This window comes from Phyllobacterium sp. SB3 (assembly GCF_040009165.1).
Classification (GTDB): domain Bacteria; phylum Pseudomonadota; class Alphaproteobacteria; order Rhizobiales; family Rhizobiaceae; genus Phyllobacterium.
In genome coordinates, this window is record NZ_JBDYKI010000005.1 from 227221 (window position 1) to 282793 (window position 55573).

General features: G+C 57.0%; 56 protein-coding genes, 1 tRNA gene and 2 pseudogenes (2 of these 59 running past the window's edge). 36 read left to right on the forward strand and 23 right to left on the reverse strand.

Annotated elements, in window-relative coordinates; translation table 11 throughout:
* Positions 1–985: the final stretch of an alpha-2-macroglobulin family protein gene (locus ABKW30_RS19880; RefSeq protein ID WP_348600828.1), read on the forward strand. The gene continues 4460 nt to the left of window position 1, outside the view; the window shows 985 of its 5445 coding nt (coding positions 4461–5445); the start codon falls outside the window, past its left edge; the stop codon is at positions 983–985.
* On the forward strand, positions 985–3069 hold the full coding sequence (gene pbpC, locus ABKW30_RS19885) for a penicillin-binding protein 1C (RefSeq protein ID WP_348600656.1): 2085 nt from the start codon (positions 985–987) through the stop codon (positions 3067–3069). The genes ABKW30_RS19880 and pbpC overlap by 1 nt, the downstream gene beginning before the upstream one ends.
* Before the next feature lie 42 nt (positions 3070–3111).
* Here pbpC and ABKW30_RS19890 read toward each other — a convergent pair whose 3' ends face one another.
* From ABKW30_RS19890 to ABKW30_RS19930, 9 genes are all read right to left on the reverse strand, one after another.
* Entirely contained in the window at positions 3112–3447 is a 336-nt protein-coding gene (locus ABKW30_RS19890; RefSeq protein ID WP_348600657.1) for an RcnB family protein, read from the reverse strand.
* Positions 3448–3600: 153 nt separating this feature from the next.
* Positions 3601–4857 (reverse strand): D-amino acid dehydrogenase, encoded by a 1257-nt coding sequence (locus ABKW30_RS19895; protein WP_348600658.1) that lies wholly within the window; start codon positions 4855–4857, stop codon positions 3601–3603.
* 138 nt (positions 4858–4995) lie between these two features.
* Positions 4996–6066 carry a serine hydrolase gene (locus ABKW30_RS19900; RefSeq protein WP_348600659.1) on the reverse strand — a complete coding sequence of 357 codons (1071 nt, stop codon included), beginning with the start codon at positions 6064–6066 and terminating at the stop codon, positions 4996–4998.
* 282 nt (positions 6067–6348) lie between these two features.
* Positions 6349–6558, reverse strand: coding sequence for a cold-shock protein (locus ABKW30_RS19905; protein ID WP_008125434.1), 210 nt, complete (start codon positions 6556–6558; stop codon positions 6349–6351).
* A 326-nt stretch (positions 6559–6884) separates the two neighbouring features.
* Positions 6885–7151: a hypothetical protein gene (locus ABKW30_RS19910; protein WP_348600660.1), complete on the reverse strand. Its 267-nt coding sequence runs from the start codon at positions 7149–7151 to the stop codon at positions 6885–6887.
* Between the two features lie 50 nt (positions 7152–7201).
* A complete protein-coding gene (locus tag ABKW30_RS19915; RefSeq protein ID WP_348600661.1) occupies positions 7202–7399 on the reverse strand; it encodes a hypothetical protein in 198 nt (65 codons plus the stop codon).
* A 135-nt stretch (positions 7400–7534) separates the two neighbouring features.
* A complete protein-coding gene (locus ABKW30_RS19920; protein WP_348600662.1) occupies positions 7535–7675 on the reverse strand; it encodes a hypothetical protein in 141 nt (46 codons plus the stop codon).
* A gap of 181 nt (positions 7676–7856) precedes the next feature.
* Positions 7857–8498 carry a chloramphenicol phosphotransferase gene (locus ABKW30_RS19925; RefSeq protein ID WP_348600829.1) on the reverse strand — a complete coding sequence of 214 codons (642 nt, stop codon included), beginning with the start codon at positions 8496–8498 and terminating at the stop codon, positions 7857–7859.
* A gap of 165 nt (positions 8499–8663) precedes the next feature.
* Complete coding sequence (locus tag ABKW30_RS19930; RefSeq protein WP_348600663.1) at positions 8664–8840, reverse strand: hypothetical protein; 177 nt, start codon at positions 8838–8840, stop codon at positions 8664–8666.
* A gap of 241 nt (positions 8841–9081) precedes the next feature.
* On the opposite strand from ABKW30_RS19930, the gene ABKW30_RS19935 reads away from it, so the two are divergent.
* The 3 genes from ABKW30_RS19935 (at position 9082) to ABKW30_RS19945 (ending at position 12390) form a co-directional block, all read left to right on the forward strand.
* Entirely contained in the window at positions 9082–10008 is a 927-nt protein-coding gene (locus ABKW30_RS19935; protein WP_348600664.1) for an NAD-dependent epimerase/dehydratase family protein, read from the forward strand.
* A 158-nt stretch (positions 10009–10166) separates the two neighbouring features.
* Entirely contained in the window at positions 10167–11633 is a 1467-nt protein-coding gene (locus tag ABKW30_RS19940) for a Ppx/GppA phosphatase family protein (protein WP_348600665.1), read from the forward strand.
* A gap of 46 nt (positions 11634–11679) precedes the next feature.
* Positions 11680–12390, forward strand: a complete 711-nt coding sequence (locus ABKW30_RS19945) for an RlmE family RNA methyltransferase (RefSeq protein ID WP_348600666.1) — start codon at positions 11680–11682, stop codon at positions 12388–12390.
* Between the two features lie 3 nt (positions 12391–12393).
* On the opposite strand, the gene ABKW30_RS19950 is transcribed toward ABKW30_RS19945, so the two are convergent.
* On the reverse strand, positions 12394–13800 hold the full coding sequence (locus ABKW30_RS19950; protein ID WP_348600667.1) for a DHA2 family efflux MFS transporter permease subunit: 1407 nt from the start codon (positions 13798–13800) through the stop codon (positions 12394–12396).
* Positions 13801–13994: 194 nt separating this feature from the next.
* On the opposite strand from ABKW30_RS19950, the gene ABKW30_RS19955 reads away from it, so the two are divergent.
* From ABKW30_RS19955 to ABKW30_RS19970, 4 genes are all read left to right on the forward strand, one after another.
* On the forward strand, positions 13995–14975 hold the full coding sequence (locus tag ABKW30_RS19955) for an MBL fold metallo-hydrolase (RefSeq protein WP_348600830.1): 981 nt from the start codon (positions 13995–13997) through the stop codon (positions 14973–14975).
* An 85-nt stretch (positions 14976–15060) separates the two neighbouring features.
* Entirely contained in the window at positions 15061–15483 is a 423-nt protein-coding gene (locus tag ABKW30_RS19960; RefSeq protein WP_348600668.1) for a lysozyme inhibitor LprI family protein, read from the forward strand.
* A gap of 152 nt (positions 15484–15635) precedes the next feature.
* On the forward strand, positions 15636–17141 hold the full coding sequence (gene guaB, locus ABKW30_RS19965; protein WP_008125409.1) for an IMP dehydrogenase: 1506 nt from the start codon (positions 15636–15638) through the stop codon (positions 17139–17141).
* Between the two features lie 20 nt (positions 17142–17161).
* Positions 17162–17698 (forward strand): DinB family protein, encoded by a 537-nt coding sequence (locus tag ABKW30_RS19970; RefSeq protein ID WP_348600669.1) that lies wholly within the window; start codon positions 17162–17164, stop codon positions 17696–17698.
* A gap of 89 nt (positions 17699–17787) precedes the next feature.
* Here ABKW30_RS19970 and ABKW30_RS19975 read toward each other — a convergent pair whose 3' ends face one another.
* Positions 17788–18843: an SDR family oxidoreductase gene (locus ABKW30_RS19975; protein ID WP_348600670.1), complete on the reverse strand. Its 1056-nt coding sequence runs from the start codon at positions 18841–18843 to the stop codon at positions 17788–17790.
* 118 nt (positions 18844–18961) lie between these two features.
* Here ABKW30_RS19975 and ABKW30_RS19980 point away from each other — a divergent pair, with 118 nt between their 5' ends.
* Together ABKW30_RS19980 and ABKW30_RS19985 are read left to right on the forward strand one after the other, a co-directional pair.
* A complete protein-coding gene (locus ABKW30_RS19980) occupies positions 18962–19870 on the forward strand; it encodes a LysR family transcriptional regulator (RefSeq protein WP_348600671.1) in 909 nt (302 codons plus the stop codon).
* A 20-nt stretch (positions 19871–19890) separates the two neighbouring features.
* Entirely contained in the window at positions 19891–20313 is a 423-nt protein-coding gene (locus tag ABKW30_RS19985) for an MAPEG family protein (protein WP_348600672.1), read from the forward strand.
* Here ABKW30_RS19985 and ABKW30_RS19990 read toward each other — a convergent pair.
* A complete protein-coding gene (locus ABKW30_RS19990) occupies positions 20310–21239 on the reverse strand; it encodes a LysR substrate-binding domain-containing protein (protein ID WP_348600673.1) in 930 nt (309 codons plus the stop codon). The genes ABKW30_RS19985 and ABKW30_RS19990 overlap by 4 nt on opposite strands.
* Before the next feature lie 137 nt (positions 21240–21376).
* Here ABKW30_RS19990 and katA point away from each other — a divergent pair, with 137 nt between their 5' ends.
* From katA to ABKW30_RS20030, 8 genes are all read left to right on the forward strand, one after another.
* Complete coding sequence (gene katA / locus ABKW30_RS19995) at positions 21377–22873, forward strand: catalase KatA (protein ID WP_348600674.1); 1497 nt, start codon at positions 21377–21379, stop codon at positions 22871–22873.
* Positions 22874–23006: 133 nt separating this feature from the next.
* A complete protein-coding gene (locus ABKW30_RS20000) occupies positions 23007–24296 on the forward strand; it encodes an RsmB/NOP family class I SAM-dependent RNA methyltransferase (protein ID WP_348600675.1) in 1290 nt (429 codons plus the stop codon).
* Between the two features lie 38 nt (positions 24297–24334).
* The gene (locus tag ABKW30_RS20005) at positions 24335–24793 is read left to right on the forward strand and encodes a TspO/MBR family protein (RefSeq protein ID WP_348600676.1); all 459 of its coding nucleotides are present in this window, start codon (positions 24335–24337) and stop codon (positions 24791–24793) included.
* Position 24794: 1 nt separating this feature from the next.
* Positions 24795–25436: a 5'-methylthioadenosine/S-adenosylhomocysteine nucleosidase gene (locus tag ABKW30_RS20010; protein WP_348600677.1), complete on the forward strand. Its 642-nt coding sequence runs from the start codon at positions 24795–24797 to the stop codon at positions 25434–25436.
* Between the two features lie 48 nt (positions 25437–25484).
* Positions 25485–25745 carry a type II toxin-antitoxin system HicA family toxin gene (locus ABKW30_RS20015; protein ID WP_348600678.1) on the forward strand — a complete coding sequence of 87 codons (261 nt, stop codon included), beginning with the start codon at positions 25485–25487 and terminating at the stop codon, positions 25743–25745.
* The gene (locus ABKW30_RS20020; RefSeq protein ID WP_348600679.1) at positions 25742–26071 is read left to right on the forward strand and encodes a type II toxin-antitoxin system HicB family antitoxin; all 330 of its coding nucleotides are present in this window, start codon (positions 25742–25744) and stop codon (positions 26069–26071) included. The genes ABKW30_RS20015 and ABKW30_RS20020 overlap by 4 nt, the downstream gene beginning before the upstream one ends.
* A 107-nt stretch (positions 26072–26178) precedes the next feature.
* Positions 26179–27741: a glutamine-hydrolyzing GMP synthase gene (guaA, locus tag ABKW30_RS20025; RefSeq protein WP_348600680.1), complete on the forward strand. Its 1563-nt coding sequence runs from the start codon at positions 26179–26181 to the stop codon at positions 27739–27741.
* Positions 27742–28035: 294 nt separating this feature from the next.
* A complete protein-coding gene (locus tag ABKW30_RS20030; protein ID WP_348600681.1) occupies positions 28036–29292 on the forward strand; it encodes a tyrosine-type recombinase/integrase in 1257 nt (418 codons plus the stop codon).
* Here the strand turns inward: ABKW30_RS20030 and ABKW30_RS20035 are convergent.
* The gene (locus ABKW30_RS20035; protein WP_348600682.1) at positions 29258–29542 is read right to left on the reverse strand and encodes an AlpA family phage regulatory protein; all 285 of its coding nucleotides are present in this window, start codon (positions 29540–29542) and stop codon (positions 29258–29260) included. The two genes, ABKW30_RS20030 and ABKW30_RS20035, sit on opposite strands and share 35 nt — an antisense overlap.
* Positions 29543–29920: 378 nt before the next feature.
* Between ABKW30_RS20035 and ABKW30_RS20040 the strand changes: the two genes are divergently transcribed.
* Both ABKW30_RS20040 and ABKW30_RS20045 read left to right on the forward strand, forming a co-directional pair.
* Positions 29921–30005 (forward strand) — tRNA-Leu (locus ABKW30_RS20040).
* A gap of 108 nt (positions 30006–30113) precedes the next feature.
* Entirely contained in the window at positions 30114–30836 is a 723-nt protein-coding gene (locus ABKW30_RS20045; RefSeq protein WP_348600683.1) for a sulfite exporter TauE/SafE family protein, read from the forward strand.
* Between the two features lie 218 nt (positions 30837–31054).
* Here ABKW30_RS20045 and ABKW30_RS20050 read toward each other — a convergent pair.
* A pseudogene (locus tag ABKW30_RS20050) lies at positions 31055–31320 on the reverse strand (transposase); the annotation flags it as partial.
* A gap of 388 nt (positions 31321–31708) precedes the next feature.
* Between ABKW30_RS20050 and istA the strand changes: the two are divergent.
* Positions 31709–33187 (forward strand): IS21 family transposase, encoded by a 1479-nt coding sequence (gene istA, locus ABKW30_RS20055; protein ID WP_348600684.1) that lies wholly within the window; start codon positions 31709–31711, stop codon positions 33185–33187.
* A complete protein-coding gene (gene istB / locus ABKW30_RS20060) occupies positions 33184–33945 on the forward strand; it encodes an IS21-like element helper ATPase IstB (protein WP_348600685.1) in 762 nt (253 codons plus the stop codon). Before istA ends, istB begins: the two co-directional genes overlap by 4 nt.
* A 254-nt stretch (positions 33946–34199) precedes the next feature.
* Here istB and ABKW30_RS20065 read toward each other — a convergent pair whose 3' ends face one another.
* On the reverse strand, positions 34200–35159 hold the full coding sequence (locus ABKW30_RS20065) for an AraC family transcriptional regulator (protein ID WP_348600686.1): 960 nt from the start codon (positions 35157–35159) through the stop codon (positions 34200–34202).
* 104 nt (positions 35160–35263) lie between these two features.
* On the opposite strand from ABKW30_RS20065, the gene ABKW30_RS20070 reads away from it, so the two are divergent.
* On the forward strand, positions 35264–36445 hold the full coding sequence (locus ABKW30_RS20070; protein WP_348600687.1) for a serine hydrolase domain-containing protein: 1182 nt from the start codon (positions 35264–35266) through the stop codon (positions 36443–36445).
* Positions 36446–36465: 20 nt separating this feature from the next.
* On the opposite strand, the gene ABKW30_RS20075 is transcribed toward ABKW30_RS20070, so the two are convergent.
* A complete protein-coding gene (locus ABKW30_RS20075) occupies positions 36466–37353 on the reverse strand; it encodes a LysR family transcriptional regulator (protein ID WP_348600688.1) in 888 nt (295 codons plus the stop codon).
* Positions 37354–37472: 119 nt separating this feature from the next.
* On the opposite strand from ABKW30_RS20075, the gene ABKW30_RS20080 reads away from it, so the two are divergent.
* Entirely contained in the window at positions 37473–38495 is a 1023-nt protein-coding gene (locus ABKW30_RS20080; protein WP_348600689.1) for an NAD(P)-dependent alcohol dehydrogenase, read from the forward strand.
* A 217-nt stretch (positions 38496–38712) separates the two neighbouring features.
* On the opposite strand, the gene ABKW30_RS20085 is transcribed toward ABKW30_RS20080, so the two are convergent.
* Positions 38713–39267, reverse strand: coding sequence for a TetR/AcrR family transcriptional regulator (locus ABKW30_RS20085; protein ID WP_348600690.1), 555 nt, complete (start codon positions 39265–39267; stop codon positions 38713–38715).
* Between the two features lie 677 nt (positions 39268–39944).
* The gene (locus tag ABKW30_RS20090) at positions 39945–40553 is read right to left on the reverse strand and encodes a TetR/AcrR family transcriptional regulator (RefSeq protein ID WP_348600691.1); all 609 of its coding nucleotides are present in this window, start codon (positions 40551–40553) and stop codon (positions 39945–39947) included.
* A gap of 59 nt (positions 40554–40612) precedes the next feature.
* On the opposite strand from ABKW30_RS20090, the gene ABKW30_RS20095 reads away from it, so the two are divergent.
* The 3 genes from ABKW30_RS20095 to ABKW30_RS20105 all read left to right on the forward strand — a co-directional run bounded on the left by ABKW30_RS20095 (position 40613) and on the right by ABKW30_RS20105 (position 43622).
* Positions 40613–41011 (forward strand): NAD-binding protein, encoded by a 399-nt coding sequence (locus ABKW30_RS20095; RefSeq protein ID WP_348600692.1) that lies wholly within the window; start codon positions 40613–40615, stop codon positions 41009–41011.
* Between the two features lie 106 nt (positions 41012–41117).
* Complete coding sequence (locus tag ABKW30_RS20100; protein WP_348600693.1) at positions 41118–42419, forward strand: alpha/beta fold hydrolase; 1302 nt, start codon at positions 41118–41120, stop codon at positions 42417–42419.
* Between the two features lie 276 nt (positions 42420–42695).
* On the forward strand, positions 42696–43622 hold the full coding sequence (locus tag ABKW30_RS20105) for a LysR family transcriptional regulator (RefSeq protein ID WP_348600694.1): 927 nt from the start codon (positions 42696–42698) through the stop codon (positions 43620–43622).
* Between the two features lie 61 nt (positions 43623–43683).
* On the opposite strand, the gene ABKW30_RS20110 is transcribed toward ABKW30_RS20105, so the two are convergent.
* On the reverse strand, positions 43684–44097 hold the full coding sequence (locus ABKW30_RS20110) for a carboxymuconolactone decarboxylase family protein (RefSeq protein ID WP_348600695.1): 414 nt from the start codon (positions 44095–44097) through the stop codon (positions 43684–43686).
* 54 nt (positions 44098–44151) lie between these two features.
* Positions 44152–45801, reverse strand: coding sequence for a carboxylesterase family protein (locus ABKW30_RS20115; protein WP_348600696.1), 1650 nt, complete (start codon positions 45799–45801; stop codon positions 44152–44154).
* 145 nt (positions 45802–45946) lie between these two features.
* Between ABKW30_RS20115 and ABKW30_RS20120 the strand changes: the two genes are divergently transcribed.
* The 4 genes from ABKW30_RS20120 (at position 45947) to ABKW30_RS20135 (ending at position 49680) form a co-directional block, all read left to right on the forward strand.
* Entirely contained in the window at positions 45947–46837 is an 891-nt protein-coding gene (locus tag ABKW30_RS20120; protein WP_348600697.1) for a LysR family transcriptional regulator, read from the forward strand.
* 466 nt (positions 46838–47303) lie between these two features.
* Positions 47304–47705: a transposase gene (locus ABKW30_RS20125; RefSeq protein WP_348600698.1), complete on the forward strand. Its 402-nt coding sequence runs from the start codon at positions 47304–47306 to the stop codon at positions 47703–47705.
* Positions 47702–48055: an IS66 family insertion sequence element accessory protein TnpB gene (gene tnpB / locus ABKW30_RS20130; protein WP_348600699.1), complete on the forward strand. Its 354-nt coding sequence runs from the start codon at positions 47702–47704 to the stop codon at positions 48053–48055. Before ABKW30_RS20125 ends, tnpB begins: the two co-directional genes overlap by 4 nt.
* A 68-nt stretch (positions 48056–48123) precedes the next feature.
* Positions 48124–49680 (forward strand): IS66 family transposase, encoded by a 1557-nt coding sequence (locus ABKW30_RS20135; RefSeq protein WP_348600700.1) that lies wholly within the window; start codon positions 48124–48126, stop codon positions 49678–49680.
* Between the two features lie 73 nt (positions 49681–49753).
* Here ABKW30_RS20135 and ABKW30_RS20140 read toward each other — a convergent pair whose 3' ends face one another.
* The gene (locus ABKW30_RS20140) at positions 49754–50698 is read right to left on the reverse strand and encodes an SDR family NAD(P)-dependent oxidoreductase (protein WP_348600701.1); all 945 of its coding nucleotides are present in this window, start codon (positions 50696–50698) and stop codon (positions 49754–49756) included.
* A 159-nt stretch (positions 50699–50857) separates the two neighbouring features.
* Between ABKW30_RS20140 and ABKW30_RS20145 the strand changes: the two genes are divergently transcribed.
* From ABKW30_RS20145 to ABKW30_RS20160, 4 genes are all read left to right on the forward strand, one after another.
* The gene (locus ABKW30_RS20145; RefSeq protein WP_348600702.1) at positions 50858–51757 is read left to right on the forward strand and encodes an AraC family transcriptional regulator; all 900 of its coding nucleotides are present in this window, start codon (positions 50858–50860) and stop codon (positions 51755–51757) included.
* 149 nt (positions 51758–51906) lie between these two features.
* Entirely contained in the window at positions 51907–52359 is a 453-nt protein-coding gene (locus ABKW30_RS20150) for a MarR family transcriptional regulator (RefSeq protein WP_348600703.1), read from the forward strand.
* 18 nt (positions 52360–52377) lie between these two features.
* The gene (locus ABKW30_RS20155; RefSeq protein WP_348600704.1) at positions 52378–52935 is read left to right on the forward strand and encodes an isochorismatase family protein; all 558 of its coding nucleotides are present in this window, start codon (positions 52378–52380) and stop codon (positions 52933–52935) included.
* 89 nt (positions 52936–53024) lie between these two features.
* Positions 53025–54377, forward strand: coding sequence for a DHA2 family efflux MFS transporter permease subunit (locus ABKW30_RS20160; RefSeq protein ID WP_348600705.1), 1353 nt, complete (start codon positions 53025–53027; stop codon positions 54375–54377).
* A 217-nt stretch (positions 54378–54594) separates the two neighbouring features.
* On the opposite strand, the pseudogene ABKW30_RS20165 reads toward ABKW30_RS20160, so the two are convergent.
* Positions 54595–54708 (reverse strand): annotated as a pseudogene (locus tag ABKW30_RS20165) (DUF2274 domain-containing protein); the annotation flags it as partial.
* A 90-nt stretch (positions 54709–54798) separates the two neighbouring features.
* Positions 54799–55573: the 3' portion of a LysR family transcriptional regulator gene (locus ABKW30_RS20170; RefSeq protein ID WP_348600706.1), read on the reverse strand. 179 nt of this gene lie beyond the right edge of the window; only the last 775 of its 954 coding nucleotides appear in the window; the start codon falls outside the window, past its right edge; its stop codon occupies positions 54799–54801.

The following is a 55573-nucleotide window of genomic DNA, read 5'->3' on the forward strand; positions in this document are numbered from 1 at the left end:
GGCTGCAATCAGCGACCTGCGCTACTATGCCGATACGATGCTGTCTGAGTTCCCGACGCCTCTGGCGAAAGCTCATATAGCGGCTGCGCTCTCGCTCTATGGCGATGGTCAGCGGTCACAAAGCATCTTCACGAGCATTGTCGGCCAGACATCGCTGTTGAGCAATGTCAGCCTTTCGCGCTCGGATTATGGTTCATCACTGCGTGATGGAGCTGCCGTTCTTGCCTTGGCAGCCGAGAGCCGTCCCGTTCCTGCAATCATCCCGCAGCTTTCGAAAATCGTTGCGGATCAGTGGGAAAGCAAACGCTATACCAGCACACAGGAGCAGACATGGATGCTTCTTGCAGCGCGTGCCATTCAGGACGGAGATAATGATCTGAAGCTCGACATCAACGGTTCAGCCCACACCGGCGGATACACGTCACAGATTACAGGCGATGAACTCATCTCATCGCCTGTAACGATTACCAATGCCAGCTCTGCGCCGGTCTCAGCGGTTGTCACCACGGTTGCCGCTCCATCGCAGCCACTGCCCGCCGGTGGTGACGGGTTCAACATTGAGCGCACCTATTACACCCTCGATGGCACTGAGGCCAATGTCAGCGAAGCGAGGCAGAATGAGCGTTACGTTGTTGTTCTGAAAGTTACCGAGAACAATAGATGGCCCTCGCGCATTCTGGTAACCGACTTGCTGCCGGCAGGTTTTGAAATCGATAATCCCGGATTGGTCAACAGTGCCAGCCTGACCAATTTCGATTGGATAGGCGAGGTCGAGGCAGCGCATACCGAGTTCCGAAGTGACAGGTTTGTCGCCGCCTTTGACCGCGTTGCCAGCGACAATAGCGAGATTACGCTGGCCTATGTGGTTCGCGCGGTAACGCCGGGCAACTACAGCCATCCTGCGGCAAGTGTTGAGGATATGTACCGTCCACAGTTCTCGGCTCGCACAGCGTCAGGCCGTATGGAGGTCGTCGAAGCACAATAATGTTCACTTGGCGGACATTTTACATCGGCGTTTCGGCCAATCTCGTATTGGCAACCGTAATGGCTTTTGGCCTGGATGCGGCGGATCATGCGTTTCCGCCGCCTCTGGAAAAAGCACGCGAAGTCTCGACTGAAGTTCTGGACGCGGATGGTCAGTTGCTTCGCGCTTTCGCTACTGCCGAAGGCCGATGGCGGCTGGGCACAACCACGAAAGATGTCGATCCGCAATTTGTCCGCATGCTGATTGCCTATGAGGATCAGCGTTTTTGGGATCATCATGGTGTAGATCCGTTGGCCTTGGGCCGTGCTGCCTATCAGCTAATTACCCATGGACGCATTGTTTCCGGCGCTTCTACACTGTCAATGCAGGTGGCTCGCCTAATCGAGCCGCGCGAAGGCCGTTCACTGACAGCAAAGTTCCAGCAAGTCTTGCGTGCATTGCAGATTGAGCGCCGCTTGAGCAAGTCGGAGATTCTCGATCTTTATCTTAGTCGCGCTCCTTATGGCGGTAATCTTGAAGGCGTGCGTGCGGCAAGCCTTAGCTATTTTGGCAAGGAACCGCGACGGCTCACCGTTTCCGAAGCCGCGCTGCTGGTCGCCTTGCCGCAATTGCCTGAAAAACGCCGTCCAGACCGCAATGCCGCTGCCGCTACAAATGCACGCGAACGCGTTCTGAAGCGAATGGCAGTCGAAAAGATCGTGGGTGAGGGGGAAGCCGAACGGGCGAGCCTGATCCCTGTCTCCTCCCGCCGCCTGCAACTTCCGGCTCTTGCTGCACATCTCGCGGAAGCCGCCTCCCGTAAAGAACCGCAGATCAAGCGCCACCAGACCACCCTGCGCCGAAAAGTTCAGCAGGGACTTGAAACAGTCGCACGCGATGCGGCGGCGAAGCTCGGACCAAAACTTTCCATAGCTATGGTTATGGCCGATGCCCGGACGGGCGAAATTGTCGGCGAAGTAGGCTCTGCCGATTATTTCGATGCAAGCCGTTCCGGCTGGATCGACATGACCCGCATCAACCGTTCGCCGGGTTCCACATTGAAGCCCTTCATTTACGGGCTTGCCTTTGAGGACGGCCTGGTCAGTCAGGAAACAATGATCGAGGATCGTCCCACAGACTTCTTCGGGTACAGGCCGCGCAACTTTGATATGAGCTATCAGGGGGATGTCAGCGTCAGGCAGGCACTGCAATTATCGTTGAATGTCCCGGCTGTGCGGCTGCTTGATGTAGTAGGGCCGACGCGGCTTATGGTTCGTTTCCGGCGTGCCGATGTGCGGCCCGTATTGCCCGCCAACGAGGCGCCCGGATTGGCTATTGGTCTTGGCGGTGTAGGGACGACGCTGAAAGACCTTGTTCAGCTTTATGCCGCTTTGGCCAATCAGGGCAGGCCGGTGCAACTGGGCGATGGCATTCGCGAAAAGCCGTCGGTGATCGAAGGCGAGCCATTGCTCGAACCAGTCGCCGCCTGGCACATTGCCGATATTCTGTCGGGTGTTATGCCACCCCTCGGAGCGGGACAGCGCGGCATCGCCTATAAAACCGGTACGAGTTATGGCTACCGCGACGCATGGTCCGTAGGCTTTGATGGTGCGTACGTTCTGGGTGTCTGGGTAGGTCGGCCGGATAACAGCGCCGTACCCGGCATAACCGGCTTTGGCTCGGCAGCCCCCATCCTGTTTGAGGGGTTTGCAAAATCCGGCATTGCAATAACGCCATTGCCGCGAGCGCCCGCCGGGGCCGTGCGAATTGCGCAGGCAGAATTGCCCATAAGCCAGCGCCGTTTTTCTATGACGCCAAGCGGCCTTCTGGCTTCAACCACGCGTGAGCCAGCCCCGCAAATTGTTTATCCGCCGGAAGGTGCACGGGTCGATCTTGGAGCAACGTCAGGCAGAGAAATCAATCCGCTTGTGTTGAAGTTGCAGGGAGGGAGAGCGCCGTTTCGCTGGCTGGCCAATGGCAAGCCCTTGCCGGATATGTCACGACGTCGCGTTAATCAATGGACCCCTGACGGGGCTGGCTACTCGACATTGACTGTGATTGACTCAGTGGGGCGTGCTGCAACGGTTCGCGTATTCATAGATTAGAAAAAGCGGCGCTGGAGGCCGCCGCTTTTTCTTTATTGGGTTTTATCGGGCCTGAACCAGCGCCGAAATGATTCCGGATGTAATACCGATCAGTACATAGTCATTATCCGCTTTCACCCAGTGATAGCCACGTGGCGGCGTCCGCAGATGATAACGATTGTAGTCACGCACCACGTTGCGACGATAGCTGGATGGGAGCGCATGGCCGCGTGACCAGCGTGACTTCTTGACGACAACCTTCTTGTTGACGATGCGCTTTTTGACGACATGTTCGCGCTTCTGGTCGTAATGACGACCCTGATCATGCCGTTGCTGAGCGAAAGCAGCGGGGGTGGCAAGGAGTGATATGGCAATTGCTGCCAGAGCGATCTTTTTCATCTTCGTTTCCTCGTGAGCTGCATGGCTTGGGGGTAGACCATGATTGATCAGACACGCATTGGTTGTATGCCCCGGGAGATGAACGAAAACTGAATGCAAACCTAAACAATTTGTAATGTTTTAAGACACTTAGATCGGATGAAGCCCTTCACATCAATCATAGCGGCTGATGTTAAGCGGCGATGCATCAACGTCCGGCGATTTGCCCGACACAAGATCGGCAAGAACACGGCCCGACCCGCATGCCATGGTCCACCCCAGTGTCCCATGCCCCGTGTTGAGATAAAGGTTGGAGTATTTTGTGCCGCCGCCAATAATCGGTGGCCCATCCGGCGTCATCGGGCGCAGACCAGTCCAGAAACTCGCCTTTGAAATATCTCCGCCCTTGGGGAATAAATCGCCTACAGAGTGCGCCAGGGTTCCGCGGCGTGCTTCGCGCAATGTCAGGTCATACCCGGAAATCTCGGCGGTCCCGCCGACGCGAATGCGGTCGCCAAGACGGGTAATGGCAACCTTGTAGCTTTCATCCATGACGGTCGAAACCGGGGCACCATCGGGATCAGTAATAGGAACGGTGATCGAATAGCCCTTTACCGGGTAGACAGGAATTTGCACTCCGATGCGCCGCAGAAGGAAAGGCGAATAGCTGCCAAATGCCATCACATAGGCGTCCGCAGTCAGTTCTTCCGTCTCCGTCGAAACGCTGGCAATCTTGTTCGTGCTCGTGTTGATCGACGTTATTGTCGTGTCGAAGCGGAATGTAACCCCAGCCTCGACACATAGCGCGGCCAGCTTTTCGGTGAACATCTGGCAGTCGCCGGTTTCATCGCCGGGTAGTTGCAGGCCGCCGACAAATTTTCCGCGCACATTTGCCAAAGCCGGTTCTGCTGCAATGCAGCCTTCCGGATCAAGCAGATTATAGGGCACACCAAATTGCTTGAGAACGTCGATATCGCCGCCCGTTCCGTCATATTGGCTCTGGGTGCGGAAAAGCTGCAATGTCCCTTGCGTACGCTCATCGTATGCAATGCCGATCTCTTCGCGCAACGCCTTGAGACTGTCGCGGCTATATTCCGCGATTGGAACCATACGCGCCTTGTTGCGGGCATAACGGGCGGACGTGCAGTTCCGCAGCATCTTTACCAGCCACAAAGCCATATAGGGATCGAATTTCGGCCTGACGACGAGCGGTCCGAAATGCATCAGCATCCATTTGATGGCTTTTACTGGAACGCCGGGACCTGCCCAAGGCGAGGAATATCCTGGCGAAATTTCGCCAGCATTGGCAAAGCTGGTTTCCCGTGCCGGGCCGGGTTGACGGTCCACCACCACAACTTCATGTCCTGCTTTTGCAAGATACCACGCCGATGTGACACCGACGACGCCACTGCCAAGGACGAGAACTTTCATGGTTGGGAACTCCTTCGAACCGCAAATCAGCCGCAAAAGAGCTGTTGTTAGAACCGAATCATACTGTGTGATTTCAGCGGCGGTCTTTCCAGTGGATTCTTGACCGTTGCGCTGAAATGTCGTGGAAACAGGAATGAATTACACTTCCACCAGATTTGCCAGTACGATCTCGCGCCAGATCCGCATGGGCGTAATCCAGTTATCCCATGTATTGTATCTTCCCGAGAAAATCACCGAGACAAGATCGGTACCGGGCATCAAGAACAGCCGCTGACCACCATTGCCAAAACCGGCGATCCATCGACGATCACCTGCCGGTGTCGGAGCTTCACCAATAAACCACAGATAGCCGTAGAACAGTCCATCCCCTGTGGGAATATGCGATTTGAACGAATCGTCCAGCCACGAACTTGATACAATTCGGCGGCCACCCCATACACCTTTGTTCAGAGCCAACGTGCCGATCCGGAACAGGTCCCGTCCGGTCAGGCGAAGACCCGATGCTGCCGATGGCACGCCATCCGAGCCGGCAGACCATTCAAATTGGGTAATGCCAAGCGGCTCAAACAGGGCCTCACGGGCAAAATCAGGCAGGCTCTTGCCGGTTCCCCGCGCAAGAAGCGCTCCGAGAAGCGCGACGCTACCTCCTGAATATATCCATCGTTCACCGGGCGGGCATATGATCGGCCGGTCGAGTACAAACCTGTAGCGATCCTTTGATAGCTCCATGGCTATCTCGCTGTTTTCGGGGTCGCTATAGGGTTTGTCTTCATCCCATTCCATGCCAAGTGTCATTGTCAGCGCGTGCTTGATTTTCAGCTTTGCCCGATCCGGATCTGCCGCGAGATCCGGATATTCTGGAAATTGTGCAAGAAGCGGGGCATCGGGTGAAGGAACAAGGCCACGATCCAAAGCTATGCCGTAAAGCAGGCTGATAACGCTCTTTGTGATCGATCTGAGATCATGCAGTGTATCCGGTTCGAAAGTGACATGGCCGAGAAATTGGCCCCAATTGTTGTCCGGACCGTCATAATAGCGCTCAATGCCCAGTTTTCCGGAGCGTCCGGCAAGCACCTCGTGCAGATGACGCAGAAGCCCTGACTCGATGCCCGCAGCAAGCTTCCGCTCTATGTCCGGAGCAAAGCCAATTTCGTCAGGGCTAACTTTTTCCAATGTTTGGTCAGTAGGCTGTGAAGAAAAACTTGCCATGGTTCACCCGTCTGCGCCGTCATTTTAGTCAGTCTAGCGAATGGCCTTCTGGAGGCAAATGGTACTTTAGTGCTTATGGAATTATCAGCGGGTTTGCTATGATCGGATGAGAGCCTTATTGACCGCTCAGACAACAGCCATAAGGTATCGATCTCCAGCGAGGGATACTCAGATCTAAAATTCGGGCAAAATAAAAGGCCGGGAAAACCCGACCTTCTCAAATTCGTCTTTGCTATCAATGCCAGTACATCCGTGGTCAAAGACCGCGAAGGCGAATTATAATCAACCAGCCTGAAGCTGATCAGCAGTCATCTTGCCGGACTTGTTGTCACGGACCAATTCGAATGTGATCTTCTGGCCGTCATTGAGGCTGCGCAAACCAGCGCGCTCAACTGCGGAGATGTGTACGAACACGTCTGCCGAACCGTCATCAGGTTGAATGAAGCCGAAGCCCTTTGTGGAATTAAACCACTTTACTGTTCCAGTGCTCATGATGAACCCTTTCAATGGAAATATTTTAATACAGGGCACGACGCGCCATGCAGTTTTTAGCTCGATTTTTGAAGAAGGATCTTTCAGAGCGCCTGTGGCGCAATAAAACTATTAACTAACTACCAAATACCGATATGAGACATATAAGGCGAAGCACCTGTTTCGTCAATCCAGCCCGTCAGAAATAAATGCCAAGACTTTGCCGAGCGTAATATATCAATTAAAGCGAGCTGATTTTAACTGAAAACTATTGCTGTATTTCTGAATAGAGAAAGTCAAAAATACAGCATCGTTTGCGCTGATCTTGGTAACGCCGACAGTATTGATTACTTGGCTTTCGTCGCGCGGGGCGTCTTGGCTTTGGATTTGGATGGAGCTTTTGGCGGTTGTGCAGCACGCTCCGCTTCGTCAGCGGCTTCCTTTGCAAGACGAAGTGCCTTCAGCCGCGCAGTCTTGCTTTCCCACTTGTTGGTCTCGTCGTTGATGATGGCGGAGGCAGCGGCTGTAGTAGCCAGACTCTTCTGCTCCGAGGGGCTAAGCACCCGCTTTGGGCGCACGCCGACTTCCGGCAGTTGTTTTGGACTATGTTTCATCGTGTCTCACATTGTTGGCTTACAATCATGACACGCGGCGGCTGCCAAGTCTATCGCACAATCTTTTGGCCAGTCGGCTTCCATCCTCTGGCAAAGCCGTAAGACATTGCAAGAGAGGCATATTCTATCTCACGCAACAGGAAGTCGCGCTCTGCAAGAAGGGCGGCGACGGTAGCTCTGGCATCACCCTGATGGTAAGCGAGTGCTTCATCAATTTCATCTTCCGGTTGTTTCAGGATAGCGTTCATCTGGAATCTCCTTTTCAAAAATACTGCCACAACCAAACATATTTGAAAAGGATTTTGTTCTCTTTTTGTTCCATACTGCAAAAGAACGAAATGTGCCGGTTGCAAACATTCGCCTGCAACCCGGCACGTGTGAGGTCAGGCTTTAGGCTTACCTTTCGGTGTAGTTGCCTCAGCCTTTTTCATCATTGAGCTGAAAGGAACGTCGGCCTTGGCAGCGACCTTTTCCTTCTTCGGCTTGCGCGTTTCTTTGTTGCTGCGTTGCTGACCCTTGGCCATGGTGTCTCCTACGGTTTGTAACAGGATACTTCACGGAATCGGTCGTTTGGAGTGAATTGGCGGCCGAAACCTCTGACGCCGCGAAAAGCCAAGCCTGGCCAAAAGACGATTTACGATTACAGCACGACCTTAAAGGTTTAATTCTGGCCTGTCACGGGCTCTGTATCCTGTTGATCGATAATCAGCTTGCCGTTTTGCTCAGTATCATTTGTTCAAACGCCCCCGGCTTTTTATCCTGCTCCGCGAGCGCCTGTTTTATCCGCTCGGCGCATTCCGCAGGGCTGGCAAGTGAAGTGTCGATCTCCAGATCGTAAATGACGGAACGATGCACTTCCTTCTGCCAACGGGCGACCGGTTCCGGAATGACCTCATTGGCAGATCCCATTGCATAAAGGCCTTCGCGGCCGGAATGTCCTGCGTTGCGCCGTTCCATGATGATTTCAATGGGGCAATGCACGCCGACAAACAGCACGGGAAGGCCGCAGAGCCGCTTCGCGCAATCCGACAAAATATGGCGCGGCCGTGCATATGCATCGTGGTGGCCGAAGTCCGCTACAACATTCAGCCCAAGACGGCTGTGTGCAGCAATGGATTCGTAGAGCGCGGCATACATCACCGGAATTATCGGCTCGATGTCCTGACGCTCACCGCCTGGACGAAGGCCTATTCCCGGTCGCAGCGCTTCCGGCGTGATAGAGGAGTAATTGTCCACGCCAAGATTCATCCAAATGCCGTGGAAGCTCTCCTGTATAACTTTGACGATGGATGATTTTCCCGAGCGCGGAGCACCGTTCAGTATGATTATCTGGCCAGCCTGCACAATAATATCTCAGCGTTTAGGGTCAAACTTTACGGATTAAGCATAAGTAGAAGCGTTATAAACACGGCAAATATTGCAAAGTTGAACCAGAAGTTCGTTGCTCTTGAATACATTTCGACCTCCTGTCTGCCCGCTGCCAGTACGGTAATAAAACAAATCCGAGAGCGTTCAGCCTATAACAACGCGGACAGGCTCGGACTGGTTCCAGCTTTGCGCGGTTGGGGTGGCTTCTTCAGGTACAAAAGCTGAACCTATAAGCCAAACAATTAGTAAAAATACTAAAGCAATAGCCGCTAAGAATAATAGTCCAGTCAATTTTACTGGCTGATGGTCATTATCGAGCATGGGATTCGTCTCAAAATTGTGACAAACGCTTAATACAACTTATGCGCGAATTATCAATCAGAACATCTGTCAATCGCCAGGATCAAAAGAAGACTCTTCCCTCGGCTAATTGGCTCCAAAGAACGGTGACTGAGTACATTTCGTTCCAAATAATTATCTTGAAGTCGAACTATTGAACCGGCGTCTATTGCTGGTTGTGGCCGAGGCTTGATAAGAGTTTTCAGAATTGAGGATGGATCATATGGCTTCGGCTACTGTGCTTGTTACCGGTGCTACCGGCTTTGTAGGGGTTTTACTCACCTCAAAGTTGCAGTCTGCAGGGTATCGCGTAATTGTTGCGGCAAGGGGTGTTGGCAATTCCGGTAATACAAGTCTGGAGAGCGTACGGTTACCTTTACCGGATGAACCTGACTCTGAATTTGAAGCGATTCTTGGTGGCATCGATCATGTCGTTCATCTCGCGGCAATAGCGCATACAAGCCTTGAGAATGCAGCAGGCCTATATAATTCGGTGAATTATGTCCTGCCGGTAAAACTGGCCAGAGCTGCGGACAAGATCATCGGCGGCAAGTTCATTTTCATGTCCTCGATCCGGGCACAGAGCGCCAGCGTTTATCATGGCGTCGCGCTGGAAACAGATGATCCGAGGCCTACCGATGATTATGGGCGAGCAAAACTCAATGCCGAGATTGAAATAGCGAAGATCATGCATCGCCGGAACTACACAATCCTTCGGCCTGTTCTGGTTTATGGTCCCGGTGTTAAGGGCAATATGGCGGCTCTGCTGAAACTCGCGGCATTGCCCATCCCGCTTCCGTTCGGATCACTGGTAGGCAAGCGGTCTCTCGCGGATCGTACTTCGCTTTGCGATGCTGTCCTTCACTGTCTTATCGAGCCAGAAACCGATGGCGGAACATTTATCGTTGCGGATAGAAACCCGGTTACAATTCCTCAGATAGTTGGTGCCATGCGCCGTTCTCAAAAGCGAAGCCCATCGCTGTTTACATGTCCCGCCTGGGTCATGGACATTCTGGCGCGTGTTACCGGGCAGCGGCGGCGCTGGGATACATTGAATGGCGACCTCGTGGCCAGTTCGGCGCTGTTGCAGTCCACAGGATGGCAGGCGGTAGAGAATACCGCCAGCGAGATTGAAAAATTGGCTGGCTAAACAGCAAAAAGTCCGTTTGACGAATTGCCTGCGCGGTCAGACGGGGAAAACGTCTATTGGATATTCGCCAATCCGTGTTACATTATCCCCAACGTTAATTAAAAAGCGCCTTGCTTTGCGTCCTTTGAGGGTTCGCGCGGCGCTCGAAGGATAAAATAGTGAAAGACCCCGAAACGGGCGCATCATCTGCGCCACATGGGGCGTCTGGCGGAAGCAATGTGTCGAATGACGCAGGCGATTCCGCTCAAAACGGGCTCAGGCAACGTGGCAATACTGTGCAGAATGCACAGGATAGCCAGTCTGGGTCTGAAGAACGGCGCTTCGACCAGAACCCCAAGAAACGTGCGCGTCGCAGGCGGCGTGGCAAGTCGAAGCAGAATTCTGCTTCGACCGATAATGCTTTGCCGGTAACTGTTTCAACGGCTGCGCCCAATGACGTCAACAGTTCTGGCAAAACTGCCAAAAAACGGCGCCCCAATCGTTATCGCCGTCGCGGACGCTCCGGCAATAAACACCCCGCACAGAATGTGGAAGTCACGGCAGCTGTAATACATACGCAGCCATTGGCAGCACCGCAACCTGTTATCCGGGATGCCGTCCGCAAGGATAACCGGCATTCCGGGGCTGCACTTTATGCGGCACTCGATCTTGGCACGAACAATTGCCGCCTTCTGGTGGCGTCACCAACGCGCCCCGGACAGTTCCGTGTTGTCGATGCTTTTTCGCGCATCGTCCGTCTTGGTGAGGGGCTTGGTGCAACCGGTCGTCTGAATGACAACGCGATGAATCGCGCAATTGAGGCATTGAAGATCTGCCGCGACAAGCTTGATAGCCATGATGTACGCCGTGCGCGTCTTATCGCCACCGAGGCGTGCCGTCAGGCATCCAATGGCGAAGAGTTTCTTGCGCGGGTCAAGGACGAAACCGGGCTCGATCTGGAGATCATCAATCGCCAGACCGAGGCGCGGCTTGCTGTTTCCGGCTGCGGCACGCTGGTTGAGCGCGAAACCGATGCAGTTGTTCTTTTCGATATTGGTGGAGGCTCGTCGGAAATTGCTTTGATCGATGTTTCCGAGCGGCGCTCTCCACGTCTGGCAGAACATATTATCGCCTGGACTTCGCTGCCGGTCGGTGTGGTGACACTCGCCGAGCGCTTTGGTGGCCGCGATGTGACGACGGACAACTTCGCGGTCATGGTCGATCACGTTGCTGAACTCATCAGCGAATTTACGGAACGCCACAAGCTGGGCGATCTGGTCAAAAGTCAGAATTTCCATCTGCTCGGAACATCTGGCACGGTAACGACGCTTGCCGGTATTCATCTCGGTCTGGAGCGCTATGATCGTCGGCGGATCGATGGCATCTGGATGCAGAATGACGATGTGACGGAAATGACCAGCAAGCTCCTTTCGTGGAGTTTTGATGAGCGGGTTGCAAATCCGTGTATCGGCGCTGACCGTGCTGATCTGGTTCTTGCCGGCTGCGCTATTCTCGATGCTATCCGCAATGTCTGGCCAAGTCAGAAATTACGCGTTGCTGATCGCGGCCTTCGTGAAGGAATTTTGACCGAACTCATGTCGCGTGATGGCGCGTGGCGCAATCGCTGGCTTCGTCCAAGCGTATGATGCAGATTATGCGCAACTCGATGTAGCGCGGAAAACAGGGGCCCAGATGGCTAAGACCACAACAGGCGGACGCGGCGGCACAGGCACGCGCGGGCTGCACACCAAGATCAAGAAGAAGGCCGGGACGATCAAGGAATCCTCGCGCCGCTGGCTTGAGCGTCATATCAACGACCCATACGTTCAACGCTCGAAAGCGGATGGCTATCGTTCGCGTGCCGCCTATAAGCTCATCGAGATCGATGACCGCTACAAGATTTTGAAAAAGGGCCAGCGTATTATCGATCTTGGAGCGGCCCCCGGTGGCTGGAGCCAGATTGCTGCGTCGATTGTAGAATCGCCTGCGCATCAACCGACAGTTGTTGGCATTGATTATCTGCATGTCGATCCGCTGACCGGCGTGACATTGCTGGAGATGGATTTTCTTGACGACGACGCCCCGGAAAAATTGCTCGAAGCATTGGGAGGTGAGCCTGATATCGTCCTTTCCGATATGGCAGCCCCAACGACAGGCCATCGTCGCACGGATCATATCCGTACGACGCATCTATGTGAGGTTGCCGCGGATTTTGCGGTGTCCGTGCTTCGCCCGGGCGGGCATTTCCTGACTAAAACCTTTCAGGGCGGCACCGAAAACGAAGTGCTGACACTCCTGAAGAAGCACTTCAAATCAGTGCATCATGTCAAGCCACCCGCATCGCGTGCAGAGTCGGTCGAGCTTTATCTGCTGGCAAGAGATTTCAAGGGTCGGGACGTCTGATCCTTATTCTGCGGGCGATGTTGCCTTGATCAGTGGCCTGTGTCCCGATACTTCGGCTCCGGCGTCCGCCCGCAAGCCACGGAATGAAAAACAGGCCAGGCCCGAAACTGCTGCTACAATGAAGAACGCAATATGGAAGTCGGATAATTGCAGCGGTCCTCCGTGCAAATTTGTCGAAACTTCCAGGATGCCACCTGCAACCGCGACCCCGAGTGCTATGGAAATCTGCTGTGCAACAGAGCTGATTGGTGTGGCCTGACTGGTTTGTTCATTGGGAATGTCCGCATAAGCCAGCGCATTTGTCCCGGTGAAGAACAGTGAGCGGAAAAATCCGCCTGCGAGCAGCAGCACGATCATCAGCCAATAGGGCGTAGCGGGTGTGAACAGCCCGTTGACCGCGATGAAGCCCGCCGCAACGACAGAGCCATACATCAGCGAGTTGCGAAAGCCGGTTTTGGCGTAGAACCACTTCGTCACAAGCTTCATGCTCATCGCACCGAGTGCTGAAACAAAAGTAATCATACCCGACTGAAAGGGTGTCATTCCAAACCCGATCTGGAACATCAGCGGGAGCAGGAATGGAACAGCGCCGACACCGATACGGAACAAGCTTCCGCCGACGATAGATGCCCTGAATACCTGATTTTTGAAGAGGTCGAGCGCAAGCAGAGGCTCAGGTTTGTTGCGCGCATGCAGAAGATAAAGAATGGTGGAGAGGATGCCGACAGCAAGTGTTGTGAAGCCAATCCATGACGGCAGTGCAGGCAGGCTAACCACAGACAACCCGAACACGACGCCGGAAGCAGCAATGCCGCTCAGGAAAAAGCCCAACACGTCAAGGGGCCTTCGCACCAGTGTTTCCACCGAAGGCAAATAGCGGGTGGCAAACCAGACGCCAATTATCCCGATGGGCACGTTGATCAGGAATATCCAGTGCCAGCTGAAATAGGTTGTCAGAAAGCCGCCAACAGGCGGACCCAACAACGGGCCGATCAGTGCAGGCATGGTCAGCCAGGCCATGGCTCCGACAAGCTCGTTGCGCGGTGTGGAGCGCACAAGCACAAGGCGCCCAACAGGCGTCATCATCGCCCCGCCGACGCCCTGTAGAAAACGCGATACAACGAATGCCAGTAGTGAGTTGGAAACCGCACAGGCAATAGAGCCGAGCACGAACACGACGATAGCCGCCCGGAACACGTTTTTCGCACCGAACCTGTCGGCCATCCATCCGCTTACCGGAATGAAAACCGCAAGCGAAACAAGATATGCGGTCAGTGCCAGCTTCAGCGCGATAGGGCTCGTTCCGATATCGGCTGCAATGGCTGGCAGCGATGTTGAGATGACGGTCGAGTCCATCTGCTCCATGAAAAGGGCGACGGCGAGGACAAGTGGAACAATACGGTTGTTCAAAATCTATTCCAGTTCTCAAAGCTTTGAGAAGGGTGCATCCGATGCCGGATAACAATTCATGCGCGTTGCGATAGCACTCGTATTGCTTGTGCTCAAGCACCGATCAAACAGAAGTGATCTGATAGCGCCTTTGTTTTCAGCCTTTCGGCGTTACAACCAAAGATAGCCCCCGACCTTGAGGAGATTGATCCATGTTGACATTTGAGATTTCGCGCCGCGATCTGTTTCTGGCTTCCACCGCCATGGCTGGTGGACTGGCAACAGCCAATATGATGACAGGCACCGCTGAAGCTGCTGTACCACAATCTGACATCAAGTCCCCGGGTTTCAAGCGTTTCAAGCTGGGTGACTTTGAAATAACCACGCTGCTGGACGGTCTGCGTCCGGGCGATGGTCCTCATCCGACGTTTGGCGCAAATCAAACGCAGGAGACTGTTGCTGAACTTATGCGTAACAATTTCCTGCCTGAAACCAAGTTCGTTAATGGTTTTACACCTGTTCTTATCAATACAGGTTCGGAAGTTGTGCTGGTTGATACCGGCTTTGGTGCCGCTGGACGTGAGAACGGCTTGGGTCAACTGGAAAACAATCTGAAGGCAGCGGGATATACGCCGGATCAGATCACGGTCGTTCTCATCACCCATATGCATGGCGACCATATTGGCGGTCTTATGAACGGCGAGACACCGGCTTTTGCCAATGCACGTTATGTTGGCGGGCAAATCGAATATGATTTCTGGACAGATGCGGCCCGCACTGGAACACCAGCCGAGGGTAATGCGAAAGCAGTCAATGCCAAGGTCAAGCCGCTTGCGGACAAGTTCACCTTCATCAAGGCAGGCGATGAGGTGGTGCCGGGCATAACCAGCGAAGCTGCTTATGGTCACACCCCCGGCCACATGATTTTTCATGTCGAGTCTGCCGGTAAACGCCTTGTCCTGACGGCTGATACTGCCAATCACTATGTGGCATCGCTGCAACGTCCCGAATGGGAAGTCAGTTTTGACGGTGACAAGGCAATGGCTGCCGAGACCCGCAAGCGTGTGTTCGACAAGATCGCCGCCGACAAGGTGCCTTTCATTGGCTATCACATGCCATTCCCGAGCGTTGGCTATGCGGAGAAGCTCGAAACAGGCTATCGTTTCGTTCCGGTCACCTATCAGTTTGATGTCTGAAGTCGGCCATAGTGCTTGATCTTGAAAAACCCATTATTCCCGGCACTATGTGACATCTGATGCTCACATGCCGGGAATAAATGTCATGAAACTGTCTGTTGCTTTTCTATCGCTTTCACTCGTTGCCGCAGCCGCCACGCCAGTAATGGCGGTATCTGCCGATGAGGAAAAAGATGTGGTCACGGCTGAACTCGACAAATGTCTGGAAACTCCGGAAGGTCAAACTACATCCGGCATGGTCGAGTGCACCCATAACGCCTATCTGGCCTACGACAAGCAATTGAACGACGTCTACAAAAAGGCGCTGGCGAGCGTAGATAAGGAATCCGCCGACAAAATCCGCGAATCCCAACGTAAATGGATTGCGTGGCGGGATGCCCAGAGAGCGGCCGACAGTGGGGCTTGGCGTGCTGATCGCGGTACGCTGGCAAGTCTGGATATCGAATCGTTCAACGTCGATGCGATCAAGGCACGAGTACAACAATTGCAATATTATGTGTCTGAATAGGGCTTGAAACGCCACTAGTTGCGTTTACGGCTTTTCAAACTGACATAAGCATGTTACCAGCCCGTGCCAATTCACCTGAATAGACCTTGATCGACGCTCCACCCCAAGTGGCGCGTCCTTTAGTCGTATTAGCCGTATGTTAGGAATTGGTAATGGCAAAAATCGTTGAATCCGCAACAGGCGCACTGGCACTGACATTTGACGATGTTCTGCTGCAGCCGGGCCACTCTGAAGTTATGCCCGGCCAGACAGATATCCGCACACGCATTGCCGCCGATATTGAACTTAACCTGCCTCTGCTCTCCGCAGCTATGGATACAGTCACCGAATCGCGGCTTGCCATTGCTATGGCGCAGGCTGGCGGCATGGGCGTGATCCACCGTAACCTGACACCGGAATTGCAGGCCGAAGAAGTCCGTCAGGTCAAGAAGTTCGAATCCGGCATGGTGGTCAATCCCGTTACCATCGGCCCTGATGCAACGCTTGCCGACGCGCAGGCCCTTATGCGTGCCCACGGCATTTCCGGTATTCCGGTCGTTGAAAATGCAGGCGAAGGCAGCCGCAAGCCCGGTCGTCTGGTCGGTATCCTGACCAACCGCGATGTGCGTTTTGCTTCCGATCCTGCACAGAAAATCTATGAACTTATGACCCGCGAAAACCTGATTACGGTACGCGAAAACAATGTTCAGCATGAAGAAGCCAAAAGGCTCCTGCATCAGCACCGCATCGAGAAGCTGCTGGTCGTTGACAATAAAGGCCATTGCGTTGGCCTGATTACCGTCAAGGATATGGAAAAGTCGCAGCTCAACCCGAACGCAGCAAAAGATGCGCAGGGTCGTCTGCGTGTTGCCGCCGCGTCCAGTGTTGGCGAAGATGGTTTCGAGCGTGCAGAACGTCTGATCGCTGCGGGTGTCGACATTCTCGTTATCGATACGGCCCATGGCCATTCGCAGCGTGTGCTCGATGCCGTCACCCGCGCCAAGAAGATGTCGAATGCCGTACGTATCATCGCAGGCAACGTTGCTACCGCTGCCGGAACGCAGGCATTGATCGATGCTGGTGCCGATGCGGTCAAGGTCGGTATTGGACCGGGTTCAATCTGCACCACGCGTATCGTCGCCGGTGTTGGCGTACCGCAGCTTTCCGCTATCATGTCTGCCGTTGAAGCCGCCCATAAGTCCAACATCCCGGTTATCGCGGATGGCGGTATCAAATATTCGGGCGATTTCGCTAAGGCGCTTGCCGCTGGCGCTTCCGCCGCCATGGCCGGTTCTGCGCTTGCCGGTACGGAAGAAAGCCCCGGCGAAGTTTATCTGTATCAGGGCCGCTCGTTCAAAGCCTATCGCGGCATGGGTTCCGTTGGTGCCATGGCACGCGGCTCGGCGGATCGCTATTTTCAGGCGGAAGTTCGCGACGAACTGAAGCTGGTTCCGGAAGGCATCGAAGGGCAGGTTGCTTACAAGGGTCCGGTTTCCGGCGTCCTTCATCAGCTGGCCGGCGGTCTTCGTGCTTCCATGGGCTATGTAGGTGCAAAAAACCTGGAAGAATTCCGCGAAAAGGCTACATTCGTGCGCATCACCAATGCCGGTCTGCGCGAGAGCCACACCCATGATGTCACCATCACTCGTGAAAGCCCGAACTATCCGGGCGGCAACTAAAAACACAGCAGGAGAGGGCGATGTCTGACACCGCCCTCCGCGACCACTTCTCGGCCATGGCGCGTAACAGCGCCTGGTCAAACCACAGATTGTTGAGCGCCTGCGAGCAACTCACGCCTGCCGAGTTTGCCCGGGAACGCACCAGCTTCTTTCCCTCGATACAATTGACTCTTAATCACAACCTGATCGTCGACCATATTTATATGGCCGATATGATTGGCGTTGGCCGGGCGAATATCGGTTTGGAAGGTGATATCCCGTTCCCGCTTGCCTCCGGCCTGAAGAAGGCTCAGCAGGAGTTCGATGAAACGCTCATCGCTTATTGCGATGGCTTGAGCGCTGACGATCTTGACAGGATCGTTCCCATCAATTGGGGAACCGGAGATACCTCCCGTGAACGGGTTGGTCTTTTGCTGTCACACCTTTTCGTGCATCAGATTCATCATCGCGGGCAAGCCCATGCCATGCTGGCGGGAACGAATGTTGCGCCGCCGCAGCTCGACGAGTTTTTCCTGAACTATGATAAATCCAGACGGCAGGGCGAACCCTATACCTGACTGCGACGCAAGGCTTTCAAGGAACATTGAACTGTAGGTTCCAACCGTCCATGCACAGAGAGCGAAGAAGCAGATCCCATTGTGGCAGTTTACGGAATGATCTTGCGCGTCTTCAGATCATCGAAGACACGCAGGAACATTTCTTCCGTATCGACATATTCATGAAAGCCGGCGCGGCGTAGTTTCGTGCCGTCCGCGAAAAAATCATAGTCCCAGCCGAAGACGAAATCGCCAAAACCCCAGGCCGAAACGTCTGAATATGGTGTCGGCGAGAGATTATGCTTCTTGATCATCCTATCCCAAAGCATTTCCTTGTCGGCCATGATGACGTTGAGCGACATGGGAAGAGGTGGCGCAACATCCAGCCGGAAATATTCCGCGATTTTGGGCCATAGCTCATTCCAGCGGAAAAGATCGCCATTGTTGATGTTGAAAGCCTGATTACTACATTGCGCGTTGGTTGCGACGAAGACAGTTGCGCGTGCCAGAAGTCCGGCGTCCGTCATTTCCAGCAGGCTGTTATAAGCACCGGGCTTCCCTGGAAAACGCAATGGAATTCCAAGTTCTTTCGACATGGATGCATAGACTGCAATCACCGAAGCAAGGTTCATTGGATTGCCCAAGGCAAAACCGATGACGACTGAAGGCCGCAATGCAGACCAGTTCCATGCTTTTCCCTTTTGAAGTGCTTCAAGGAAATCCTGCTGGTCAATATTGAATTCCGGCGGCATGTGATTAGCGTCGGTCTCGCGAGCCGGCGTCTTGAACGGACCAAGATGTGCGCCGTAAACCTTATAGCCCTGCATGAGGCTGATATGTTCGAGATTCGAGGCAATGGGCTCGATTGCGTTCACGACATTGACGAGCATTGCAAGGTTTGGCGGTACAAGCTCTGCCCAGGTTGGGCGATCCTGATAGGCGGCGTAGAATATATGCGTCACATCCGTAAGTTGCGTGAGTTTAGCTTTGGCATCCGAGGCATTGAGAAGATCTACTGCAATGTGTTTGACCTTGCCTCTTGCATGCCCGCCGCTGCGCGATAATCCTACAATGTCCCAATCTCCAAGCTCCACCAGATGCGCGATGAGATTGCCGCCGATAATTCCATTGGCGCCGACAACGACTGCTTTTTTGTTCTTGGTCATGTGAATGCTCCGTTTGCTGTAACGGATATCAGCCATTCAAAATACTTTGTGTAGAACACAATAATTGATATGATTTATAAGAAATTCTTTTAGGTGAGTTATGGACCGGCTTTCTGCGATGAAAACTTTCGTGCGTGTCGCAGAGCTTGGCACTCTGTCTGCTGCGGCGCGCGAGCTTGCTCTGACCCAGCCTGCTGTCAGTCAGCAGATTGCCGCGCTTGAGCGCCATCTTGGTATTCGGTTGTTTCATCGCTCGACACGTCAGCTCGTGTTGAGTGAAGGGGCTGAGACCTACTACCGGCATGTGCAGGAAATATTGCAGGCGGTGGATGAGGCTGAAGAAAGTGCGGGAATTTATTCAACAGCGCTGCAAGGCAGCTTGCGCATTCACGCTCCCGTTGGCTTTGGCCAGATGCATCTCGCGCCGCTTGTCATGGATTTTCAGCGTCGGCATCCCGTATTGAGGATAGAACTGGTTTTAGACGACCGCATTGCCGATTTGATCACTGATAATGTTGATGTTGCTATCCGGTTCGGTGCAATGAAATCCTCCGATCTCGTTGCGCGTAAACTTGGCTCGTTCCAACGCATTCTGGTTGCCTCCCCGGAATACATCGCCGTCCATGGCAGCCCCACAGTTCCAGACGAGCTGAGCAGGCATGGATATGTCCGTTTCATATGGTCGCCACAGGGCGAAATAGCTTCCCTGATCGGACCGGATGGCCCGATTGATGTGGCGATTAACTCGGTATTCCTTGCCAATAATGCTTTCGTGCTCAACGAGGCCCTTTGTGCAGGTCTTGGTGTCGGTGCTGTGCAACTGCCGCTTGTCCAAGGCTTGATCGACAGCGGGAAGCTGATCCGCATCCTGCCGGACTATGCCTATGCACCGATGGATATTCACGCTGTCTATGCAAGCAGGAGATTTCTCCCCCGCAAGACAAAGATATTCATCGAGCACCTGATTAAGGAAATGAAATCCATATCGGGATTACAAATGATCCGCATGCCCGAAAGTGGCGTATAGACGGATAGCAGGAGCATACCATGTCGCAAACCCAAATTTTCTGGCCGATGATCGCGCTGACTTTCTTGATCTATTGCGTTTATCTGTTGCTTTTTCTTCGGCGCAGGCGTGCCGTCACGAGCGGACAGGCTAAAATTCAAGAATTCGTAATTCCGATTAATGAACCGGAGATCAGCGTCACAACGATCCGTAATCTTAACAATCTGTACGAAGTGCCGATGCTGTTCTACGTGGTTTGTCTGTCGCTTTATGCGGTCAATGGCGTGTCTTATCTTGCAGTGGTTATAGCTTGGCTATTCGTTGGTGCACGCCTCGCGCACACGCTCATCCATGTGACGACAAACCGCCTGCGCTACCGTCAGCCGATCTTCACACTGGGGTTCATTCTCAACGGCATTCTCTGGATCATTCTGGCAATGCATCTTCTGCTGCCACCTGTTTAAGCTGCGAGATCCGATAGTTCTTTCTCTGTAATCATCAACCGGCGGCTGCAATCCTTGATTGCGGTCGCGAGCGCCTGAAAGTCATCGCGCCGCTTGCTCTGTTTGCGCCAGATCAGGCCAATCTCACGGGCGGGCTCCGGATCGGCAAAGGATACAATGCGTACATTGTTCCGGCTTGCTTCGGTGCGGACAGCGATTTCCGGAATCAGCGTCAGGCCCATACCATGGCTGACCATTTGCAGCAGCGTCGCCAGACTGGTCGCCCCATAATTAACGAGCTGCCTTTGTTTCACGGTTGTGCAAACCGCCAGTGCCTGATCGCGAAGGCAGTGCCCTTCTTCCAGAAGCAGGAGGCGCTCTACCGCGACATTCTCCTGTGTCATCGGCGATGAAAGTATGTCCGTGTCATTGCTGGAGGTGGCGATGAGAAAGCGGTCGCGGAAGAGTGGCAAGGATGCAGTTCCTTCCCCGTCTATCGGCAAGGCAGCAATCAGCGCATCAAGATCGCCAAGCCGCAAATCTTCCACCAGCTTGGAGGTTACTGCTTCTCGCAACTCTATGGTGAGGTCCGGATATTCCCGATGCAGGTCGGGAATGAGGATCGGGAGCAGATAAGGGGCTATGGTCGGGATGATTCCCAACCGCAAGCGTCCCCGCAGCGTGCCTCGCTTTTCCAACGCCAAATCTTCCAGCGAGCGAATCTCATCGAGAATACTCTGGATTCTTGGAAGCAGCCTCCGCCCCATATCCGTCAGCACAACTGAACGACGCGTCCGCTCAAACAGGGTCGTACCAAGCCGCGTCTCCATCTCAGCGATCTGCGATGAGAGGGCAGGCTGCGATATACGCGCTACCTCTGCCGCTTTACGAAAGTGCAGAGTGGTTGCCAGAATATCGAAATAGCGCATTTGACGGACTGAAAACATGATAGGTAAATCCTATCAATAATAATTCTAAATACAATTGGAAACTATGATTGGAATAGTTCTATTGTAGGGACAGAAGCCAGCCGAAGCGTTGTGCTTGCCATTTCAGAGCTCGAAACAATTAAGGGAGAAGCCCCATGGCTGACCGTCCAGTATTGACGACGACTGCCGGTGCACCGGTATCAGACAATCAGAACTCCAGAACTGCAGGCGAACGCGGCCCGGTCCTGCTTGATGATTATCAGCTGCTTGAAAAGCTTGCACACCAGAACCGGGAGCGCATTCCTGAGCGCGTGGTCCATGCCAAGGGCTGGGGTGCATTCGGCACTCTCAAGATCACGGGTGATATTTCTAAGTACACCAAGGCAAAGGCGTTACAGCCTGGCACTGAAACACCATTGCTTTTGCGTTTCTCGACAGTTGCCGGTGAACTCGGTGCAGCAGATGCCGAGCGCGACGTGCGCGGTTTTGCGCTGAAGTTCTATACAAGCGAAGGCAATTGGGACCTCGTAGGCAACAATACGCCGGTGTTCTTCGTTCGCGATCCGCTGAAATTCCCGGACTTCATTCACACACAAAAGCGTCACCCGCGCACCAATATGCGTTCCGCTACTGCCATGTGGGACTTCTGGTCGCTTTCCCCGGAAAGCCTGCATCAGGTAACGATCCTCATGTCGGATCGCGGTCTGCCGATCGCTCCGATGTACATGAACGGCTATGGTTCGCACACCTATTCCTTCTGGAACGATGCGGGCGAACGTTTCTGGGTCAAGTTCCACTTCAAGACCCAGCAGGGCCACAAGTTCTACACCAATGCGGAAGCAGAGACCCTCATCGGCAAGTCACGCGAAACCTATCAGGAAGAACTGTTCGGCGGCATTGAGCGCGGCGAATTTCCGAAATGGACTGTACAGGTCCAGATCATGACGGAAGCAGAAGCCGAGCGGACCTCATACAATCCGTTCGACCTGACCAAGGTTTGGCCGCATGGCGAATTCCCGCCAATCGAGATCGGCGTGATGGAATTGAACCGTAACGCGGACAATTACTTCGCCGAAATTGAGCAGGCTGCCTTCTCCCCTTCAAACGTTGTTCCGGGCATCGGCCATTCACCTGACAAGATGTTGCAGGCGCGGGTATTCTCCTATGCGGATGCCCATCGCTATCGCCTTGGAACACATTATGAAGCGCTTCCGGTCAACCAGCCGAAATGCCCTGTCCATCATTACCATAAGGATGGCCAGATGAACTTCTTCGGCCAGAAGACAGGCAATGTTGACGCTTATTACGAGCCCAACAGCTTCTCCGGTGCAGTTGAGCAGCCATTAGCCAAAGAGCCGCCGCTGAAGCTTTCCGGTGATGCGGATCGCTTCAACCATCGCATCGGCAATGATGATTACGGTCAGGTGACCGCATTGTTCAATCTGTTCGATGCCGGTCAGCGTTCGCGTCTTTTCTCCAATATTGCTGCCGCAATGGGCGGCGTACCGGGCGAAATCATCGAGCGTCAGCTGGTGCATTTCGGCCTCATCCATCCGGAATACGAAGCCGGCGTTCGCGATGCCCTCAAGGAAGCGCATGGCTATGAGGCCAATGCAATTTCCAATGAGGAAAAGGAAGTCGCAGCCGAATAAGCAGTCTGCCTTCGCAAACAATAGAAAGCCGGGGTGCAAGCCCCGGCTTTCTTTTATTGGCGCGGCCATGTATGCGACAATAAAAGAATTAGAAGCGCTCTAAGGCACAGCCAGAGCCATATAAGGAATTCATATGCGACTTGGCGGACGCCTGCAGGCGGCAATCGAAGTTCTCGAAGATATTGAAAACCGCAAGCGCCCGGCCTCGGATGCCTTGAAGGATTGGGGACTGTCGCATCGTTTCGCCGGAGCGGGTGATCGTGCTGTCATCGGCAATATAGTCTATGACGCATTGCGCCGTAAATTATCGTTGGGCTGGCGTATGGACAGCGATGCAGCGCGCCATATTGCTTTTGGCGTTTTGCTTTCCGATGCAGAATTGAACAGCGCCGATATCAACACCGCGCTTGAAGGTGACAAGTTTGCCCCCGAACCGCTTGACGCTGATCGGTTGGCCATCTGGGAAGTGCGCGATCTGAACTCAGCGCCCGATTACGTTCGTGCCGATGTGCCGGAATGGTGTGTTCCGCATTTTCAGGCAATCTTCGGCGACAAGTGGGTCGAGGAGGCTGCTGCCTTGAGCGACAGGCCGCCCGTCGATCTGCGGGTCAATACGCTGAAAGCCGACCGCGAAAAGGTGCTCAAGGAACTGGCCCGTGCCGGCGCAAACCCTGCACCTTTGCTGGAAACGGCCATTCGTGTCCCGCCTCTGCGCGCCATGGGCCGTCATCCGAATGTTCAGGCAGAGCCAGCGTTCCAACGCGGATTGTTCGAAGTACAGGATCTAGGCTCGCAGATTGCAGCCAAGCTCAGCAATGCCAAGCCGGGGGAGCAGGTATTGGATTACTGTGCCGGGGCAGGCGGCAAGACGCTCGCTCTTGCTGCAGTGATGAACAATAAGGGCCAGATACACGCTTATGATGCTGAACGGGCGCGATTGGCACCTATTTTCGACCGCCTCAAACGGGCAGGGGTGCGCAATGCGCAGGCGCATGCCAACATAGGCGACCTTGCCCAGTTTGAAGGCCAGATGGATCTGGTTCTTGTTGATGCGCCCTGCACCGGCTCAGGTACATGGCGGCGCAGACCGGACGCAAAATGGCGATTGAGCGAACAGCAGCTGGAACGCCGCGAAGTGGAACAGCGCCAAGTGTTGGATGCCGCCAAGGCCTACGTAAAACCGGGTGGGCGGCTGGTCTATATAACCTGTTCGCTTTTCGCGCCTGAAAACGGCAATCAGATATCTGCCTTTTTGGCTGCAAACGAAGAATACAGCGTGGTGGACAGCCAGCCAATCTGGGCTCAGTCCGTGTCGGAAGATGCGGAATTGAGGCCATTGTTCAAGGACGGCACGACAATCCTTTCGCCGTTTTCAACATCAACAGATGGGTTCTTCATTTCTGTTCTCAGACGGGAAAAATAGCGCTACAACCAGCGGCAGTCATTCACAGGATGGTTCCTATGTCCCGCTCTATGGTGCTTTTGCTGTTCTTGGTTTTGGTCGTCGGTGGTGGACTTGCAATAGGGTATATAACGCTGCCGGGGGAATGGTATGCGAGCCTCGTCAAGCCGTCGTTCAATCCGCCGAACTGGATTTTTGCTCCAGCCTGGACCATCCTCTATGTACTTATAGCGCTGGCGGGCTGGCGCGTATGGGATCGTGGCCTGACCTCATCGCAGCAATTCTGGTGGGCGCAGCTGATACTCAATTTCCTTTGGTCGCCCAGCTTTTTCGGATTCCAGCAGATGGGCCTCGCGCTCGTCGTGATCGTGCTGCTGCTCGTATCAATAATCGGCTTCATCAAAGTCAGCTGGAATGCTGAACGCACGTCGGCAATACTTTTCCTTCCATATCTGGCATGGGTGGCATTTGCGACCTTGCTCAATGCATCGCTTTATTGGCTGAACCCGGCAGGTTGAAATGTTCGATTATATTACTCCGATTGCTGGCAAACGCGTTTTGTTTGCCATGGCCGCCACAGCGGAATACGGCCACCACCTGCAAAAACTGTTCACGCCGTTGATTACCGGTGTCGGCCCTGTGGAATCCGCGGTAAGCGTTTCATCCGTTCTGGCCCATCTTGGTGCCATATCCGCCTTGCCTGATCTGGTGGTTTCGCTCGGTTCGGCAGGTTCGCGCATTCTGGAGCAGACGGAAATCTATCAGGCGACCAGTGTTTCCTATCGCGACATGGATGCGTCGCCGCTCGGCTTTACCAAGGGTGCCACGCCATTTCTCGACCTGCCCGTGAAGCTGCCGCTTGATTATCGCATTCCCGGCATCAAGGAAGCTACGCTTTCCAGCGGCGCCAATATCGTTTCAGGCAAAGCCTATGACCTTGTTGATGCGGATATGGTGGAGATGGAAACCTTCTCGATTCTGCGCGCTTGCCACCACCACCACGACATTCCGTTGATTGGCTTGCGCGGTATTTCCGATGGTGCCGAAGAACTTCAGCACCTTGGAGACTGGACGGAATATCTCCACGTGATTGACGAGAAGCTGGCCGTGGCAGTCGAGACCATGGCAGGCGCAATCGAGGAGGGAACAATTTCAATCTGATTTTTTACAACGCTATATTTTATTGATACTGAAAAGTGATACTATTATATGAAGCTCAATAGAAAGCATGCGGAGACGCTTGCAGCAATCTTCGCTGATCCTGTTCTTGCAGGAATTGTTTGGCGGGATATCGAAGCACTGTTCTTGGCCTGTGGCGCTGAGATCGGTGAAGGAAGCGGGTCTCGCGTGCGCGTTGCATTGAACAATGTGCGTGCTGTGTTCCATCGCCGGCATCCGCAAAAGGAAACGGATAAAGGCGCCGTAAAGTCAGTCCGGCGTTTTCTACAGGAGGCAGATATAAAGCCATGACGACCATGCATTATAAGGGCTATGAAGCAGTCATCGAATTCGATGAAGATGCAGATATTTTTCACGGCGAGATTGTCAATCTGCGCGATGTCATAACCTTTCAGGGCGCATCTGCCTCAGCGCTAAAGAAAGCCTTTGCTGAATCCGTTGAGGACTATCTCGAGTTTTGCAAACAGCGCGGTGAAGAACCGGAGAAGCCGTTTTCAGGGCAGTTCGTTGTTCGCACGGAGCCCATCCTGCATAAGGCCATTTCAAGCGCCGCTCGACGTGCCGGTGTAAGCTTGAACAAATGGGTGGTTGCGACCCTTGAACGCTCCGTGCGCTAGCGGCTTGCGTCACGCTTTTCACCCACCCTGTTAACAATCGGAATCAGTTTGTCAGTAGGCTCCAGCAACCCATTGCGTCGACTCGACATTTGCTTTAAAGGCCCGCCATGAACACTCCCACTCATCCCGATACAGTCCTCATCGTCGATTTCGGCAGCCAGGTAACGCAGCTGATTGCGCGTCGCGTCCGCGAAGCCGGTGTCTATTCCGAGATCGTTCCCTTCCAATCTGCTCAGGAAGCGTTTCATCGCATCAAGCCGAAAGCTGTCATCCTGTCCGGCAGCCCGCATTCGACGGTTGATATCGGCAGCCCGCGCGCGCCGCAGGATGTCTTCGATGCCAATGTTCCGGTGCTCGGCATTTGCTATGGCGAGCAGACCATGTGCGCCCAGCTTGGCGGCAAGGTCGAGAGTGGTCACCATCGCGAGTTCGGGCGCGCGTTCCTTGATATTCAGGAAGAATGCGCACTGTTTGATGGCGTATGGGCAAAGGGTACTCGTCATCAGGTTTGGATGAGCCACGGCGATCGTGTGGTCTCCATCCCCGAAGGCTTCAAGGTCGTCGGTACATCGACAGGCGCCCCTTTTGCTGCCATCGCTGACGAAGCCAGAAAATACTACGCCGTACAGTTTCATCCGGAAGTCGTGCATACGCCGGATGGCGCGAAGCTGCTCCAGAATTTCGTGCATAATATTGCCGGTATCGAGAGCGACTGGTCCATGTCGGCCTATCGCGAGAAGGCTGTCGATCTCATCCGCAAACAGGTTGGTGACAAGAAGGTTATCTGCGCCCTTTCAGGCGGCGTCGATTCGTCCGTAGCCGCTTTGCTCATCCATGAGGCGGTTGGCGACCAACTGACATGCATCCTTGTTGACCATGGACTCATGCGCAAGAACGAGGCAACTGATGTGGTCGCAATGTTCCGCGAGCACTACAATCTGCCGCTCATTCTGGTAAATGCTCAGGATCGTTTCATCGGCGCGCTTGAGGGCGAAAGCGATCCGGAGAAGAAACGCAAGACAATCGGCAGGCTTTTCATCGAAGTCTTTGAGGAAGAAGCCAAAAAGCTCGGCGGTGCGGATTTCCTCGCACAAGGTACGCTCTATCCCGATGTGATCGAAAGCGTTTCCTTCACCGGCGGGCCATCAGTGACGATCAAGTCGCATCACAATGTTGGCGGCCTGCCTGAACGCATGAACATGAAGCTGGTCGAGCCGTTGCGCGAACTCTTCAAGGATGAAGTGCGTGTGCTCGGCAAGGAGCTTGGCCTGCCGGATCATTTCATCGGCCGTCACCCGTTCCCGGGTCCGGGTCTTGCAATCCGTTGCCCGGGCGGCATCACCCGCGAGAAGCTGGAAATTCTGCGCGAAGCAGATGCGGTCTATCTCGATGAAATCCGCAAGGCCGGGCTCTATGACGTCATCTGGCAGGCATTCGCCGTTCTTCTGCCTGTCCAGACAGTCGGTGTCATGGGCGATGGCCGGACTTATGAGTTCGTCTGTGCGCTACGTGCGGTGACCTCGGTTGATGGTATGACTGCAGACTTCTATCACTACGATATGAGTTTCCTTGGCCAGGCCGCGACGCGCATCATAAACGAGGTCAAGGGTATCAACCGCGTCGTTTACGACGTTACCTCGAAGCCGCCGGGCACAATAGAGTGGGAATGATTCAGACCCATCCGAACGCCGCCGACTTTACGCTCCGGCACGATCTAAGCTACTGAAAACAAAAATTAAAGTATCCTGTGCCTATCGACATCTATCGGTGGGCATAGATGGCGTTTGGCGGCCTCGCTGACGGGCCTCACCCCCATTGATCAACCGGAAAAACGAAAGTACCGTCAGGTCAACCGAGGCCAATGACGGTACTTTTTTCGAACTAATACGCTAAAATATAAGCGTTTTCGACGACATCGGCCTGCAAAAACCGCGTGACGGTACTTTTCCGCGAGGAGGCCCGAAATGTTGACCGATGCAGCACTCAAGTCTTTGAAACCAAAAGCCAAAATGTACAAGGTTTCCGATCGTGACGGCATGTATGTGCGCGTCGCGCCGTCGGGCGCCATCTCGTTCAGGCTCGACTATCGGCTGAACGGTAGGCGGGAGACCGTCTATCTCGGCAGATATGCCCGTGATGGAATATCGCTCGCCAGGGCTCGCGAGCTATGCATCGACGCGCGGCGCGCGATCACCGAAGGGCGTTCTCCCGCCATCGAGAAGCAGCGGGACAAGCGCCGGATCAAGGAGGCAAAAAGTTTCGGCCAGTTCGGCGAGAAGTGGCTAACTAACGCTACCATGGCCGACAGCACGCGCGCGATGCGTCGCTCCATCTTCGAACGCGAACTCATGCCCGTCTGGCGAAATCGTCTCCTGACGGAGATCACACCGGATGATTTACGCACTCACTGCGGCAAGATCGTCGAACGGGGCGCGCCTGCAACTGCTATCCATGTCCGGGATATCCTGAAGCAGATCTACGGCTTTGCCATTCTGCACGGCGAGAAGGTCGCCAATCCGGCCGATGACGTCGGTCCAGCCTCGATCGCTACCTTTACGCCGAAGGACCGCGCGCTCTCGCCCGCAGAGATCCGCATCATGTTCAAGCAGCTCGAGCATGTTGCGACGTTGCCAACGATCCGCCTCGGTATGAAGCTCTACCTGCTCACCATGGTCCGGAAGAGCGAGTTGCAGGATGCAGTCTGGGACGAGATCGATTTCGACAACGCCGTCTGGACCATCCCGAAGGAGCGCATGAAGCGGTCGAAGCCGCACAACGTCTACCTGTGCCGACAGACGTTAGACATCATGATCGCGCTCAAGACCTGCTCCGGCAACTCCCGATATCTTTTACCGTCCCGGTACGACGCGGACGCGCCAATGTCTCGTGCGACCTTCAATCGGATCACCTACTCCGTCGTCGAGCGAGCCAAGAAGGAGGGGCTGCCCCTGGAGCCATTCACGGTCCATGATCTGCGGCGGACGGGGTCGACGCTACTAAATGAGCTGGGCTTTAACAGCGACTGGATCGAAAAGTGCCTGGCGCACGAGGATGGGCGTTCGTCGCGCGGCGTCTATAACAAGGCTGAGTATGAGGTGCAGCGTCGGCATATGATGCAGCAGTGGGCGGATACCGTGGACGCCTGGATCGACGGTAGGAAGTATGCTCCCACGCTTTTGCCGCAAGCTATGCCCTTGATGGAGCTTGATCCCGCCCTTTGATAGGGCGGGTTTTACGCTTGGTGACATCGGGGTGTTGGGCGCGCCGGATCGGCGCAGCCCGCCGCGCCATCAGCCAAGCCTCGACCTCGGCCAGGTCCCAAACGATACAACGTGGCGAGAGCGCGAACCGGCGGGGAAACTCGCCACGCTGCTCCATTTCATAAATAGTGCTGTCAGCCATCGGCACCATCTCGCGCAACTGCTGCCGCCGGATTGTTCTCCGAATTGGCGTAGTTTCGATCTTTGCCATGCTCAACCTCCTGCATTGCTAAGGCGATTGAGACTGATAGATGCTGATACTGGAAGCCCCTTCAAAACGCCGTGCGGTGTTTTCGGGCTGTAGCGTACACATCGGCGGGTTCTTCCTGGCTGCTAGGTGCAGCACAAGGGCTAACAGGCGCTGATGGACAAGCTCGAAACGTGTGGAGCCCGCTACGAGGGGACGCATTTGGTAACGCGACTCCCTCAAAAAGTGGTTTGTCTACCAATCCACAGGAAAACACGACGAGTTGAAGACTGCGTGGTTTCAGAGGGTTGTGAAGGAAGGAAAAGAGGATGACGGTATTCTGTTTTCGCTCTAGGTGCAGTATAGGTGCAGAGAGCGGCGGCTAGAATCGGTGGCAAATGTGCGGGTGTCGTGAAACTGGTAGACGCGCTGGTTTCAAAATCCAGTTCCGAAAGGAGTGTCGGTTCGATTCCGACTACCCGCACCATAAATCTCAGTTGCTGATCTCCCAATCGGGATCGTGAGAGCTTATGTGCGCGGGATAACTGTCTCCCAGTCATCGTTGTAACTGAATTAGGCTTCTGAGGGCTTGCGTGTGGGTCTCGTTTTTATCCTTGTTGTAGGTCTCTTGGCGGGGGTGGTCAGCGGCATCATTGGCACTGGCTCATCGATCATGCTTGTGCCAGTTCTGGCCTACTTCTACGGACCCAAGGAGGCAGTGCCGATAATGGCGGTTGCCGCCGTCATGGCGAACGTCTCCCGCATTCTCGCGTGGTGGCGGGAAGTCGATGTACGAGCCTTCCTCGCTTATGCAGTGGGCGGTGTGCCGGCGGCGGCTATAGGCGCACGCACGATGTTGGTGCTGCCACCGCGTGCCGTCGATCTTGCCATCGCTGTGTTCCTCCTCGCGATGATTCCTGCCCGCCGCTGGCTTGCCGCTCACCTCGTCAAACTGCGGCTACCTCATCTGGCGTTCGCCGGGATAGCGATCGGCTTCCTGACGGGAATCGTGGCCTCCACAGGCCCCGCTTCCGTGCCTGTGTTTCTTGGCTACGGCTTAACGAAGGGTGCGTTTATTGGGACGGAGGCTGCGGCCTCATTGGCGGTCTATGTAACTAAGACGCTAACGTTTCAGGGCTCGGGTGCGTTGCCCATCGACGATATCCTGAAGGGACTCACGGTGGGTGCTTCGCTGATGTTGGGGTCTTTCATTGCCAAGCCCTTCCTCCTGCGCCTTCCCGCTGAGACGTTTCGACACATCATGGATGCGCTATTACTGACATCGGGGATCAGCCTGCTTTGGGGAGCGGTCGCGTAGCCCTATCCGGCAAGCGCGACGCGCACTGCACCTGGGGCGACGCCCGTAGCCACCAAAATGGCTGTTGGTTAGACCCACATCTCTCACGACGCTGCCCTCGTCCTTTGCAACAGGCCCGTTTGTCGCGTACCGACATGCAGACGTTGACCAATGAGGCATCCGAGCGGGGCCGAGGCGGCCGATCTGAAACGCCGGCGGGGTCGAACTAGCGCGCTGTGAATCTCATTGCCCTGTCGCAGCTCACGAACCTCGCGCTCCAGCGCCTTCACCTTGTCGGCAACTTCGGTCGGGACGCCAGCCCGCTTGCCACTATCGACCTCCGCCTTCTTCACCACTCATGCAGCGTCTGCGGAACGCAGCCGATCTTTCCCGCGATCGACACCACCGCCGCCCAGCGGGAAGGATAATCGCGCTCGTGATCGACAACCATCCCCACCGCCCGCTCGCGGACCTCGGGGGCAAATTTGTTCGTTGTCTTGCTCATACAGGCTCCACCTTCTCAGATCCCATGAGGAGTGGAGACCGGCCCGCGCTGTGACAGAGTTGGCCACCAAAGTTGCTGGAGACCAATCATGACTGCGATAGCTGACGGACTCGATGCGCCTGCCGCGTTCCGCGTAGATCTCGACACAATTTTTGTCAGCGGCTTTGGGAGGTCGTCGGCCTAGCTGCCTCGCGACAATCAGGATGAGACTCCAGCGTCAATCAAGATGAGACTCCTTTTGGGGCTGTCGGCGTAGGGCGTAGCCCGGAGCCGACAGCCCCAAAAGGAAGCCCCTTCGAAGGGCTTTGGTGGTCGTGACCGGCCTACATGCGGGCTTTTCCTTGAGGGAAGAGCCCGGGTGAGCGGTCGACACGTCAACGATCATCAAATGAGGCTCTTCATGAAACATCGTCAAAGCGACCCGCTACCTGTGGCGGCGGCCAAGGCCGGTATCAGCCGGGCGACCGCCTATCGGCTGCTCAAGGACGGGCATCTTCCGTCGCAGGAGGCGGAGCCACGTGGTCGGCGGCGACCAGACCCGCTGGCAGAGATCTTCGACGCCGAGATCGTCCCGCTTCTCAAGGAGGCGCCCGGGTTGCGGGCAATCGCCATATTCGAGGAGATGCTTCGCCGGCATCCAGACCTTTCGCCCGGCACCCGGCGCACTATGGAGCGGCGCATCCGGACATGGCGTGCGCAGCATGGCGAGGACCAGGAGGTCATCTTCCGTCAGACCCACGAGCCCGGCCGTATGGGCCTGTCGGACTTCACCGATATGGGCGACCTCGATGTGCCCGTCACTGTCGCAGGCCAGCCGCTCAAGCATCTGCTCTATCACTTCCGGCTGGTCTGGTCGGGCTTCGAGCACGCCCACGTCATCCTTGGCGGTGAGAGCTATGTCGCCTTGGCCGAAGGGCTGCAGAATGCACTGTGGGCGCTGGGCGGCGCCCCGGGTCTGCATCGCAGTGACAGCCTGTCGGCCGCATTCCGCAATCTCGACGCCGACGCCCGAGCCGACCTGACGCGACGATATGATGCGCTGTGCGAGCATTATGCGATGGAGCCGACGCGTAACAATCGCGGGGTCGCCCATGAGAACGGCGCTATCGAAAGCCCTCACGGCCATCTCAAATATGCCGTGAACGACGCGCTGTTGATGCGCGGGTCCGGCGACTTCACGGATCTGGCGGCCTACCGCGCATTCATCGACGAGATCGTTGCGCGCAAGAACCGGCGCAATGCCGCCCGGATCGATGCCGAGCGCGCGACGCTGCAGCCGCTCCCCCAGCTTCGCACCGGCGACTATGAGGAGAGCATCGTCCCGGTCACCTCGACCAGCAGCTTTACGCTGAAAAAGGTCTTCTACACGGTCCCGTCGCGCCTCATTGGCCACAGACTTCGGGTTCGCCTGTATGATGATCGGCTCGATCTCTTCCTTGGCGCGACGCGTCTCATGACGCTCCGTCGCGGACGAACGGCCGGCGACGGCAAGCACGGACACGTCGTCGACTATCGGCACGTCATCCACAGCCTGCGGCGCAAACCCATGGCGCTGATGAACCTGGTCTACCGCGACCAGATCTTTCCGCGGGAAGCCTATCGCCGGACGTTTGACCGTCTCGTCGAACAACTGCCGGAGCGTGCCGCCTGCAAGATCATCGTCGAGTTGCTCTCGCTCGCCCATGAGCGGGGCTGCGAAGCGGAGCTAGCCGACGTTCTGGCAACGGATCTGGAGGCCAGGCGCCTGCCCGATCTCGCGTGGCTTCGAGCACGCTTCTCGCCAGACCCGGCCAGTCTGCCAGTCGTCTTGGTCCAATTGCCCTCGCTTGCCGTCTACGACAACCTACTGACGGGAGCGGCCGCATGAACCCCGCTGTCGACACCCAGCGCCTCGCCTTCATCCTCAACGAACTGCGTCTGCCCGCCATCAAGCAGGCCTGGCTTCAATTCGCTGAACGCGCCGACAAGGAAGCGTGGCCGGCCACCCGCTTCCTCGCCGCGCTCGCCGAGCACGAGATCGCCGAACGCGACCGGCGGCGCATCGAGCGACACCTATCAGAAGCACGCCTGCCACCAGGGAAAACCCTCGACACCTTCGACTTCACCAACGTGCCGATGATCTCCAAGGCGCACATCATGGCGCTCTGCGCTGGTGACAGTTGGCTCGAAAAGGGCGCCAACCTCATCATGATTGGCGGACCTGGCGGCGGGAAGAGCCATCTCGCCGCCGCGATCGGCATGGCACTCATCGAGGCTGGCTGGCGCGTCCTGTTCACCCGCACCTCGGATCTCGTCCAGAAACTTCAGGTCGCGCGACGCGAGCTCGCCCTCGAAAGCGCGATCGCTAAGCTCGACAAATATCACCTGCTGGTGCTCGACGATCTCGCCTACGTCACTAAGGACCAGGCCGAAACGTCCGTCCTCTTCGAACTGATCAGCGCCCGCTACGAACGCCGATCAACCCTCATCACTGCCAACCAGCCATTCGGCGACTGGTCCCGGGTTTTCCCGGATCCCGCCATGACGCTCGCCGCCGTCGATCGCCTCGTGCACCATTCCACCATCTTCGAGATGAACGTCGAGAGCTACCGACGACGCGCTGCTCTCCAGCGACAATCAACTTGAGACGCCAATTGTCGCGGAGCGGCAATCAACACCAAACTGTCCTTGCATTGCCTGTCGCGCCGCGACAATCTCGCTCTAGTCACGGCCGCAGAGTCTCATCCTGATCGCCGCTACCGTCTCATCCGGATCGCCGCGCAATAGCCTAGCGGGAAAAGTGGAATTTTCAGCCGACCGCCTGCGATTTACTTCGCAACCGCCATACCCAGACGCGTCCGTTATCTCTCGATAGGCAGAAGTTGAATATCGAGGCAGCCTCAGGGGCGTAGAGGCGGTTTTGGCCGATAGTGGCTTGGTGGAAAGCCAAGGACTCGTTTGAACGATCGACTGAAAGATGCCTCCGAGTCGTACCCCAAGCGCGTAGCAATTGCTGAAATCCGGGCGCTGTCTGAGATGATCCAGTGTCGCGCCTGGCACATACGCAAGTGCGCCAGATATCGAGCGGGGGTTGTTCCTACAACAGCCGCGAATTTGGCCGCGAAGCTTGAGCGCGACGCACCCATCAACGCCGCCAGACTTTCGACTGTCCAGTTCGCTTCAAGGTCAGAATGGATCGTGGCTAGTACGTGACCGATCTCCGGATGGCGCACCGCCGCGATCCATCCGGTGTCGCCGCCGCAGCCATTTTCAATCCAGCCGCGGATGATCTGAGCCGCCAGGACATCCGCGAGGCGGGCAACGATGCCGCAGGCTCCCACGCGGTTGAGCGCGATCTCACTGGCCATCGCATGCAGGAGCGGCAAGGTGGCAGCTTCGTTTTTCATCATGGCCTTCGCATGCATCGTATCCGGCATCATCCGCAGCAGTGGATGATGCCGGTCCAAGTTGAACCTCATCGAACCATGAAAAAGAACCGATTCCTGCTTGTCTTCTGAAACCTCGCCGCCTTCGCCCCATATCGAGTCACATTTCCAGATCGGAAACGGAGGCGAGACGGCATCTGGGGCGCTCGCTAGCGCATGGGCGTCTCCACGGGGCAAGAGAACCGCGTCTCCAGCCGCCAATTCCAACCATTCGCCTTTAGCGGTACGCAGCCAGCAGGGGCGGCCACTAATGAAATGGAAATAGGCGTCGTCCTGGACAGGAAAAGAAAATGCCCAAGGGGCCGGCAGCAGTGCACGCCCGTATTCCACGCCGTCCAGACTTAGGCCCCGCAACATGCTCGTGAGCGGGTCTACGATCGGGTTCACACCAGGATTGGACGAAAGGTCAAGCATTGCGTTTTCTGTAACATGGAAACGCCAAATGATCGAGCGCATAAATAACTGATGCCGGAGGGAGACAGCCCCGCGGCCGATCCCGCCACGAGAAGGGCCTTACGATGCCAGACCGTTCCCCAGACCCAACCAGACCCATCTCAGACGAAGCGCTCAAACTGCGCGTCGACGCCGTCATCAATGGCTCTCTGGCAGCCGGTCGTATTGTCGGGTCTGTTACCTTGGTCAGCGTCGAGGGCCGAATCGTGTTCAAGCGCGCAGCTGGTCTTATGGACCGGGAAGCGACCGTGCCGATGACAGATGACGCCGTGTTTCGCCTCGCGTCGGTCTCCAAGCTGTTCGTCGCCACGACCGGGATGACCTTGGTCGGCCAGGGCCGCCTCGCCTTGGACTCCACTGTCGACACGTTCCTCCCTTGGTTCCGTCCTCGCATGATCGATGGAAGCGAAGCATTGATTACTATCAGGCAACTGCTGACCCATACTTCGGGTCTGGGGTACGGCTTTCTGGAGCGGGATGATGGCCCCTACCATGTCTCAGGGGTATCCGACGGGATGGATCGATCAGTATTGACGTTGGAGGAGAACTTACGCCGGCTGGTCTCCGTACCTCTTCTCTCAAAGCCCGGCTCAGCCTGGACCTATTCCCTGTCGACCGACGTTCTTGGAGCAGTGATCGAGGCCGTGACCGGTCAGACCCTGCCCAAAGCCGTGAACGACCTTGTGGTCCGACCCCTCGGCCTTTCCGCAACCGGTTTTGGTGTCCCTGATCCGGTTAGGCTGGCCACCGCCTATGCGGATAGTGCGCCTCGTCCCCGGCGGATGACGGACGACGACCTTCTTCCGACGGCGCCGGGTCTGGCCGGCGTCGCGATGTCTCCCGCCAGGGCGCTGGATTCTGAAAGCTTCCCTTCGGGCGGCGCCGGAATGGTCGGGACTGCGGCCGATACATTGCGCCTGTTGGAAGCGCTGCGACTCGGGGGGGGCCCCTTGATGCCGCAGAATGTCGTTGAAGAAATGGGCAAAGACCAAATCCCGGACCTTGACGTTGCTGGATGGGCGGGCTGGGGTCACGGACTGGGCTTCACCGTGCTTCGGGATCCAGCCGCAGGAGGAACGCCAGAGTTCGCCGGTACTTGGCGTTGGGGTGGCGCATATGGGCATTCCTGGTTTGTTGATCCCGTCAGCAAGTTAACCGTGGTTGCCTTCACCAACACTGCTTTTGAGGGCATGTCCGGCGGTGGACGCTTCCCGGTCGACCTGTGCCGTGCCGTATACGGACAATAACTTCGGTCTCGGGCTCCCGGTCATAATTTCACGCAATTTATGAAGGCACGCATGGCCGCAGGCATGTGCCTGCGGCTGGAGTAGTAGAGGTGGAAGCCCGGCATCAGACCGCACCAGCCTTCGAGCAGCCGGACGAGGGTGCCGTCGACCAGGTATGGCTGCGCCACGACTTCGGCCACGTATGCGATGCCGACGTCTCGCGTCGCCGCAGACACCAGGAGATTGGTGTCGTTGGCTGTCAGCACACTTTCGACCTCCACGGTCGCCTTCCCCGAAAGACCGTCGAAGCTCCAAGGGAACAAGGTGCCTGTGCTGTCCCACTTATAGGTCACGCAGCGATGGTGGATGAGATCCGTAGGAACGTGCGGCTTTGGGACCCTCTCCAGGTAGCGAGGGGACGCCACGACGGCCATGCGGAAGTCGGGCGTGAGTCGGACGGCTACCATGTCAGGGCTGACCTGGGTGCCGATCCTGATTCCCGCGTCGAAACCGCGGGCCACGATGTCGGTGATGTTGTTGTCGAGCACCAGGTCGATACGTACTTCTGGGAATGAGTTTGTGAAATCGAGCAGTTTCGGCAAGATTATCGCTGTGGCCGCTGCCTGCGGCAGGTTGACGCGAACTGTTCCCCTCGGATTCGCCTGAAAGCTACCCACGTCCCGAAGCGCGGCCTCCATCTCCCCGATCATCGGTGCGATCCGTGATTGTAGTGCCGATCCCGCTTCCGTCGGAGCGACGCTTCTCGTCGTCCGGTTCAGTAATCGGACACCCAAACGCTCCTCGAGCGAGCGCACGGTGCGACTGAGGGCAGAAGGGGACATCGCGAGCCGCAAAGCTGCGCGTCGAAAACCACGCTCCTCGTAGACTGCAAGGAACGCCTTGAGCTCCCCGAACTCGGCTGCATCCATTATGCTCTCCAGTCGCAACACGTCGTGCCGATAATGACTCCTAATCAATACAATGCATCTATTCTAAATGGAAGCAATCCGGGTTTAATAATTCCCGGCCCTTGATCGGAGTAAAGTGCATGTCGAAAATGAAGCGTTGGGAGATAGATGCAGTAGGGCGTGAGCATCTTGCACTCAGGGAGGTACCAGTACCGGTCCCGTCCGCGAGCGAGGTGCTGGTTAAGGTCGGCGCCGTCGCGCTCAACTATAGAGATAAGATGGTGATTGAGACCGGCCGCGGTTTGCCGCTGCGTTTCCCGTTTACGCCCGGCTCAGACTTGTCCGGGGAAATCATCGCGTTGGGGGCAGGTGCATCGCGCTTCGGCGTTGGCGATCGGGTGATTTCGACCGCAACCCCCGACTGGATCGACGGCCTGCGTCCGGGGACGGCGCGGACGCCAGCCTACCAGACGCTAGGCGGCTTCTATCCGGGCGTGCTGGCGGAGTATGTCGCCATGCCGGAGGCCTGGTTCGTTAAGGCGCCTCGTACGCTGGAGCACTGGCAGGCGTGCACGCTGCCGGTGGCCGGGTTGACCGCATGGTTCGCACTCGTGGAACGCGCTGGGGTGCGGGCCGGCGACACCGTGTTGATTCCAAGCACGGGCGGCGTTGCCCTATTTGGCATGCAGATCGCCAAAGCGAGTGGTGCCGAACTGATCGTTTGTGGCGACCCGGAGAACGAGGATCGCGCCAAGGCGCTCGGGGCAGATCACTACATTTTCCGTCATCGAGAGGATTGGATGGAAGAGGTTTATCGCATCACGCGCGATCGGGGCGTAGACCATGTTCTGGAAGTGATCGGGGGTTCGCATCTCGGCCAGTCCGTGCAACTCACCGCTGTCGGCGGGCACATCTGTCAGATTGGCGCGCTGAACGGCTGGGACATCAGCGCACCAGCGATGCCGCTTATGCTTAAAGACGTGACAATCCACGGCATAGGCACGGGAAGTCGGGCGGCGCTGGAACGCTTGGTGCGCGCCATCGACAGAACTGCTCTGATCCCCGTAGTGGATTCACGCTATCCGCTTAGCGAGCTTTCCGCCGCCTACGAACATCTCGATCGCGGTCCTTTCGGCAAGGTAGTAATCGACGTGGAGGCATGATTCTCTTTGCCACTCTATTTCGCTCGGGCGTACGCGTAGGCAAGTATCGACCAACTATCTTCAATCTCATAGGCATACAAAAACAGGTGCCTGGCGTAGATGCCCGGCCCATCTTCGAAGCCAGCGTTGCAGGCAAGATATATCGCGGCGTTCATAGCGCGTTAAGATCAGGATTTCACTAGCGCGGAACGGAGACTTCGATGCTTGATCCGGCAAGTTAGGTTTGTTGCATTAAAGCGTTGAGCGTCAACTTTACTAATCTGCCCGCCTTGTGCCCGCTCGCACCGCTGACGACGGGGCTGTACGAAAGAGCTACGACTATCGCGACGATTTCCTCCGGCGTGCAAGGTAGCCGATGACCAGGGAAGAACGGACGCATGGCTTCGCCAATATTGCGCCAATTCTTGCTGAACAGCGCCGCGTAGCGTTCGTCAAGAGTGCCATTTCGCTGTGCCTGCTGCAATGCTTCGAACATCAGAACCGTCAAGCCTTGGTTCTGGCTGCGCCCCTCCGCCCAGTCCGCCACAATCTCGACCATTGCGTTTGGGGATGAAACTGACTCAATTTGCCTGATCAGTATGGGCGCGACCTGATCAGCCTGGCCGGCTATTATCTCTAAAAGGATGTCTTCCTTCGACGCGAAATGCGCGTAGAACGCGCCACGGCTGTAGCCCGCATCGTCGGAAATACCTTCGATTGTCGCCCCTGTATAACCTACACGCATAAAGGACTGCAGCGCTGCATCGAGCAGCTTTTTCCGCGTTTGCGCCATGCTCTCGGTGCGCGTCAGGCGTGGCTTTTTTGGACTGTCGACCTTCATTCCGAGACAGTAGCATTGATGTATGCGGATACATAGTGTATCTGAAATCTCACGCCATCTGAACCATGACGTAGAGGAGGATGTTCATGCCCAACCCTCGCGCCCGCCCCCTATCCCCCCACGCTACCATCTGGCGTTGGCAAATATGGGCGATCGCCTCCATCACACATCGAATAACAGGCGTCGGGCTCTCCGTCGTGGGAATGCTGATGTTCACCTGGTTTCTAATGGCTTTGGCTTCGGGCCCAGCTGAATACGCGGTCTTTTGTTCATTTGCTGGAAGCTGGTTCGGGCAATCAATTCTTGTGGGTCTTACGTGGGCAGTGTTCCAGCACATGGCCTCAGGCATCCGACATCTGTTCATGGATGCGGGCGCCGGCTTCGGCCTAACCGTTTCCGCCCGGTCGGCTGCCGCCACATTTGTAGTTTCGATAATTATGACCGCGGGGCTCTGGGCGTACGTTTGGATGAGGTAGGAATGAGACGTCGCGTACGCCGCGCCGCGCGTTGGCGAACCTGCCGAGTTGAAAGACGGTCTCTCGTGTTGCTGAGGAAAGTCGACCAATTTGGCTAACACCCTGCATCAAAATTAGGCGGCAAGTAACGTCGCATTACCACAGAAGGAGGTTCTAACTTGGCGTCCGAGCAATCAGCGGCAGGAAAATCTCGTCCACAATCTCATGGATGCTGCTGCTCGATAGGGGCTGAAGTGTCATGAGCATGTCATGACGGGCCAAATCGATGGGCAACGACGCAATGCGCGGTGTTATGCGCGCAGCATCGATTTCCCTGCGTTCGACGCCTCGAACCAAGATGTCAGTGACGACCCCACGCTCGCCGATCCTGCCGGTGAGGTCTGCCAAGTTCGAGCGGGCCTCGAGAAGATCCTCGCGCATGTCGAAAACAATCCGAAGCAGTTCTGGTCGCGCTCTGTCCGACAAGCGCTGGAGCAGCAGAATCATCTCGTCACGCACGCTACCCTGATCGGGCACGCTGATCGGATTGCGCGCCACATGGCGCGCAAGGGCTGCCGTGACGAGTTCGCCGCGACTTTCCCAGCGGCGATGGAGCACAGGTCGGCTCGTGCCTGCGCGCTTTGCAACGGTTTCGAGTGTCAGACCCAAATAGCCCTTGTCGGCGAGCTCCTCCCACGTCGCGTCCAGAATGGCTTCGTCCAAATCCGCTCCGCGTCGCCGCCGCGCCTTGCTGTTCATCATCACCCCAATAAGATGCACCATGCATCTTGACGTCGCCTCTATAAGATGCGCAGTGTATCTTATGCGAAGGAGCCGATGGTATGTCAAATGGCCCGACTTGTCCCCCGAAGGTTTTGATTTCAGGCGCGAGCGTCGCTGGCCTGACGTTGGCTTACTGGCTTAGCCAGTTCGGTTCTGACGTGACGGTTGTGGAGCGCGCGTCAGCTGTGCGTAGCGGTGGCTATCCCATCGACGTCAGGGGTAGTGCGATTGGCGTTCTCGAGAAGATGAGCTTGCTGCCCCAGGTCAACGCGGCGCACATCGATTCCCGCTCCATGACCTTCATCGACCGAAACGGAGACGCGGTCGGCAGCATCCCACCCTGTGTCGTGATGGGGAACGAGATCGGGCGAGACGTGGAACTCCCACGTGGGGCGCTCTCCGAACTGCTTTATGGCGCTCCGGATCGAGCAGGCGCGTCGAAGACTTTGAGGAGCTGATGGCCAATCATGCCGATACGTTCTGGATAGTTTCGCCGCTGGCTACTCCCATGCTTTGACGACGCCCAAGTCTTCACATGCCGCTGTTAATTAATGGAGATATATTGTGACAGAATCATCAAAACCCGACAATGGTCCGCAGAAGTCGCAAACCGTTCACTGGTTCGGCGATCAGATGAAGGGCGCGCCAAAAGTCTTCAAAGCGCCTTTCCTCGATATCCAGTTCGCCAAGACGATCGGTTGCACCTACTACAACGGCGCCGAGGTGGGCGAGTGCTATGAAACGGCCTCCCGCATCGTCGACGGGGATGTAGAGAGTTACAGCGTCGCGTTTCTCGCGACTGCCGAGCGCGTTGAGGCGATTGCCCGACATAGCAAGGATGGAGGTCACCTAGTCAGCGCCAGAGAAGCCTTCCTGCGGGCGTGCACCTACTGGCGGACCGGGTGCAATTTCCTTTCCCACGCAGATCCAAGGCATCGGTCGGCGATGCAGAGGCAGATCGACTGTTTCGTCGAAGCCGGAAGCCTCTTCGATCATCCGTTCGAAGTCCTCAGCATCCCTATCGACAATGAACAGACCGTCCCGGCCTATTTCCTGAGGCCTGACCACACCGACACGCAGCGTCCGACGCTTATCTGCATCGGCGGAGGTGATACCACGGCCGAAGAGGTATATTTCTGGGGGGATGGCGCGGCCGCTGTGCGCCGAGGCTACAACGCGCTGTTGCTGGAATTCCCGGGCCAGCGCGGCGCCTATTTCCGCGATAATCGCTCCATTCTGCGCCCCGATGTAGAGGTGCCCACACGCTATGTCGTCGACTATTTGATCGGGCGCGGTGACGTCGATCCGGAACGGATCGCCATCATCGGTCACAGTCAGGGCGGATATTTCGCACCCAGGGCTGCGGCTGGCGAAAAGCGCATCAGCGCTTGCATAGCCAACCCGATCGTTCCAGATCAACTGTTCGGATTCATGGGCGCTCTCGGGCTCGCTCCCGATCCGGAGGCGCCGCACGCGGACCTTGTCGCTAGCTTGCAAGAAGGCATGGCGAACAAGGTCAATTCTCCCCTGATCAGCAAGATGTTTGAGGACGATGTTTATGCCCGCTTCGGTGTCGACGGTGGCACTGTGTTCGACTTCCTGAGCAGCACCGTCGACTTCACCCTGTGGGGCTTGGAGCGCGAGATTAAATGCCCGGTGCTGAACATGTGCCCGGTCGCCGAAGGGGAGGTTGCGCATCAAAAATCTCGGCAGTTCTTCGACAAGCTGTCGTGTGACAAGGTTGAGCGCATCATCACCCAGGACGAAGGTGCGGAGCTGCACTGCTCAGTCAATGGGCCGAGTGTGAAGCATCAGATCGAGTTCGACTGGTTGGATGACGTCTTTGGAGAAGCCGCCCTTCGATAAGAACTACCAGATGTTTTCCCCGGGGATAATTGGCTCATACCTGATCCCCGGGGAGTGCACCGAAGCTCTATTCTGCCAGGGGCACGCATAGACGCAGCATCGGAGTTGCGCGCTGAGGGATTTCATAAGGCGAAGCATCCCGATGCCCCCGCAGGAACACCAGGAGGGATGTTTGGTTCGATGCGTAAAAGGCGACGAGGCGCCAGCAAGGATTGCGAAGGAGCAGATCATGCACCGGTCCTGCTTTCGCGCCGCTCCGGTGGGGGGGGCGGCGGAATGATGCATGCCCTCCGGCAACTGCGTTACCTCACGGTTGCCGCCCAGGTGGGCAGCTTCAGGCGCACCGCAGAGATGTGCCAAGTCGATCAGTCGAACGTCAGTCGTGCACTGAAGCAACTTGAAGACAATCTTGGAGTGGCGCTGTTCGAGCGGGCTCGCAGCGGCGTGCGGCTGACGCCGGCCGGACAGCAGTTCCTAGCCGAGGTTTCGCCGGCTCTCGAACAGCTCGAGTTCGCAAGGCGCTCAGCGCGGGCTGCACGGAGGGCTGAATCGGGCTTGGTGCGGATCGGGATTCTCACCTCGCTGGCGGGCGGCTTCCTGCGCCATCTCGTCCAGAACTATACGGTAAAGCATCCACGGGTCACCATTGACGTTCGTGACGGCGGCCGGCGCGAGCATCTGGCGGCGGTCAGGGCTCGGCGCTTGGATGCCGCCGTCATCACAGGCGCTGGTTCCGTTCCGGGATGCGAAACGCGAGAGCTATGGCGCGAGCGCGTCCATGTCGCGCTGCCTGAACGCCACCCGCTGGCCGCCAGAGCCAAGCTCGACTGGCCGGACCTCAAAGCGGAGCATTTCATCGTGAGCCGGGGCGAGCCCGGTCCCGAGGTGCATGACTATATCGTTCGCCGATCCGCCGACTACAGCACCTATCCCGAAATCGAAGAGAAGGCGGCGCTGCAGGATACGCTCATGAACCTCGTCAGCCTTGGCCAAGGCATCACTCTGGCCTCAGCGGCGTGGACATTCGTGAAGGTGCCGGGGCTGGTGCTGCGGCCGCTGACCGCCCGAGCGGATATCGTGCCGTTCAGCATCGTGTGGTCATCGGCCAATGACAATCCAGCCTTCCTGAGATTTCTGCAGACAGCCCAATTGCTTGCTAGCTGCCGGCGCGGCACTGTCGCCGAAACAGCGCGGAGCCGATGACTTCGCCAGTTTGATCGGGGTGGCTTACCTCGGTCTAGCAGGAGTTAGTGCAGAGGCTTTCCTATAGCAGGCTACGGTCGCGCTTGTCGTGAGAGTGTTGATCGAGCTTATCTTGCTCAATGACCTTGGCGGCAGCCGCGAGCGCAGTCGAAACCGCGGGGAAACCAACATAAGGCAGCGCCTGCACCATCGTCTCCTCAATCTCCACCAGCGTTAGACCGTTCCGCAGACCTGCGCGCATGTGGATCGCAAACTCATCTGGCTGCTTCAGGGCCACCATGACCGTCAAAGTGATCAGGCTGCGCGCCTTCCGGTCCAGTCCCGGGCGGGTCCAGATTTCACCGAAGGCATGATCGACGGCAAAGCCCGCAATAGCTGCGCCGAAGGTGTCTGACTCCGCCGCACCGATTAGATTCTCTCCTTCTGGTCCCATTATCTCACGAAGGGCGCGCTGACCTGTAGAGCGTCTTGACATGGCATTCTCCTACTCTGGAATGGCTTGGCGCTAGGCATTTCTCGCCTCCGCCCTTTATCTCAAATGTTTGATGCTTTCCCAAAATTCACACTGGTTGTCTGCGGCGAATCTGTCGTCAGAGACGGTCGTCATGCCCTGAAGGTCGGCAATCACGACAGCAGGCTGGGCCGTCCGATTGTATTTCGGCCAAGCATTGTCATCCTGCCCATTCGGCGAGCCTGTGCGTGCAAAGTTGGTCCAGGCAGCGATCAGCGTGTTTGACAGCCTGGTCTGTTTCGCATTGAGCGGATGGCTTATGCCGGACGGTCCGCCACGAAATCCTCGAAACAGGTACTGGATATCCGCAGTATGGTCGGCCAGCGGTTCGAACCCTTCCATTACAGGAAGGTTTGACGGCGCGGTGCGGTCGTTGAACTGATATGCATAGACCGGCGAGACCTTCGATAGGGAGTTGAGCCGATCGCGGGTCGCGCACTGGAACCAGGGGCCGCCCTGCGTACCGATCGCCGCAATGGCGAGCTGTGGGGTGCGATAGTGGGAGAGCGGGTAGTGCTTTCGGATTGACTCTTCGACACTCTGAATTCCTCCAGCGCGCGCCGCGACGAACATTTCATAGTCGTCTGCCGTCAGCGGTGTCTTTCTGCCGGATATGAATTGCTGGACGCCGGTCAGGAAGTTCCATTCATCTCGCATAGTGCTGCTAAGAACAGGCACGTGGGAGAACTTGCCCTCCTCGAAGACCGCCGACAGTCCTTCGGCGGGTACGACCGTCCCATCGGCGACAACTCCGTCATTGGCGGGATATTTTCCTGCCGTGCCCTGGACGGCCATCAGGCGTTCCACGGGTAGCCGGCGAAGGCAGGCGACGGACTGCGGTTCGTTTCCGCATCCGGCCTCTTCGGAAAAGCGTAAGCCCAGCGCTTCGGCTTCCTTTAACGGTGTGGCTTCTTCGACGCCGCTTTCCATGATGGCTTTATGGAAAAGTCCTTTTGCTAGCGGCGACGTCATGTGCGCCTGAACGTCGAATGACCCGGCGGACTGGCCAGCAATGGTGACGTTCCCAGGATCGCCTCCGAAAGCCGAGATGTTCTTCTGCACCCACGCAAGGGCCATCTGTTGATCGAGCAGACCGTAGTTCGCGAATGGATGCCCTTCCGCGTCGAGATCGGGGTGGGCGAGCCATCCGAGAACTCCCAGTCGGTAGTTCAATGTCACCACGACGACGCCGCCACCGTTCACCAGCGAGCGGGGGTCGTACGCATCGGCCGCCCCTGTGAAATTACCCCCGCCGTGAAACCAGACGATCACCGGCAGCCGCGCCGAGGCGGCAGCCGTGTCTGAGGTGACGACGTTCAGGTACAGGCAGTCTTCATTGTTGTTCGGCGGGCCTGCGAAAGTCGCAAGCGTGTTGATCTGCGCGCACTGAGGGCCGAACTTCGTCGCGTCGCGCACGGCGCTCCACCTGGGTTCGGCGACGGGCGGACGCCAGCGTAGATCGCCGACAGGCGGCTTGGCATAGGGGATGCCGCGAAACTGGAGCGTCCCGTTTTCCTCCAGCCCTTCCATCGGACCAGTAGGCGCGTCGATTCGAGCAGAACGCATTTCCTTGGGCCGCGCATGCGAAGCGATTGCTCCCGCCATCAAAGCCGCCACCGCAGCGGCAAGAAACAGCTGGTAGGTCCGTCCGCATAGGGGTGTCATCATTTTGCTGTTCGTCTCTCTCGTTGTGACCATATCCCACCAACGCCGTGCGATATTGCACAATGTCCGTCGGCGATTTAAGCATGCCTGAAGGAAAGATCGCTTTAAACTGTCGGTCTGCACACAACGAATGTGAGAAAACGCACCATTGGACCACTGGGACGAGTTGCGCATGTTTCTAGCCGTCGCGGAAGGTGGCACCGTTCGCGCGGCGGCGGATGCACTCGGCGTCAACCACGCGACGATCATCCGTGGCATCGGAAGGTTAGAGGAAAAGCTGAACGCTAAGCTGTTCGACAAGCTGTCCACTGGATACCGTCTGACGGATGCCGGAGGTGATATCATTGAGCTTGCGGGACAGATGGCTATGGCATCATCGCAGATCGAGGCGAGGATTTTCGGGCGCGATCAAAGTGTTTCGGGGCCGTTGAGGTTCACGCTTCCCGTTTCGCTGGCGACGGACCTTCTGATGCCAACGCTGGCGGCATTCAGGAGTGCCTATCCGGACATCGCCCTGGAGATCATCGGGTCGGGATCGGTGGCCAATTTGCTGAACCGGGAAGCAGACGTCGCCCTGCGTGTGGTTGTTGGCGATGGAACGCCGCCCGACAATCTCTATGGCACGAGGCTCTGCGAGTTCCACATGGGCTTCTATGTCAATCGCGAGCATTTGGCGGCCGGGTCGTCGATCGCATGGCTGCTCGGACCCAACGAGATCGTACCCTTCGACTGGCGACCGGAGGGCGGCATCGCGATGGCGGCGACCCCGATAAGGTTTGCGGAGATGCGCTCGCAGTTCGAGGCGGCCCGCGCTGGCATGGGAATTACGCTGCTTCCGTGCTTTCTGGGGGATGCCGATCTGGTGCTCGTTCGCGTTCCGGGGAGCCCGACAAGGCGCGCCGGCGACGTGTGGCTGCTGACGCATGGCGACACACGGAGAACGAAGCGCGTGCGGCTCCTTTGCGATCATCTTCGCACGGCTATGCTAGGATTGGCCAAAAGGATGACCGGACAGATCGAAGATACTCCGATCTGCTAGAGGCATCGCAGTATTCGGCAGCGTCGCCACTGCCAATCTCCGATCTGTGCCCTGTGGCGAGCTTGGAGATGACACGAGATTTGGCCTGAGACGGTTCGTGGCCTCTCCGGAGGAAGATTATGAACGTCAGTAGACGAAGCTGCCGAATATGCAGTGGAGCTTCACAAGCGCTCCGCTGCAGAGATCGCCCGAAAGGAGCACGAGCGATCGGCGTTCTTCAATATCTAAGTCATCCGGTCGGCCGCATTGTAGTTAAGTCAAATCGCTCGCCGCTCTTGAATGATTGGCGGGCCTTGCACAGCCTCGAGCAGAACTCCCATCCGTTCCTTGGAAACGAGATCTTCGCACCTCGTAAGCATGATCGCCTGGGCAAGGCAGCAAAGTAACCGGTGTTCTATGCCCACGTTGCGCCTTCCTGCGTCATCTGTGATCGCCTTCCCATGGATGAGCGACAAGGAGTTTCTCCATGGACACTACATTGGAGGTTCTCACGACGCGGCGGGGCCGACGTGAGGGGCAGCGGTACTGGCCTGATGAGGTCAAGGCCAGGATCGTGTCCGAGAGCTTGCGGCCGGGTGTGACGGTGAACGAGGTGGCGGAACGCTACGGGCTAAAACCTAACCACCTGTCGTCTTGGCGAACGCTGGCACGGGAGGGCAAGCTGGTTTTACCTGCGCCGGAAGACGTATTCGAATTTGCGTCCATGGTTGTCGAGACGTCCGCATCACTTCAGACGCAGGAGCCTTCGACGGCTAAAGCAGCGTCCCGCGCCGAGATTGTGGTCGGACCAGTCACGATCCGTCTTGAGGAAGGAGCGTCTGCTGCGCGGATTGCTGACATCGCGCGTGCCTTGGCGGCCACACCATGATCTTTCCATCAAACCGCGTGCGGATAGTGGTGGCGACGAAGCCCGTGGACTTCCGGAAAGGTCATGACGGATTGGCAGCGCTTGTAAAGAACGAGCTACACAAAGACCCGTTCACGGGAACGGTCTTCGTGTTTCGATCTCGTAAGGCAGATCGGCTGAAGCTGATCTACTGGGATGGCTCTGGTATCGTCCTGGCCTACAAGCGGTTGGAAGAGCACACCTTTACCTGGCCCGGCATCAAGGATGGACTGATGACGCTGACCCACGCCCAGTTCGAAGCCCTGTTTGCTGGCCTCGATTGGCGGCGGGTTCATGCGGTCAAGGCGAGGACGCCGGAGACCATCGAATAGCTGCGGCACGATGACTCAGGGCTGCAAAATCTAAGGCAACTCAGGTTGGGATTTGGTAGGTTATGGCCATGCTCAATACCGCCGATCTTCCCGATGACGTTGCCGCCCTGAAGGCGATGGTGATTGCGGCGCAGGCACGCGAAGTAGGCAAAGACGCCCAGATCGCCCGCAAGGATGAGCGGATTGAACGGCTTGAGAAGCTAGTAGCGGCCTTCAAGCAAGCAGCCTTCGGACGCAAATCCGAGAAGACCAATCCCGACCAGTTCGATCTGGCGCTGGAAGACTTAGAAACGGCCATGGCAGTGATTCATGCCGAAGAAGAGGCAGACGCTCACGCTGGTAGCAGAGCCACCAAGCCCCGCGCGACCAATCGTGGCTCGCTTCCTCAGCATCTTCCCCGTGTCGAAGAGATCATCGAACCGGAAAGCCTGATCTGCGCCTGCGGCGGTTGCCTGCATCGCATCGGCGAAGATGTCTCCGAGCGGTTGGACCTCGTCCCGGCGCAGTTCCGCGTCATCGTCACCCGTCGGCCCAAATATGCATGCCGTACCTGCACCGACGGCGTTGTTCAGGCACCGGCTCCAGCACGGCTGATCCAGGCAGGCCTGCCGACCGAAGCGACGGTCGCCCATGTGCTGGTTTCCAAATATGCCGATCATCTTCCACTCTATCGGCAGGCGCAGATCATGGGCCGCCAGGGCATCGATCTCGACCGCTCTACGCTTGCCGACTGGGTCGGTCGGGCAGCCTACGAGCTGCGGCCTGTGTTCGATGCGCTGATTGCCGACCTAAAGCGCTCAACCAAGCTCTTCATGGACGAGACCCGTGCTCCGGTGCTTGATCCCGGCTCGCGCAAAACCAAGACCGGATACTTCTGGGCGCTGGCTAGAGATGATCGCCCATGGAATGGCGGCGCTCCGCCTGGGGTCGCCTTCACCTACGCGCCCGGTCGGGGAGGCATTCATGCCGAACGGATATTGCAGGGCTTCTCCGGCATCCTGCAGGTCGATGGCTACGCCGGATATAATCGGCTGATCGGGCCAGACCGTATCGGGCCGGACATTCGGCTTTCGTATTGTTGGGCACATGCTCGTCGCAAGCTGGTCGAGATCACCCGTAACGGATCGTCACCCATTGCCGAGGACGGCGTCAAACGGATCGGTGAACTGTATCGGATCGAGGCCGAACTGCGTGGCCTCGATCCAGAGGCTCGCCTTGTCGGGCGGCAGGAACGGTCAGTGCCGCTGGTCGCCGACATGCACGCTTGGCTTGTCCATCACCGCGCCCGCGTCGCTAGCAAGTCGCCTCTGGGCGAAGCACTCGCCTATGTCGCCAAATACTGGGACGGACTCCGCGCCTTCCTGACTGACGGTCGAATTGAGATCGACAACAACACCGTCGAACGAACTATCCGGCCGATTGCTCTCAATCGCAAAAATGCTCTCTTCGCTGGACACGACACCGGTGCCGAGAACTGGGCGACCATCGCGTCGCTCATAGAGACCTGCAAGCTCAACGCCGTCGATCCACTTGCCTATCTGACCGCAACGCTGACCGCCATTGTTAACGGTCATAAGCAAAGCCGGATCGACGGTCTCTTGCCATGGAGCCATCCGGCTACGTAAAAACGTGCCGCCCCAATGCGGTCATGGGCAATGAAGGCACCGGCCAAGAGCAATCTTCACCGATGCCATCCACCTATAAGAAGCGTTCTCCCACAAGCTCCTCACTCTTTTTCCAAAGTAATTTGGCGCGTTCAGGATCAAGGGCATAGGACATCACCCCAATACGAATGCCGGGAGCGTCGTCAACTGGCGCGATCTGGCAATCCTGACAATAGCGACCGCCGACAGATTCACCGTCGGCAACCACTGCGGCCCAGACGGAGGTTGCAGCGACCTGAGGGATCGTCTTGAACTCGAATGTCTGGCCAGCCGTCGCGAGTTCCGTGGCGATCCTCTTGCCAAGCACAGCGAGGTCATCCTGCGACAGATGCTGCGCTAGATTTGTATGGGACACGCCTGGCATCAGGGATGTGGCGCGGATACCGCGACCGCGATGGCGACGATCAAACTCTACGGCGAAGAGGATAACGGCCGTCTTCGAACCGCCGTAGCTAACCCATGGGTCATAGGACCGATTTTCGAAGTTTGGGTCGGCGAGATCGACATCCGCCCAGCGATGGCCATTCGACGAGACCGTAACAAGGCGACCGCCGTTGCGGATCAGGGATGCTATCCGGTTGACGAGCACAAAGTGGCCTAGATGGTTCGTTCCGAACTGGGTTTCAAAACCGTCCGCCGTGTGACCGAAAGGCGTGGCCATGACCCCGGCATTGGCGATAATGCCGTCGATTAACACGCCATCCGCCACAAGCTTGTCAGCGGCGGCGCGGACGCTCGTCAGGTCTGCCAGATCGACTGCAAGCAGATCGACTTTGAAGCCTGCCTTGTCTGTTGCCGCTCGGGCCTTTTCCAGATCGCGGGCCGTCCCGATCACCTGAGCACCATGCGCGACCAAGGCACGGGCCGTCTCCACGCCTATGCCTGACGACACCCCCGTTACGAGGTAACGTTTACCCGTTAGATCGATACCATCGAGAACCTCATCGGTAGTCGATTTCGCACCAAGAATTTTTGTCATCTGGTCGTCCAATTCATAAAAGTAAACGGGGCGATTGCACCGTCTCGACTTGCCCAATATGTTGGTTTTTGCCATTATTCGCGTGCCAAATTCGCTTTTATCATTGCCCAATCGGATCAGATCATTGCAAGCCGCTGAGATGCATGTCACAGCTATGGCATGGAAGATTTGCTGGAAAAGATGCGCGACCGCGTTCTGCGCCATACCGATGGAATCAGGATGAGGACGGCGATTCCCCGCGTTGGCATTGGCGTTGTCTCGGACGGCTCCGCACCGACGGCAGGGACCTGTGGGCAGGGCGTGTGCCTGGTCCTACAGGGCGCAAAGCAGATGCTGGTCGGGGAGAAGATGCTTCGCTACGAGGCCGGAAGCTGTTTTGCGTCGCTCGTCGAACTACCGACGACGCGCTATGTCTTTGAAGGAACTCGCATCAGCCCCTATGTGGCAACAAGCCTAACGATTGATAAGGATGCCTTCAACGCCCTCGTTGCCGACGTGCCCTCCAGTTCAACGAACAGGGGCACTTCAGCCTTTAGTGTCGCGTTGGCATCCCGTCAGCTTGTCGAAGCCTGGGACAACTATCTCGCCTTGCTTGATACGCCGGAGGACATCCCCGCACTGGCGGCATCGCGCGAACGTGAGCTGATGTATCGACTTCTGCAAAGTCCGCACGGCTCGCTGCTCCGCCAGATAGGGCGTGAAGAGGGAAAACTTTCTAAAGTAAGGGAGGCAATCGAATGGATACGCCAGCACTTCGACCAACCCCTAGAGATTAAAGACGTCGCCGAGCGGTCAGGAATGAGCATTCCTTCCTTCAATCGGCATTTTCGGCAAGCAACATCCACAAGTCCACTCCAGTACCAGAAGATGCTTCGTCTTCACGCTGCCCGCCGTTTGCTGGCAGCCGATACAGATGCGGCTCACGCGGCGTTTGAGGTGGGATATGAAAGTGCATCGCAGTTCAGCCGGGAGTATTCCCGTTTATTCGGACGACCACCCAGACAGGACGCGTCTCTGCTGCGCAAAAATATCGGGTCGGCTGCTGATGTCATGATCTGAAGACTCCTCACTGATTTCCCCTGACACAATTGTAAATGATCGAAGTCAAGGTGTGAGGGGGACGGCGCTTACGCAGCAAATGGCACACCTGATTTTCCATATGTAGAAAAACTTTGAAGTTTAGCTTCATATATGCCATTCTCGCGAGCATGAAAGCAAAGTCAGTCAATTCCGAAGACACTGAGGTTTCCTCGCTCACCGCAGAGCTCCACATCGTGATTGGTGCGCTCAGCAGGCGCCTTCGTGAGGAGGCAGATACGGGCGATCTCACGCGGGCCCAAAAGTCGGTGCTCCTACGGTTGGAGCGCGACGGACCCACGACCGGAAGCGCGCTGGCGCGGGCGGAGGCTATGCGGCCGCAATCGATGGGCGCGATCATCGCAGTCTTGGAGGCTGCCGGGTATGTAGCAGGCGCTCCCGATCCTTCGGACGGGCGGCAAACCATCATCTCGCTCACTGATCATTTCCGCACTTGGATCAGCGCGGCGCGCACGGCGCGGCGGGACTGGCTACTGCGCACCTTGCAGGCACGACTGACGGCGCAGGAGCAGCATCAGCTTGCTGACGCTGTGGACCTCCTCAAACGCCTCCTCGACTCCTGACAACCATAAGGCTCCCCCATGACCGTCACGACGCTAGATCCTAAAACCGCGCTCATTGTCATCGACCTGCAGAAAGGCCTCGTCGGCTTGCCAACCGTACATCCCATGGACGGCATCCTGACTTCTGCCGCTGTTCTGACTGCCGCGTTCCGGCGCCACGGTTTGCCGGTGGTGCTAGTCAACGCCACGGGCGTCGCGCCGGGCCGCACCGAACAGAGCCGCAGCCTCGATGGTTTGCCGGCAGATTGGGCTGATCTCGTGCCTGAGTTGGACGTGCAACTTAGCGACCTTTTGGTCACCAAGAGGACGTGGAGCGCCTTCACACATACCGATTTGGAGGCGCAGTTGAAGGCGCTAGGCGTCACCCAGGTGGTAGTCGCCGGTGTCGCCACCAGCATGGGCGTGGAGTCGACCGCCCGCCACGGCTATGAGCTGGGACTTAACGTCACCCTTGCACTTGACGCGATGACGGATCTGAGCCCCGAGGCACACGACAACAGCGTTACCCGGATATTTCCACGATTGGGCGAAACCGGGTCTACTCGCGAAATCGTCAATCTCCTCCATTGCGCATGAGTCCGTCATCGAAGGCGAGCCGGTTGCCGTTGTCTGGCGGCGACGATCGAGCTGATCGGCTCCCGCCTCGCGTTTGGAAAGTGGTCTCGGTGGCGGCAATCGGCTCGTTCATGGCGCAACTCGACGCCACGGTCGTCAATGTGTCGCTCGCTCCTCTTGCTGCCGATCTGCACGTCAGCCTGTCGGCAATCCAGTGGGTGACAAGTGGCTATCTCTTGGCGCTTGCACTGATGCTGCCGATAAACGGCTGGCTCGTCGATCGCATCGGCGCCAAGGCTCTGTACGTCTGGTGCTTTGCGGCCTTCACACTCTCTTCAGCGCTGTGCGGCCTGGCATGGTCCTCCAATTCGCTAATCGTCTTCCGTGTCCTGCAGGGCATGAGCGGCGGCTTGCTTGCACCCATGACGCAGATGATGATCGCCCGCGCTGCCGGCAAACACATGGCGCAGGTGGTCAGCGTCGCTGCATTGCCAGTCCTGCTGGCGCCGCTTCTCGGTCCCGTCGTCGCCGGCGCCATCCTTCAGTTCGCCTCCTGGCGCTGGCTTTTCCTTATCAATCTGCCGGTCGGCGTACTTGCGCTGGCGCTGGCGGCGGCGTTCTTGCCCAACGACGCGCAAGAGACGCGCCCTCGCGGCCTTGACCTGCTCGGGCTGATCCTGCTGTCGCCGGGGCTGGTGCTATTCCTCTATGGTTCGGAACATCTGGGCGAGCGGATTGGCATCGCGACCCTGACAGTCTCCATCATCCTGTTCGGGCTGTTTTACCGAACCGCGCGCGCGAAAGGCGACGCGGCTTTGATCGATCTGCGGCTGTTCAAAGACCAAGCATTCTCTGCCTCGATCGCCGCCATGTTCATGCTCAACGGCATTTCCTTCGCCGGCCAGATGCTCATTCCGATCTATCTGGTCCGCGCATGCGGCCTGTCTCCAAGCCAAACCGGGTGGCTGCTGGCACCGCTGGGGTTGGGCATGATGTGCACCTATCCCTTCATGGGTCGCCTCACCAAAGAGTTCGGTATCCGTCGGGTCGCGGCAGCGGGGGCCCTCTTGGCCCTGGCCGGGACACTGCCGTTCGCCTTGCTAGCCTACCACGGCCTGATCGTCACTGTGCTCGTGGTAAGCCTTTTTGTCCGGGGCGTGGGCCTCAGCGCTATCGGCATTCCGTCCGTCACCTCGGGCTATGCATCGGTGGACCGCCAGGACCTACCGATGGCGACGACTGCCATGAATATCATCCAGCGCTTGGGTGGCCCGACCCTGACGACGCTCTGCGCGGTCGTTCTCGGGTTGCGCCTTGCCGCCACGCCCGGCGTTTCGACGACATCGGACGCCTTCATCGCGGCATTCGGTCTGCTCTGCGCGCTACACGTGCTTTTGTTCCTCGCCACCCTCCGCCTCCCCCGGCTGCTTCCGCAAGCAGAACCCTTGCCAGAGCGAGAGTAATCGCTCTTGGCTGATAGGCTTGCTTGCTTCGTTTCGCCGGCTCTCATGCCCAGCGGTCGCTTGCCGGGCTAGCATTTTGGCACAGGTTGGGGGGCTGTCCGAAAGTCTACTTTAATCAGGGCGGCTGCATGTACAGCACCCCGCTCGTCGGGGGTGCTGTGCTTCGCCCGCCACCGCCACCCCCTCTCGGGTCCCCGGGAATTCGAGTATCATCCCGTTGACGGCGTGCATTCGGAAAGCCGCGATCGGTCGCGATGAAGCGCCGAACCGTCGATGCGATCAGCTCGGCCGGACCAGTAACCGGCTGCCCAGTTTCGCGAGCCAAGAACTCTTCGTCTAGCGCTAGCGACAGCGCGACGATGTGGGCGCCCGCATCGGGAGCTGCCCGGCACGCCTACCAGACATGCTCCGTTAGTGCTCTTTAGCTAACGATGGTGGCGCTGCCCTCAATTCGCCGGTCAACCGACCGATGATCCATGTCACGGAGTCCAGTCTCCTTCATGAGATTGATGAACGCACGCAAGCTGGCGGGCACGTGACGATTGCTCGGGTAGTAGAGGCAGAGACCCGGACCAGGTGGGCTCCAGTCCTCGAGCACCGAGACCAATTCGCCGGTCCGGAGGAACGGCTCGACCGCCGGTTCAGGGACGTAGGCGACGCCAAGTCCGTCCAAGGCGGCTTGGATCGTCAAGCCGGCATGATCCAGGGTCAGCGCCCCCGGCACGTCGACGACAGCCTCTTGGCCGAACCTCTCGAATTCCCAGCGATAGCGTTTCCCACTCGGAAGCCGTATGCGGATGCATCGGTGATGGTGGAGGTCGTCGGGGGTCACAGGCCGACCGTGACGGGCGAGATAGTCTCGCGATGCGACGGCAAGAAACCTTACGTTTCCCCCGAACCGGACCGCGACCATGTCCTTGGGCGTCGCGTCGTAAAGACGGACACCTGCGTCAAAGCCCTCCGCCACAATGTCGATCAGCCGGCTGTCGGTCACGAGATCTAGCTCGACCTCAGGATGTCGCGCGAGGAATTGCGGGACCACCTCAGCCAGCAGGATGCGTAAGGCAATTTCATTGGCGTTGATCCTTAGCGACCCGCTAGGTCGCCCGCGGTCATCCGACACTTCGTCCAGCGCCGTGTCGAGATCGCGAAGCGCCGGGAGGATGCGTTCTAGGAGGCGCTGGCCCGCATCGGTA

Bases quoted from the DNA above. Each gene is read 5' to 3' on its own strand.
- ABKW30_RS19900 (WP_348600659.1), bottom strand. From the start codon at position 6,066: ATGGCAAGTTTTTCTTCACAGCCTACTGACCAAACATTGGAAAAAGTT.
- ABKW30_RS20095 (WP_348600692.1), top strand. From the start codon at position 40,613: ATGTCAAATGGCCCGACTTGTCCCCCGAAGGTTTTGATTTCAGGCGCG.
- ABKW30_RS19970 (WP_348600669.1), top strand. From the start codon at position 17,162: ATGTCTGACACCGCCCTCCGCGACCACTTCTCGGCCATGGCGCGTAAC.
- istB (WP_348600685.1), top strand. From the start codon at position 33,184: ATGAACCCCGCTGTCGACACCCAGCGCCTCGCCTTCATCCTCAACGAA.
- ABKW30_RS19895 (WP_348600658.1), bottom strand. From the start codon at position 4,857: ATGAAAGTTCTCGTCCTTGGCAGTGGCGTCGTCGGTGTCACATCGGCG.
- ABKW30_RS20080 (WP_348600689.1), top strand. From the start codon at position 37,473: ATGTCGAAAATGAAGCGTTGGGAGATAGATGCAGTAGGGCGTGAGCAT.
- ABKW30_RS20150 (WP_348600703.1), top strand. From the start codon at position 51,907: ATGAAAGCAAAGTCAGTCAATTCCGAAGACACTGAGGTTTCCTCGCTC.
- ABKW30_RS20030 (WP_348600681.1), top strand. From the start codon at position 28,036: ATGTTGACCGATGCAGCACTCAAGTCTTTGAAACCAAAAGCCAAAATG.
- ABKW30_RS19915 (WP_348600661.1), bottom strand. From the start codon at position 7,399: ATGAACGCTATCCTGAAACAACCGGAAGATGAAATTGATGAAGCACTC.
- ABKW30_RS20010 (WP_348600677.1), top strand. From the start codon at position 24,795: ATGTTCGATTATATTACTCCGATTGCTGGCAAACGCGTTTTGTTTGCC.
- ABKW30_RS20075 (WP_348600688.1), bottom strand. From the start codon at position 37,353: ATGGATGCAGCCGAGTTCGGGGAGCTCAAGGCGTTCCTTGCAGTCTAC.
- ABKW30_RS20015 (WP_348600678.1), top strand. From the start codon at position 25,485: ATGAAGCTCAATAGAAAGCATGCGGAGACGCTTGCAGCAATCTTCGCT.
- ABKW30_RS20085 (WP_348600690.1), bottom strand. From the start codon at position 39,267: ATGGCGCAAACGCGGAAAAAGCTGCTCGATGCAGCGCTGCAGTCCTTT.
- ABKW30_RS20125 (WP_348600698.1), top strand. From the start codon at position 47,304: ATGGACACTACATTGGAGGTTCTCACGACGCGGCGGGGCCGACGTGAG.
- guaB (WP_008125409.1), top strand. From the start codon at position 15,636: ATGGCAAAAATCGTTGAATCCGCAACAGGCGCACTGGCACTGACATTT.
- ABKW30_RS20140 (WP_348600701.1), bottom strand. From the start codon at position 50,698: ATGACAAAAATTCTTGGTGCGAAATCGACTACCGATGAGGTTCTCGAT.
- ABKW30_RS19990 (WP_348600673.1), bottom strand. From the start codon at position 21,239: ATGTTTTCAGTCCGTCAAATGCGCTATTTCGATATTCTGGCAACCACT.
- ABKW30_RS19945 (WP_348600666.1), top strand. From the start codon at position 11,680: ATGGCTAAGACCACAACAGGCGGACGCGGCGGCACAGGCACGCGCGGG.
- ABKW30_RS20105 (WP_348600694.1), top strand. From the start codon at position 42,696: ATGATGCATGCCCTCCGGCAACTGCGTTACCTCACGGTTGCCGCCCAG.
- ABKW30_RS19890 (WP_348600657.1), bottom strand. From the start codon at position 3,447: ATGAAAAAGATCGCTCTGGCAGCAATTGCCATATCACTCCTTGCCACC.
- ABKW30_RS19930 (WP_348600663.1), bottom strand. From the start codon at position 8,840: ATGCTCGATAATGACCATCAGCCAGTAAAATTGACTGGACTATTATTC.
- ABKW30_RS20035 (WP_348600682.1), bottom strand. From the start codon at position 29,542: ATGGCAAAGATCGAAACTACGCCAATTCGGAGAACAATCCGGCGGCAG.
- ABKW30_RS19985 (WP_348600672.1), top strand. From the start codon at position 19,891: ATGTCGCAAACCCAAATTTTCTGGCCGATGATCGCGCTGACTTTCTTG.
- ABKW30_RS19910 (WP_348600660.1), bottom strand. From the start codon at position 7,151: ATGAAACATAGTCCAAAACAACTGCCGGAAGTCGGCGTGCGCCCAAAG.
- ABKW30_RS20065 (WP_348600686.1), bottom strand. From the start codon at position 35,159: ATGCTTGACCTTTCGTCCAATCCTGGTGTGAACCCGATCGTAGACCCG.
- ABKW30_RS20005 (WP_348600676.1), top strand. From the start codon at position 24,335: ATGTCCCGCTCTATGGTGCTTTTGCTGTTCTTGGTTTTGGTCGTCGGT.
- tnpB (WP_348600699.1), top strand. From the start codon at position 47,702: ATGATCTTTCCATCAAACCGCGTGCGGATAGTGGTGGCGACGAAGCCC.
- ABKW30_RS19975 (WP_348600670.1), bottom strand. From the start codon at position 18,843: ATGACCAAGAACAAAAAAGCAGTCGTTGTCGGCGCCAATGGAATTATC.
- istA (WP_348600684.1), top strand. From the start codon at position 31,709: ATGAGGCTCTTCATGAAACATCGTCAAAGCGACCCGCTACCTGTGGCG.
- ABKW30_RS20070 (WP_348600687.1), top strand. From the start codon at position 35,264: ATGCCAGACCGTTCCCCAGACCCAACCAGACCCATCTCAGACGAAGCG.
- ABKW30_RS19920 (WP_348600662.1), bottom strand. From the start codon at position 7,675: ATGGCCAAGGGTCAGCAACGCAGCAACAAAGAAACGCGCAAGCCGAAG.
- guaA (WP_348600680.1), top strand. From the start codon at position 26,179: ATGAACACTCCCACTCATCCCGATACAGTCCTCATCGTCGATTTCGGC.
- ABKW30_RS20020 (WP_348600679.1), top strand. From the start codon at position 25,742: ATGACGACCATGCATTATAAGGGCTATGAAGCAGTCATCGAATTCGAT.
- ABKW30_RS20135 (WP_348600700.1), top strand. From the start codon at position 48,124: ATGCTCAATACCGCCGATCTTCCCGATGACGTTGCCGCCCTGAAGGCG.
- ABKW30_RS20000 (WP_348600675.1), top strand. From the start codon at position 23,007: ATGCGACTTGGCGGACGCCTGCAGGCGGCAATCGAAGTTCTCGAAGAT.
- katA (WP_348600674.1), top strand. From the start codon at position 21,377: ATGGCTGACCGTCCAGTATTGACGACGACTGCCGGTGCACCGGTATCA.
- ABKW30_RS20145 (WP_348600702.1), top strand. From the start codon at position 50,858: ATGGAAGATTTGCTGGAAAAGATGCGCGACCGCGTTCTGCGCCATACC.
- ABKW30_RS19980 (WP_348600671.1), top strand. From the start codon at position 18,962: ATGAAAACTTTCGTGCGTGTCGCAGAGCTTGGCACTCTGTCTGCTGCG.
- ABKW30_RS20090 (WP_348600691.1), bottom strand. From the start codon at position 40,553: ATGGTGCATCTTATTGGGGTGATGATGAACAGCAAGGCGCGGCGGCGA.
- ABKW30_RS19905 (WP_008125434.1), bottom strand. From the start codon at position 6,558: ATGAGCACTGGAACAGTAAAGTGGTTTAATTCCACAAAGGGCTTCGGC.
- ABKW30_RS20110 (WP_348600695.1), bottom strand. From the start codon at position 44,097: ATGTCAAGACGCTCTACAGGTCAGCGCGCCCTTCGTGAGATAATGGGA.
- ABKW30_RS20155 (WP_348600704.1), top strand. From the start codon at position 52,378: ATGACCGTCACGACGCTAGATCCTAAAACCGCGCTCATTGTCATCGAC.
- ABKW30_RS19960 (WP_348600668.1), top strand. From the start codon at position 15,061: ATGAAACTGTCTGTTGCTTTTCTATCGCTTTCACTCGTTGCCGCAGCC.
- ABKW30_RS19935 (WP_348600664.1), top strand. From the start codon at position 9,082: ATGGCTTCGGCTACTGTGCTTGTTACCGGTGCTACCGGCTTTGTAGGG.
- ABKW30_RS20115 (WP_348600696.1), bottom strand. From the start codon at position 45,801: ATGATGACACCCCTATGCGGACGGACCTACCAGCTGTTTCTTGCCGCT.
- pbpC (WP_348600656.1), top strand. From the start codon at position 985: ATGTTCACTTGGCGGACATTTTACATCGGCGTTTCGGCCAATCTCGTA.